General features: G+C 69.2%; 52 protein-coding genes (1 of these 52 cut by a window edge). 36 read left to right on the forward strand and 16 right to left on the reverse strand.

The genetic code is table 11. The annotated features are described in order from the left end of the window. The coding region (locus QZW52_RS00990; protein ID WP_293994143.1) for a molybdopterin-dependent oxidoreductase at positions 1-2799 on the reverse strand (2799 nt) is incomplete at its 3' end. Between the two features lie 19 nt (positions 2800-2818). Then, positions 2819-3037 carry a formate dehydrogenase gene (locus QZW52_RS00995; protein WP_293994145.1) on the reverse strand — a complete coding sequence of 73 codons (219 nt, stop codon included), beginning with the start codon at positions 3035-3037 and terminating at the stop codon, positions 2819-2821. Between the two features lie 203 nt (positions 3038-3240). Between QZW52_RS00995 and QZW52_RS01000 the strand changes: the two genes are divergently transcribed. The 6 genes from QZW52_RS01000 to phnD all read left to right on the forward strand — a co-directional run bounded on the left by QZW52_RS01000 (position 3241) and on the right by phnD (position 8693). Then, entirely contained in the window at positions 3241-3750 is a 510-nt protein-coding gene (locus tag QZW52_RS01000) for a DUF3305 domain-containing protein (RefSeq protein ID WP_293994147.1), read from the forward strand. 2 nt (positions 3751-3752) lie between these two features. Next, on the forward strand, positions 3753-4361 hold the full coding sequence (locus QZW52_RS01005; protein WP_293994150.1) for a DUF3306 domain-containing protein: 609 nt from the start codon (positions 3753-3755) through the stop codon (positions 4359-4361). After that, positions 4261-6459, forward strand: a complete 2199-nt coding sequence (locus QZW52_RS01010; protein WP_293994293.1) for a 4Fe-4S binding protein — start codon at positions 4261-4263, stop codon at positions 6457-6459. The genes QZW52_RS01005 and QZW52_RS01010 overlap by 101 nt, the downstream gene beginning before the upstream one ends. Positions 6460-6525: 66 nt before the next feature. After that, complete coding sequence (locus tag QZW52_RS01015; RefSeq protein ID WP_293994152.1) at positions 6526-7161, forward strand: TorD/DmsD family molecular chaperone; 636 nt, start codon at positions 6526-6528, stop codon at positions 7159-7161. Positions 7162-7163: 2 nt separating this feature from the next. Further along, positions 7164-7772 carry a molybdenum cofactor guanylyltransferase MobA gene (gene mobA / locus QZW52_RS01020; RefSeq protein ID WP_293994154.1) on the forward strand — a complete coding sequence of 203 codons (609 nt, stop codon included), beginning with the start codon at positions 7164-7166 and terminating at the stop codon, positions 7770-7772. A 66-nt stretch (positions 7773-7838) separates the two neighbouring features. Beyond that, on the forward strand, positions 7839-8693 hold the full coding sequence (gene phnD / locus QZW52_RS01025; RefSeq protein WP_293994157.1) for a phosphate/phosphite/phosphonate ABC transporter substrate-binding protein: 855 nt from the start codon (positions 7839-7841) through the stop codon (positions 8691-8693). Here phnD and QZW52_RS01030 read toward each other — a convergent pair. The 3 genes from QZW52_RS01030 to QZW52_RS01040 are packed head-to-tail and all read right to left on the reverse strand — an operon-like array spanning position 8683 to position 12018. Continuing rightward, positions 8683-9807, reverse strand: a complete 1125-nt coding sequence (locus tag QZW52_RS01030; protein WP_293994159.1) for a GNAT family N-acetyltransferase — start codon at positions 9805-9807, stop codon at positions 8683-8685. The genes phnD and QZW52_RS01030 overlap by 11 nt on opposite strands. Before the next feature lie 19 nt (positions 9808-9826). After that, complete coding sequence (locus QZW52_RS01035; RefSeq protein WP_293994162.1) at positions 9827-11368, reverse strand: asparagine synthetase B family protein; 1542 nt, start codon at positions 11366-11368, stop codon at positions 9827-9829. Next, positions 11365-12018 carry a 2'-5' RNA ligase family protein gene (locus QZW52_RS01040; protein ID WP_293994165.1) on the reverse strand — a complete coding sequence of 218 codons (654 nt, stop codon included), beginning with the start codon at positions 12016-12018 and terminating at the stop codon, positions 11365-11367. Before QZW52_RS01040 ends, QZW52_RS01035 begins: the two co-directional genes overlap by 4 nt. 196 nt (positions 12019-12214) lie before the next feature. Between QZW52_RS01040 and QZW52_RS01045 the strand changes: the two genes are divergently transcribed. From QZW52_RS01045 to QZW52_RS01065, 5 genes are all read left to right on the forward strand, one after another. After that, the gene (locus tag QZW52_RS01045; protein WP_293994168.1) at positions 12215-13072 is read left to right on the forward strand and encodes a putative selenate ABC transporter substrate-binding protein; all 858 of its coding nucleotides are present in this window, start codon (positions 12215-12217) and stop codon (positions 13070-13072) included. A 5-nt stretch (positions 13073-13077) separates the two neighbouring features. Further along, positions 13078-13911, forward strand: coding sequence for a phosphonate ABC transporter ATP-binding protein (locus tag QZW52_RS01050; protein ID WP_293994171.1), 834 nt, complete (start codon positions 13078-13080; stop codon positions 13909-13911). Next, positions 13908-15461, forward strand: a complete 1554-nt coding sequence (gene phnE, locus QZW52_RS01055; protein WP_363225921.1) for a phosphonate ABC transporter, permease protein PhnE — start codon at positions 13908-13910, stop codon at positions 15459-15461. The genes QZW52_RS01050 and phnE overlap by 4 nt, the downstream gene beginning before the upstream one ends. An 84-nt stretch (positions 15462-15545) precedes the next feature. Then, positions 15546-16115: a dCTP deaminase gene (dcd, locus tag QZW52_RS01060; RefSeq protein WP_293994175.1), complete on the forward strand. Its 570-nt coding sequence runs from the start codon at positions 15546-15548 to the stop codon at positions 16113-16115. A 21-nt stretch (positions 16116-16136) separates the two neighbouring features. After that, on the forward strand, positions 16137-16514 hold the full coding sequence (locus QZW52_RS01065; protein ID WP_293994179.1) for a DUF1801 domain-containing protein: 378 nt from the start codon (positions 16137-16139) through the stop codon (positions 16512-16514). Here QZW52_RS01065 and QZW52_RS01070 read toward each other — a convergent pair. The 3 genes from QZW52_RS01070 to flgA form a co-directional block, all read right to left on the reverse strand. Continuing rightward, on the reverse strand, positions 16494-16850 hold the full coding sequence (locus QZW52_RS01070; protein WP_293994182.1) for a hypothetical protein: 357 nt from the start codon (positions 16848-16850) through the stop codon (positions 16494-16496). The two genes, QZW52_RS01065 and QZW52_RS01070, sit on opposite strands and share 21 nt — an antisense overlap. Positions 16851-16863: 13 nt before the next feature. Continuing rightward, entirely contained in the window at positions 16864-17181 is a 318-nt protein-coding gene (flgM, locus tag QZW52_RS01075) for a flagellar biosynthesis anti-sigma factor FlgM (protein WP_293994185.1), read from the reverse strand. Positions 17182-17436: 255 nt separating this feature from the next. Continuing rightward, on the reverse strand, positions 17437-18240 hold the full coding sequence (flgA, locus tag QZW52_RS01080; RefSeq protein WP_293994186.1) for a flagellar basal body P-ring formation chaperone FlgA: 804 nt from the start codon (positions 18238-18240) through the stop codon (positions 17437-17439). Positions 18241-18422: 182 nt separating this feature from the next. Between flgA and flgB the strand changes: the two genes are divergently transcribed. From flgB to QZW52_RS01150, 14 genes are all read left to right on the forward strand, one after another. Further along, on the forward strand, positions 18423-18845 hold the full coding sequence (gene flgB, locus QZW52_RS01085; protein WP_293994295.1) for a flagellar basal body rod protein FlgB: 423 nt from the start codon (positions 18423-18425) through the stop codon (positions 18843-18845). Then, positions 18845-19252 carry a flagellar basal body rod protein FlgC gene (gene flgC, locus QZW52_RS01090; protein WP_293994187.1) on the forward strand — a complete coding sequence of 136 codons (408 nt, stop codon included), beginning with the start codon at positions 18845-18847 and terminating at the stop codon, positions 19250-19252. Before flgB ends, flgC begins: the two co-directional genes overlap by 1 nt. Before the next feature lie 29 nt (positions 19253-19281). After that, complete coding sequence (locus QZW52_RS01095) at positions 19282-19959, forward strand: flagellar hook assembly protein FlgD (RefSeq protein WP_293994189.1); 678 nt, start codon at positions 19282-19284, stop codon at positions 19957-19959. Positions 19960-20038: 79 nt separating this feature from the next. Then, complete coding sequence (gene flgE / locus QZW52_RS01100) at positions 20039-21298, forward strand: flagellar hook protein FlgE (protein WP_293994191.1); 1260 nt, start codon at positions 20039-20041, stop codon at positions 21296-21298. A gap of 19 nt (positions 21299-21317) precedes the next feature. Then, positions 21318-22043, forward strand: a complete 726-nt coding sequence (gene flgF / locus QZW52_RS01105) for a flagellar basal-body rod protein FlgF (RefSeq protein ID WP_293994193.1) — start codon at positions 21318-21320, stop codon at positions 22041-22043. 44 nt (positions 22044-22087) lie between these two features. Next, a complete protein-coding gene (flgG, locus tag QZW52_RS01110) occupies positions 22088-22870 on the forward strand; it encodes a flagellar basal-body rod protein FlgG (protein WP_293994196.1) in 783 nt (260 codons plus the stop codon). 20 nt (positions 22871-22890) lie between these two features. Further along, positions 22891-23598 carry a flagellar basal body L-ring protein FlgH gene (locus QZW52_RS01115; protein WP_293994198.1) on the forward strand — a complete coding sequence of 236 codons (708 nt, stop codon included), beginning with the start codon at positions 22891-22893 and terminating at the stop codon, positions 23596-23598. Positions 23599-23607: 9 nt separating this feature from the next. Continuing rightward, positions 23608-24750 carry a flagellar basal body P-ring protein FlgI gene (locus QZW52_RS01120; RefSeq protein WP_293994297.1) on the forward strand — a complete coding sequence of 381 codons (1143 nt, stop codon included), beginning with the start codon at positions 23608-23610 and terminating at the stop codon, positions 24748-24750. A 10-nt stretch (positions 24751-24760) separates the two neighbouring features. After that, entirely contained in the window at positions 24761-25684 is a 924-nt protein-coding gene (gene flgJ / locus QZW52_RS01125; protein WP_293994201.1) for a flagellar assembly peptidoglycan hydrolase FlgJ, read from the forward strand. A 48-nt stretch (positions 25685-25732) separates the two neighbouring features. Next, on the forward strand, positions 25733-27412 hold the full coding sequence (gene flgK, locus QZW52_RS01130) for a flagellar hook-associated protein FlgK (protein ID WP_293994203.1): 1680 nt from the start codon (positions 25733-25735) through the stop codon (positions 27410-27412). Between the two features lie 24 nt (positions 27413-27436). Beyond that, positions 27437-28675 carry a flagellar hook-associated protein FlgL gene (gene flgL, locus QZW52_RS01135; protein WP_293994206.1) on the forward strand — a complete coding sequence of 413 codons (1239 nt, stop codon included), beginning with the start codon at positions 27437-27439 and terminating at the stop codon, positions 28673-28675. Positions 28676-28683: 8 nt separating this feature from the next. Then, positions 28684-29907: an EAL and HDOD domain-containing protein gene (locus QZW52_RS01140; protein WP_293994209.1), complete on the forward strand. Its 1224-nt coding sequence runs from the start codon at positions 28684-28686 to the stop codon at positions 29905-29907. A 41-nt stretch (positions 29908-29948) separates the two neighbouring features. Continuing rightward, a complete protein-coding gene (locus QZW52_RS01145) occupies positions 29949-32882 on the forward strand; it encodes a PAS domain S-box protein (protein ID WP_293994212.1) in 2934 nt (977 codons plus the stop codon). A gap of 130 nt (positions 32883-33012) precedes the next feature. Next, positions 33013-33633, forward strand: coding sequence for a response regulator (locus QZW52_RS01150; RefSeq protein ID WP_293994215.1), 621 nt, complete (start codon positions 33013-33015; stop codon positions 33631-33633). Here the strand turns inward: QZW52_RS01150 and QZW52_RS01155 are convergent. Next, complete coding sequence (locus QZW52_RS01155; RefSeq protein WP_293994218.1) at positions 33625-34902, reverse strand: sensor histidine kinase; 1278 nt, start codon at positions 34900-34902, stop codon at positions 33625-33627. The genes QZW52_RS01150 and QZW52_RS01155 overlap by 9 nt on opposite strands. A gap of 173 nt (positions 34903-35075) precedes the next feature. Here QZW52_RS01155 and QZW52_RS01160 point away from each other — a divergent pair, with 173 nt between their 5' ends. The 3 genes from QZW52_RS01160 (at position 35076) to QZW52_RS01170 (ending at position 42509) form a co-directional block, all read left to right on the forward strand. Further along, positions 35076-38948: a response regulator gene (locus QZW52_RS01160; protein ID WP_293994220.1), complete on the forward strand. Its 3873-nt coding sequence runs from the start codon at positions 35076-35078 to the stop codon at positions 38946-38948. Between the two features lie 35 nt (positions 38949-38983). Beyond that, on the forward strand, positions 38984-41137 hold the full coding sequence (locus tag QZW52_RS01165; protein WP_293994222.1) for a putative bifunctional diguanylate cyclase/phosphodiesterase: 2154 nt from the start codon (positions 38984-38986) through the stop codon (positions 41135-41137). Positions 41138-41294: 157 nt separating this feature from the next. Beyond that, positions 41295-42509 carry a hypothetical protein gene (locus QZW52_RS01170; RefSeq protein ID WP_293994224.1) on the forward strand — a complete coding sequence of 405 codons (1215 nt, stop codon included), beginning with the start codon at positions 41295-41297 and terminating at the stop codon, positions 42507-42509. A 97-nt stretch (positions 42510-42606) separates the two neighbouring features. Here QZW52_RS01170 and QZW52_RS01175 read toward each other — a convergent pair whose 3' ends face one another. After that, positions 42607-43932, reverse strand: a complete 1326-nt coding sequence (locus tag QZW52_RS01175; protein WP_293994226.1) for a UDP-glucose dehydrogenase family protein — start codon at positions 43930-43932, stop codon at positions 42607-42609. 281 nt (positions 43933-44213) lie between these two features. On the opposite strand from QZW52_RS01175, the gene QZW52_RS01180 reads away from it, so the two are divergent. Together QZW52_RS01180 and sbcB are read left to right on the forward strand one after the other, a co-directional pair. After that, complete coding sequence (locus QZW52_RS01180) at positions 44214-45116, forward strand: DNA ligase (RefSeq protein ID WP_293994228.1); 903 nt, start codon at positions 44214-44216, stop codon at positions 45114-45116. 42 nt (positions 45117-45158) lie between these two features. Continuing rightward, positions 45159-46619, forward strand: a complete 1461-nt coding sequence (gene sbcB / locus QZW52_RS01185; RefSeq protein WP_293994230.1) for an exodeoxyribonuclease I — start codon at positions 45159-45161, stop codon at positions 46617-46619. A gap of 24 nt (positions 46620-46643) precedes the next feature. On the opposite strand, the gene QZW52_RS01190 is transcribed toward sbcB, so the two are convergent. Then, a complete protein-coding gene (locus tag QZW52_RS01190; protein ID WP_293994232.1) occupies positions 46644-46868 on the reverse strand; it encodes a hypothetical protein in 225 nt (74 codons plus the stop codon). A 55-nt stretch (positions 46869-46923) separates the two neighbouring features. On the opposite strand from QZW52_RS01190, the gene ylqF reads away from it, so the two are divergent. The 4 genes from ylqF (at position 46924) to QZW52_RS01210 (ending at position 50042) form a co-directional block, all read left to right on the forward strand. Further along, positions 46924-47877 (forward strand): ribosome biogenesis GTPase YlqF, encoded by a 954-nt coding sequence (gene ylqF / locus QZW52_RS01195; RefSeq protein WP_293994234.1) that lies wholly within the window; start codon positions 46924-46926, stop codon positions 47875-47877. Between the two features lie 178 nt (positions 47878-48055). Then, positions 48056-49132, forward strand: coding sequence for an acyltransferase family protein (locus QZW52_RS01200; protein WP_293994236.1), 1077 nt, complete (start codon positions 48056-48058; stop codon positions 49130-49132). Between the two features lie 68 nt (positions 49133-49200). Next, positions 49201-49578 (forward strand): type II RES/Xre toxin-antitoxin system antitoxin, encoded by a 378-nt coding sequence (gene parS / locus QZW52_RS01205; protein ID WP_293994238.1) that lies wholly within the window; start codon positions 49201-49203, stop codon positions 49576-49578. Beyond that, positions 49575-50042, forward strand: coding sequence for an RES family NAD+ phosphorylase (locus tag QZW52_RS01210; RefSeq protein WP_293994240.1), 468 nt, complete (start codon positions 49575-49577; stop codon positions 50040-50042). Before parS ends, QZW52_RS01210 begins: the two co-directional genes overlap by 4 nt. Here QZW52_RS01210 and QZW52_RS01215 read toward each other — a convergent pair. The 4 genes from QZW52_RS01215 to proC form a co-directional block, all read right to left on the reverse strand. Beyond that, entirely contained in the window at positions 50029-50502 is a 474-nt protein-coding gene (locus QZW52_RS01215; protein ID WP_293994241.1) for a hypothetical protein, read from the reverse strand. The two genes, QZW52_RS01210 and QZW52_RS01215, sit on opposite strands and share 14 nt — an antisense overlap. Before the next feature lie 49 nt (positions 50503-50551). Beyond that, a complete protein-coding gene (locus tag QZW52_RS01220) occupies positions 50552-51604 on the reverse strand; it encodes a M35 family metalloendopeptidase (RefSeq protein ID WP_293994243.1) in 1053 nt (350 codons plus the stop codon). 130 nt (positions 51605-51734) lie between these two features. Further along, entirely contained in the window at positions 51735-53009 is a 1275-nt protein-coding gene (locus QZW52_RS01225; RefSeq protein WP_293994245.1) for a Glu/Leu/Phe/Val family dehydrogenase, read from the reverse strand. 102 nt (positions 53010-53111) lie between these two features. Then, the gene (proC, locus tag QZW52_RS01230; RefSeq protein WP_293994247.1) at positions 53112-53945 is read right to left on the reverse strand and encodes a pyrroline-5-carboxylate reductase; all 834 of its coding nucleotides are present in this window, start codon (positions 53943-53945) and stop codon (positions 53112-53114) included. A gap of 136 nt (positions 53946-54081) precedes the next feature. On the opposite strand from proC, the gene QZW52_RS01235 reads away from it, so the two are divergent. Next, on the forward strand, positions 54082-54333 hold the full coding sequence (locus tag QZW52_RS01235; protein ID WP_293994249.1) for an antitoxin: 252 nt from the start codon (positions 54082-54084) through the stop codon (positions 54331-54333). After that, a complete protein-coding gene (locus QZW52_RS01240; RefSeq protein ID WP_293994252.1) occupies positions 54333-54752 on the forward strand; it encodes a type II toxin-antitoxin system VapC family toxin in 420 nt (139 codons plus the stop codon). The genes QZW52_RS01235 and QZW52_RS01240 overlap by 1 nt, the downstream gene beginning before the upstream one ends. On the opposite strand, the gene QZW52_RS01245 is transcribed toward QZW52_RS01240, so the two are convergent. Continuing rightward, positions 54745-56608: the 3' portion of an L-glutamate gamma-semialdehyde dehydrogenase gene (locus tag QZW52_RS01245; protein WP_293994254.1), read on the reverse strand. The gene runs 1208 nt beyond the window's last position; 1864 of the gene's 3072 nt are visible here — the last part of the coding sequence; its start codon lies off the right edge, out of view — the gene reads right to left on this strand; it ends in the stop codon at positions 54745-54747. The genes QZW52_RS01240 and QZW52_RS01245 overlap by 8 nt on opposite strands.

Genomic DNA, 56608 nt, shown 5'->3' on the forward strand with positions numbered 1-56608 from the left:
CGTTTCCACATCGACCCGCTCCGTGACCAGCGCCTTCATCCGCATGCCCTTGAACTCGGGCACGGCGGCCATCGGCGGGGTCTTCACCCACACCCAGTCGCCGTTGCGGATGCCGCGGTCGTTGGCCGCCTTCGGGTTCAGCTCGACGAACATGTCCTGCTGCAGCTCCGCCAGCCAGGGATTCGAGCGCGTCTCCTCGCCGCCGCCCTCGTACTCGACCAGCCGGCCCGAGGTCATGATCAGCGGGAAGGTCTTGCCGATGTCCTTGTTCTTCTCCTGCACCGACTTGTAGAGCGTGGGCAGCCGCCAGAACGATTTCTTGTCATCGTGCGTCGGGTACTTGGCGACCAGATCGGGGCGGGTCGAGTACAGCGGCTCGCGGTGCTGTGGCACAGGGTCGGGGAAGTTCCAGACCACGGCGCGCGCCTTGGCGTTGCCGAAGGGGTGGCAGCCGTGGACCTTCATCGCCACACGGATGATGCCGCCCGACGAGTCTGTCTTCCAGTTCTTGCCTTCGGCGGCGGTCTTCTCGGATTCGGTCAGGTCGTCCCACCAGCCGAGCTTCTTCAGCAGCAGGTGGTCGAACTCCGGGTAGCCGGTGGTCAGGTCCGCGCCCAGCGAGTGCGAGCCGTCGGCGGCCAGCAGCGAGGTGCCATCGCGCTCGACGCCGAAGTTGGCGCGGAAGTTGCCGCCGCCCTCCATGACATGCTTGCTGGTGTCGTAGAGGTTGGGCGAGCCGGGGTGCTTCAACTCCGGGGTGCCCCAGCACGGCCACGGCAGACCGAAGTACTCGCCGTCCAGGCTCATCCCGGTCTGCTTGTCGATGCCGCCCTTGGCCTTGAGTGTCTTCACATCGAAGACATGCATGTTGCGCATGTGCGCCTGCAGCCGCTCCGGGCTTTGGCCCGTGTAGCCGATGGTCCAGACGCTCTTGTTGATCTCGCGCAGGATGGATTCCGGCTCTGGCTCCATCATCCCCGCCTTGCCCGGGACCATCTTGAAGTTCTTGACCAGCTCCGCACCGAAGCCGAGCTTGTCGGCGAGCTGGGCCATGATCATGTGGTCGCTGCGCGATTCCCACAGTGGCTCGATCACCTTCTCGCGCCATTGCAGCGAGCGGTTCGACGCCGTGCAGGAGCCGCTGGTCTCGAACTGGGTGCAGGCTGGCAGCAGGTAGACGGCGCGGTTGGCGTTCAGGTCGTCCTTGTTGCCGGGCATCGCGGCCATCGCGGCGGTGGCACTCGGGAACGGGTCGATGACGACGAGCAGGTCGAGCTTGTCCATCGCCTTCTTCATCTCCAGACCGCGGGTCTGCGAGTTCGGCGCGTGGCCCCAGAAGACGAGTCCGCGCAGGTTCGATTCCTGGTCGATCAGCTCGTTTTTCTCCAGCACGCCGTCGATCCAGCGCGAGACCGTCATGCCGGACTTGGTCATCATGCCGGGCGCGTACTGCTTCTTGATCCACTCGAAGTCCACGCCCCAGGTCTTGGCGAAGTGCTTCCACGCGCCTTCCGCCAGCCCGTAGTAGCCAGGCAGCGAATCGGGGTTCGGGCCGACATCGGTGGCGCCTTGCACGTTGTCGTGGCCGCGGAAGATGTTGGTGCCACCGCCGGACTTGCCGACGTTGCCGAGTGCCAGTTGCAGCAGGCAGGACGCCCGCACGATCGCGTTGCCGATGGTGTGCTGCGTCTGGCCCATGCACCAGACGATGGTGCCGGGGCGGTTGTCGGCCAGCGTCTTGGCCACCTGGAAGCAGGTCGCCTCATCGACACCGCAGGCTTCCTGCACCTTGTCCGGTGTCCACTTGGTCAGGCACTCCTCGCGCACCTTCTCCATGCCCCAGACGCGGTCCTCGATGTACTTCTTGTCTTCCCAGCCGTTCTTGAAGATGTGGTGCATCACGCCGAACAGGAAGGGGATGTCCGAGCCTGAGCGGATGCGCACGTACTGGTCGGCCTTCGCGGCGGTGCGGGTGAAGCGCGGATCGACCACGATCATCTTGCAGCCCGTCTCCTTGGCGTGGAGCATGTGCAGCATCGACACCGGGTGCGCTTCGGCCGCGTTCGATCCGATGTAGATCGCCGACCGCGCGTTCTGCATGTCGTTGTAGGAGTTGGTCATCGCGCCATACCCCCACGTGTTGGCGACACCCGCGACCGTGGTGGAGTGGCAGATGCGCGCCTGGTGGTCGGTGTTGTTGCTGCCCCAGAAACTGATCCACTTGCGCAGCAGATAGGCTTGCTCGTTGTTGTGCTTCGACGAACCGACGACGAACAGCGAATCCGGGCCGCTCTGCTTCTTCAGCTCCAGCATCTTGGCGCTGATTTCGGTCAGCGCCGTGTCCCAGGAAATGCGCTTGTATTTGCCGTCCACCAGCTTCATCGGGTATTTGAGCCGGTATTCGCCGTGGCCGTGCTCGCGCAGCGCCGCGCCCTTGGCGCAGTGCGCGCCCATGTTGATGGGCGAGTCGAACACCGGCTCCTGGCGCGTCCAGACGCCGTTTTCCACCACCGCGTCCACCGCGCAGCCCACCGAGCAATGGCCGCAGACGGTGCGCTTGACCTCGATCTTTTTGCCGCCGCCCGCTGCTGCGGACGCCGCATCGGCCGCCTCGACGCGCTTGACCAGCGTCAGTTGCGATGCGGCCAGCCCGACGCCGACGCCCATGCCCGAGCGGCGCAGGAAGGAGCGGCGGTCGATCGTCGGGATGGTCCGGCCGATGCCGCGGGCCAGACTGGACACGAGGGTGGACGGGGCGTTGCCGGCGGCGGACGGGGCGGAGCGGCGGGTGAGCAGCATGGGGGTGTTCTCCTGGGCCTCAGACCTTGGCGGTCTGGTAGTAGCGCCGGACGTGCTCGGTCAACTGGTAACCACCGGACGGGTCGGCGGCGGGTTTGGGCTGGGCGGCGACTTGCGGCGGGGTGGGCGTGAGGGGCAACGCGGCGGCGACGGCGGCCAGTGCGCCTGCGGTGCCGACGCCTGCGAAGACCCGGCGACGGGTGAGCTTGGACAAAGGGGGCAAGGGGGACTGGCTCATGGAATGCGCTCCGCAGCGTGGACAGCGGCCATTAGGTTGCGGTTATGCACGCCCGGCAATAAGGGCGACTCCCTAGATGGATGCGACAGTTTGTCGCACGGCAAAAGGCAATTTGTCGGCGTGGTGGCGGGGTGCGGGGAAACCGGGTTTTGTCAGGTGTTTCGATATAGGTTTTCACGGTGCGGCGCGTAGACTGCCGCGCAATGAGCGAGATATTCCCGACCCCCGCCGCCGCCGCCCCGCCGCAATGCCGCGTGGCCGTGGTGATCGAGCGCCAGCACCAGCCCAGCCGCTGGGAGGACTGGCGCTTCACCGTGGCGGACGTGGCGCTGGACGACGGCGGTTACGGCGACGCCCCCCGCCTGCTGCGCGACGACGGGCAGACGGCGCAGTTCCTGTTTCCGGGGCTGCCGGTCGAGCTGCGCCGCGACGAGGGCGAGGGCTACTACCTCAACCTGACCTCGGGCGCGCCGGTGTGGTTCGTGATGTGGCGCATCGACGAGGAAGACCCGTCGCGCGCCTGGCCCGAGCGCGTCACGCTGTCGTACAACGAGGCCGGCCGGCTGCTTGACGCGCAGGAGCGGGTGGACAACCGGCCGTTGCCCGCCGAGGTGCGTGCGTGGCTGCAGAGCTACACCGACGACCACTACCAGCCCGAGCCGAAGAAGCGCCGCCGCCCGGTGTCCTTCGTCGCGCCGGACCAGCGGAACTGAGCATGGCGAGCGAACGTGTACCCGAAGGTGGCTTCCTGTCGCGCTGGTCGCGGCGCAAGGAGCAGATGCGCCAGGGCGTTCCCGTGGCCGAGGTGCGGCCGGTTCCGGTGGTCGCGCCCGCGCTGCCCGTGCCGCTTGCGCAGCCGGTGGTGCCCGCTGCGCCGCCGGAACTGGAGCCACCTGCACCGACATTGGCCGACGCCGCCCAGCTCACCCCCACCTCCGACTTCACCCGCTTCGTCGCCCGTGGCGTCGATCCCTCGGTGAAGAACGCGGCGCTGAAGACGCTGTTCACCGACCCGCATTTCAACGTGATGGACGGACTCGATACCTACATCGAGGACTACGGCCTGCCCGACCCGATCCCGCTGGCGATGCTGCGGCGGATGACGCAGTCGAAGGTGCTCGGCCTGTTCGCCGATGACGACCAAGACGACCAAGACGACAACAAAGACAAAGACGAAGAGAAACCCGCTGATGAAAACGCTGCTGTGCGACTGCAACCGAACGATCCCGCTGGACACCAAGGCCATCGCCCGGACCTTGGCGCAGACGCCGGGGGCGAGCGCGGACGGGCTGGAGACGACGCACACCCTGCTGTGTCGGCGTGAGGCCGGCGCTTTCCAGCGAGCCGCCAAGGCCACCGGGCCGGGCGAGGCGCTGCTGGTCGCGTGTACGCAGGAGAGCCGGCTCTTCCTCGACCTGAACGCCGAGACCGTGGGGGCGCCAGCGATCGACGAGCGCCCGATCCACTTCGTCAACCTGCGCGAAACCGGCGGTTGGTCCCGCGACGCCAAGGCCGCCACCCCGAAGCTCGCCGCGCTGATCGCCGCCGCGCAACTGCCCGACGTGCAGCCCGTGACGACGGTGCCGTACCGGTCGGCCGGGCGCTGCCTCGTGATCGGCGGCGCACAGGCAGCGGAGCGGGCGGCGGCGCTGCTGGCCGACCGGCTTGACGTGAGCGTGCTGGTGGACGAGGCGGGAGGCGCGGCTCCGGGTGGCGCGCTGGCGCAGCGGCGCGAGCGGCCGGTGTTTGCGGGACAGGTGACGCGGCTGCGCGGCTGGCTCGGCGCGTTCGAGGTGCAGTGGTCGTCGGCCAACCCGATCGACCTCGACCTCTGCACGCGCTGCAACGCCTGCCTCGACGCCTGCCCGGAAGGGGCGATCGACTTCCGCTACCAGATCGACCTGAGCCGCTGCAAGGGCCACCGCGACTGCGTGCAGGTCTGCGACGCGGCCGGCGCGATCGACTTCAACCGGGCGCCGCTCGTCACTGACGAACGCTTTGATCTCATCCTCGACCTGCGCGAGACGCCCGCGTTTGCGCAGCACCAGCCGCCGCAGGGCTACTTCCACGTTCCGAGCCACGTTCCGAGCCACGGCCCGAGCGCGGCGACCGATGCGCCGCGGCTGTTCGACGCGGTGCTGAAGCTGCGCGACTTGGTGGGCGAGTTCGACAAGCCGAAGTTCTTCCAGTACCAGCACCGCCTGTGCGCCCACAGCCGCAACGAGCAGATCGGCTGCACGGCCTGCATCGACGTGTGTTCGACCAGCGCCATCTCCAGCGACGCCTCCCGCAAGGGCAAGGCGAAGACCGTGCAAGCCGGTGGCATCGTCGTCGAGCCGCACCTGTGCGTGGGCTGCGGCGCCTGCACGACGGTGTGCCCGAGCGGGGCGCTGAGCTTCGCGTATCCGGGGCCGGTGGACCAGGGCCGGCGGCTGCAGCGGCTGGTTTCGACCTACGCCCGCGCAGGCGGCAAGGACGCGGCACTGTTGCTGCACAGCGAGCAGGCGGGCGCCCGGCTGCTCGACGACCTCGGCCGTGCGGCGCGGGTCGATCGGGCGGTCCATGGGGTGCCGGCCCGCGTGCTGCCGGTGGCGGTGTGGCACACGGCGAGTGTGGGCATCGACCTGTGGCTGTCGGCGATCGCGCAAGGGGCGAGCCAAGTCTGGGTGCTGCTGACCGCGGAGGAGGCGCCCGAATACCGCGCCGCGCTGGCCGAACAGATGGCGGTGGCGCAGGCGCTGCTGACCGGGCTGGGCTACGCGGGCACGCATTTCAAGCTGATCGAGGCCCGCGACCTGACCGCGCTCGACGCCGCACTGCGCAGCGCCCCGGCCCAGTGCATCACACAGCCCACGCCCATCGTCGCCCAGGCCGACAAGCGCGCCACGCTCGACCTGATGATCGACCACCTGAGCGCCCACGCCCCCGTGCCGGCCGACGTGGTGGCGCTGCCCAAGGCGGGTGCGCCGTTTGGTGCCGTGCTCGTGGACACCGCGGCCTGCACGCTCTGCCTGAGCTGCGTCGGCGCGTGTCCCGAGAACGCGCTGTCCGACAATCCCGAGCGGCCGCAACTCAAGTTCACCGAGAAGAACTGCGTGCAGTGCGGCCTGTGCGAGACGACGTGTCCGGAAGGGGCGATCACGCTGGTGCCGCGCCTGCTGCTCGCGGACGAAGGCCGGGCGCGTCGGCAGCCGCGGGTGCTGCACGAGGTCGAGCCGTTCCGCTGCATCCGCTGCAGCAAGCCCTTCGGCACGCTCAAGGTCATCGAGAACATGATGGCCAAGCTCGCCGCGCACCCGGCTTTCCAGGGCGCGGCGGCCGAGCGGCTGAAGATGTGCGGCGACTGCCGGGTGATCGACCTGCACAGCAACCCGAACGAGGTGCGGATCACCGATGTGCCGCGGGGCGCACCCCGTTACTGAGCTACTGAGCTGCTGAGCCAAAGCCGAAGCTGAATCCGACCGAGACCGAGACCGCGACCCCGAGCCATGACCGACCACGACCCCCGCCCCTTGCGTTTCACCAGCACTGACCAAGGAGAGGAACTCGCCCGCGCCGAGCTGTACGGCCTGCTCGCCCGGCTGTGGATGGCGCCGCCGGACGCCGCGCTGCTCGCGCAATGCCGCGTCGCCGTCACCGAGGCGCCCGAAGCCGGCGGGCTGCTCGAAGCGCCGTGGCAGGCGCTGGTCGCCGCGCTGCGCCGCACCACGGTGGAGGCCGCGGCCGACGAGTACGACGCGCTCTTCGGCGGTGTCGGCAAGCCGGAGGTGTTCCTCTACGGCTCGTTCTACCTGGCGGGTTTCCTCAACGAGAAGCCGCTGGCCGCGCTGCGCACTGATCTGGCGGCACTCGGCCTGACCCGCGACGACGCCCGCAGCGAGACCGAGGACCACCTCGCCTACGGCTGCGAGGTGATGCGCTACCTGATCGCCGGGGACGACCTGGCCGTGTGCAACCTGGAGCAGCAGCGGCGCTTTTTCCGCGGGCACCTGCAGACCTGGGTGGCCGCGCTGTGCGATGCCGTCGAGGCCCAGCCGCAGGCGCAGGTCTGGCGCCACGCCGCGCAGCTCACGCGGGTGTTCATGGACATCGAGTCGCAGGGTTTCGACCTGCTGGAGGTCTGACCATGGCGATCGATCCGCAGGACATCACCGGTCTGGTCCTGGCTGGCGGACGCGGCAGCCGCATGGGCGGCGTGGACAAGGGGCTGCAGAACTTCCAGGGGATGCCGCTCGCCTTGCACGCCGTGATGCGCCTGGGGCCGCAGGTGGGCGCACTGATGGTCAATGCCAACCGGAATCTGGCGGCCTACGAGTCGATGGGCGCGCCGGTGTGGCCGGACGCGACGACCGATTTTCCGGGTCCGCTGGCGGGGTTCCTGGTCGGGCTGGAACGCTGCGAGACGCCGTACCTCGTCACCGTGCCGTGCGACTCGCCGCAGTTTCCGGCCGATCTGGTGGCGCGGCTGGCGGCAGCCCTGTGCAGCGAGGAGGCGGATCTCGCCGTGGCGGCCACCCGTGAAACCGACGGCAGCGTGCAGTTGCACCCGGTGTTCTGCCTGATGCGGGCCAGCGTGATGGAGAACCTGGTCGCGTTCCTGGCGGGAGGCCAGCGCCGCATCGACCGCTGGACCGGGCAACACCGCTGTGCGCAGGTGCTGTTCGACCGGGAGGGCGACGCGGCTGGTTTTTTCAATGCCAACACCCTGGATGAGTTGCGCAGCCTGTCGCGCTGAGCTGCAAAAGCCGGGAACACGGCACAATCCGGACCTCTGGTACGGGGGTGAACGATGACGGCTTGGATGCAACGGAGCGCGCCGGTGGTGCGTCTCATGGGGGCGGCACTGCTGCTGGCGGGGGCGGCGCAGGCGCAGTCGGTGCTGCGGGTCGCGATGGCGCCGGATGCATCACCCACGGACCAGGCGGCGCGCTTCGAGCCGCTGGGGCAGTTCATCGAACAACGCTTCAAGATGCGCGTGAAGTGGGTGCCGGTGGCGAGCGAGGCGTTTGCGGTGCGGGCGCTGCTCAACCGCGAGGCCGATCTGGTCTGGCTCAATGGGCTGTCGTATGTGCAGGCCCATCGGCGTTCGGGCGACAAGGTGGCCTTGCTGGTGCAGCGCGAAGAAGACCAGAAGGCGCGCTCGGTCTTCATCACCACGGCCAGCACCGGCATCAAGAAGCTCCAGGATCTCAAGGGCCGCACCCTCAGCCTCGGCCCGATCGCCAGCACCTCGGACAGCCTGATGCCGCGCAGCGCGCTGGTGGCCGCCAAGCTGCGCCCGGAGACCGATCTGAAGCCGCTCCCGCCGGCCGCCAACGCCCAGGCGATCGTCGCCGCGGTGGCGTCGGGCAAGGCGGATGCCGGGGCGCTGAGCCAGTCGGTGTGGGAGAAGATGGTCGCCGACAAGCAGGTCGATCCGGCCGCGGTGAAGGTCTTCTTCACCACGCCGGTCTACACCGACCACACCTGGGCCACGCGCACCGACATGGACGAGAACACCCGCAGGACGATCGCGGGTGGTTTTCTGGTGCTGGAAGCGGTGGGTGGCGGGCGCGAGATCCTGAAGCAGCAAGGCGCGCACCGGTTCGTGGAAGCCAGGCCGGCGGGCTATGACATGGTGCGGGCTGCCGCGGTCGAGGCCGGACTCAACCAGTGAGCGCGATGGGGTGGTGCAAATCCACCTGACCGCCCGCACCCAGCGTGAGCGAGGTGAAGTGGTCGAGTCCGGCGACCTGGAACCGCTTGGCCAGCGTGGACTGATCCGACACCGCACCAGCACCCTCCGAGGGGTCGCCGGCCACCCCCGAGAGTCCCTTGCCTTCGCAGACGACGGCCGGGTTGATCTCGAAGAAGCGCACCGTCCGGGCGTCCGGCTCGGGCACGAAATACAGCACGGACTGGCGCGCCTCGTGGTCGGGCATGGCGCGGGCGCCCCAGTCGGCCTTGTGGCAGAACACGCCGTCGTTGAGGAAGGGTGCGCTCTTCATCGTGTCCACCGACTGGTAGCCGCTGTGGACCGCGTGGCGGAGCTGGAAGTAGTAGAGCGCCGTCTGCACGCCGCCCTTGACCAGCGATTCGTCGCCATCGAGCACGCCAGAGCGGCGGAACAGGATCGCGTTGTCCTCGACCAGCGACAGCGCCCCGGCCACCGGCTCGCCGTCCCTCAGCACGAACAGCACGAAGCCCTTGCGGAAGAACCCCCGCATCGCGGCGTGCGAGTCCATCTCGGACAGATCACCATAGCGGCGCCGGATGTGCGGCACATGCATCCGGTGGTAGAAGAAATCGAAGTCCTCCTCCGCGTGCGAGATGCGGTAGGTCAGGCCGTAGCGTTCGCCGAAGTGGTTGGTGAGCTGGCGTTTTTTTCTGGAAAACCGCGCCCGCACGTCCTCCCAGGTACCCGAGGTGTCGATCACCTGGCGCACCTCTTCCTGGCCGCGGTACGCGCACAGTGGGCCGAACATCGGGTCATAGAGCTTCGGCACCACCGCGACGCAGAGATCGAAATGGCCTTGGCGCGCACGGACCACCGTGCCGAGCGTGGCGATGCCGATGCGCTTGCGTGCCAGCACCGTGGGCGGTTGTGCATACATCCGGGCCATCAACGCCGCGTTGAACAGGCAGTTGTGGACGAACAGGGTCCGGAAGGGTTGTTCGGTGCCCTTGAGGTGGCCTTCGACCAGCACCGTGTTGGTGATGAGCTTGGAGGCCAGGGGGTATACCGCGCGTTTGGCCGATCGCAGGGCGGAACGGGTGGCTTCGACGAGCATGGCGGGTCTCCTGTAGGTGTTATGGGCGCAGCCACCGCCGCAGCCGCCGCACCAGGCGGTAGAGCGGCGAGCGACCGAGTGCGCGCAGGACGCGGTGCCGCAGGCTGACCGCCTCCGGCGGATTGATGGGCACGTTCAGCACCTCGGGCCAGAGCTGCTTGATCAGCGTGTGCAGCAGAGGGTAATCGGGGCCCTGGCGTGCGCGTTCCTCGACGGACAGCATCGTCAGCAGCAGGGCGCGGCAGTTCAGCGGCGCAAAGGACTCCTGGGCGATGTCGTATTCGGCGCGGATCTGGGCCTGCCAGCGCCCGGCCATCTGCTCCCAGCAGAACAGGTCGAGCAGCGGGATCGGGCCGCCGGTCGGGGCGCCGGCCAGCCACTGCGCCAGGGCGTCGAGGACAAACGGGTGGGGGGCGAGGTGGCAGACCGCGGCCAGGTGCGTGGGCGTGACCGCGTGGTCCGGCACGCCGGGCAGGCGGTAGTGGCACTTGACGATCTCGGCCACGTCGCCCGTCAAGCAGAGGCGGTCGCCGGGGTATTGCGTGTGCAGGGCCTGGGCGTCGGCGCAGTAGGCGGTGCTGCCCGAAGGGGTGCTTTGCTGGAAGAGGGCCTTGAACGCGAGGTCGATGTCGGACGGCGCCGGGTAGCCGACCAGGTGGTGCGCCAGGCCGAGTTGCCGCAGCAGCCGGGCGGGCACGGCGACATCGCGTGAGGCGTGCGACAGGTGCGGATAGGTCAGCGTGAAGCAGTGGAGCTGGTCGCGCGCTGGCCGGCTGAGCGCGAGCATGAGCCGGCTGTCCCAGCCCGCCGTCATCGAGACCGCCAGCGGGGCACGGTGGCGAGCGGCCTCGAAGAGTCCGCGCAACAGGACCAGACAGCGCCCTGCGGCTTCACCGATTGGCAGTGGTGGCAGGGGCTGCATGTCGGCACCCGGCCAGTGGCGCGTGGCGCGGCCGGTCTGCAGGTCAAGGGTGTGGTTGGGCAGCAGGGCGCGCGCGCCGCGGTAGAGCGTGCGGTCGCCCGGCAGCCAGTAGACCTCGAAATCGCTCTCGCCGCGTGTGCGGAGGTAGTCGAGCGCGGTCGGGTCGGGCGACAGGGACAGCACATGGGCGAGCAGGCCGGGGTGCGAGGCGCACACGGTGCCGTGGTCATCGGTGTGCAGGTAGGTGACTTGCCGCAGCCCGGTGGCGTCGTGGTGCATCCAGGTGTGCGGCCCGTCCTGCAGCACCAAGGCCCAGCGCCCGCCGAGCGCATCCGTCGCGGTGCGCAGGGCCTCGGGCGTGGCGTGCTGGTCGAGCAGGCGGTGGAGGGTGTCGCGGTCGCTGGCCTGTGGCCGTGCCGGGTCGAACCAGAAGCCGATCAGGGTGCCGACACGCGCGCCGCGGCGCACCTGGGTCAGCGCGAGATCGGGGTGGGCGACGAGGCTGCGGTCGGCGTCCAGCCGCTGCCGGGACCAGCCTGCGGGCGCGAACAGGCCGGTCGGCCCGAGGAAGAACTGCCGCCGAAAGCGCAGCCGTTCGGGATCGGTGTCGGGGGCACTGCGGGGGACGGTGGCGTTCATGCGGCGTGGGTGCCCGTGCCGGTGCCGTGGGGCTGGCCCAGGGTGGCGGTCTTGTAGTCGATCCAGTGGTGGTCGCCGCGCACGAGCAGGGCGATCTGCTGCCCGGTGAAGCGGTGTTCGGCGTGTTCACTGGACAGCGCATCGCGTTCGGCGCGGAAGGCGGCCGGCGACAAACCGTGGGCGAGGGTGACGTGCAGGCGGTAGGCACCGTCCCCGTGCTCCAGCGGCCGTGGGGCGATGCCGAACCGGGTTTGCAGGTCGGCCACGGTGCCGCGGCGCAGCCGGTCCAGCGCCGCGTCGGGCACGACATCCCAGAAGGTGATGCCTTCGTCGAAGTGGGCGAAATCCTTCAGCGTGACGGGCAGGGGCGCGGTGCGGGCGGCCAGGGTGTCGAGGTAGTCGGCCAGGGGCTGCGGGTCGCGGCACTTGAAGCCCAGCTTCAGCGTGATGTGCGGCGGCGCCTCCAGACCCGGATTCACCCCGTGCCGGCGCAGCACGGCGAGCTGGCGCTGGCGGGTCTGGTGGTGGCCCTGCGCGTCCAGCAGCAGCACGACCGCGACCTCCAGCGTGCGGTAATTGTGCTGGCGGCCGATGCCGAATCCGGCCCGCACCCCATGCACACCTCGGTAGATCAGACCCTGCAGGTCCATGGCGTCACTTGGCTCACTGGGTTTGGCTCACTGTAGACACTGTAGAAACATGTCGATTTCGTGACATAAGTTTGATCCTGAAATATTGCGCTTTCTTAAGAAACGTCTTCACCGGTGCAGCGCATGAATTGAAGGTGAACCGGGGCGCACGGCACAATCCGCCTTTTGTGTGCGGGATGACCGTGGGTAGCGAGCAATGACGAAGACGACAGTGGCGGTGGCGGTGGTGGCGGTGGTGCTGAGCGGGGTGGCGCTCTCGGTACAGGCCCAGGCGGTGTTGCGCGTGACCGCGATTCCCGATGAATCCCCGACCGAGCTGGCCCGCAAGTTCGAGCCGTTGGGCAAGTACCTCGAAACCAAGCTCGGCATGAAGGTCGAGTGGACGCCGGTGACGGACTACGCCGCCGCGGTCGAGACGCTGGTGAACAAGAAGGTGGACCTGGCCTGGTTCGGTGGTTTCACCTTCGTGCAGGCGAGCGTGCGCTCGGGCGGCCATGTGATTCCGCTGGTGCAGCGCGCCGAGGACGAGAAGTTCCGCTCGGTCTTCATCACCGACGCGGCCTCCGGCATCACGAAGCTCGACGACCTGAAGGGCCACACGCTGAGCTTCGGCTCGGTCTCCAGCACCTCGGGCCACCTCATGCCGCGCAGCGCCTTGCTCGCCGCCAAGGTCAACCCGGACACGGACCTGAAGCGCGTGAGCTACTCCGGCGCGCACGACGCGACCATCGCGGCCGTGGCCAGTGGCAAGGTCGATGCCGGTGCCTTGAACATCTCGGTCTGGGAGAAGTTCGTCGCCGAGAAGAAGGTCGATCCGGCCGTGGTCAAGGTGTTCTACACGACGCCGGGCTACTACGACTACAACTGGAGCGTCCACGCCGACATGCCTGCCGCGCTGCGCGAGAAGATCGCCGCGGCCTTTCTGGCGCTGGAATCGGCACCCGGTGGCAAGGACATCCTGGCGCTGCAGCGGGCCAGCCGCTTCATCCCGACCAAGGCCGAGAACTACAACGGCATCAAGGGCGCCGCCGAGCAGGCCGGGCTGCTGAAGTGAGTTCCATGGCCCCGGCGGCGATCGCACTCGATGGGCTGGAGGTCCGGCCCGCGCCGGGCGCCGCGCCGGTGCTGCGCGGCGTGGATCTGCGGGTGGCGGCGGGCGAGCAGATCGCCGTGATCGGCGCGTCCGGGGCGGGCAAGACGACGCTGCTGCTGGCGCTGGCCGGGATGCTGCGCCCGTCGGCCGGGCGGCTGGCGCTGTTCGGCCAGACCCCGTGGACGCTGGACAGTGCCGCACGGCAGGCGCTGCGGGCGCGCGTGCTCCTGGCGCCGCAGGTGCCGCCGCTGCCACCGCGGCAGCGGGTGGTGACGGCGGTGCTGGCGGCGCGGCTGCCGCGGATGTCGCTGGGGGCCAGTCTGCGCACGCTGTGGAGTCCGCGTCCCGCCGATGCCGAGCGGGTCCAGCAGGCGCTGGCGGCGCTGGACCTGCCCGACAAGCTCTGGCTGCGCGTGGACCGGCTGTCGGGTGGCGAGCGCCAGCGGGTCGGGCTGGCGCGGCTGCTGGTGGCGGAGGCGGATGTGTGGCTGGTCGATGAACCGCTGTCGGCCCTGGACCCGGTGCGGGCCGAGCTGGTGGTGCGTCGGCTGACCGAAGCGGCGCGGGCCGAGGGCCGCACGCTGGTGTGTTCGCTGCACCAGGTGGCGGTGGCGCGGCGCTGTTTCGCGCGCACGGTCGCGCTGCGCGAGGGGCGGGTGGTCTACGACGGGCCCTCGTCGGGACTGGACGATGGACGGCTGCAGGCGCTGTATGGCGGGGTGGTGTTCGCGCCCGCCGAGGGCTTGCGCGCCGATGCTCCGCCGGCTGTGGCGACGCTGCCCCAGGCGATGTGCCGGTGAGCGTGGGTGACGCTGCCGCCGTGCGGGATCCGGCCCGGGCGCGGCGCTGGCTGGGGGTGCTGGCGGCGCTGGTGGTGCTGTGGCCGCTGGTGGTGCTGACCGAGTTCCAGCCGTGGACGCTGTTCGATGCGCGCAGCCTGCGCGTGACCGGGCGCTTCCTGGCGCAGTTCGTGCCGCCGCGGCATGACGCGGAATTCCTCGCGCTGCTGGTCCGCGAGACCTGGCGCACCGTGGCGATCGCGACGGCGGGCATGGCGCTGGCCAGCCTGATCGCGCTGCCGCTGTCGCTGGCGCTGACCGAACGGCTGTCGGTCAGCGCGGTCGGCGGGCGCATGGGGCGCGGGCCGGCGGTGCTGCGGCAGGCGCTGCGCGCGTTCACTGTGGTGCTGCGCTCGGTGCCGGAGCTGGTCTGGGCGCTGGTGTTCGTGCGGGTCGTGGGGCTGGGGCCGACGGCGGGGGTGCTCGCCATCGCCATCGCCTACGGCGGGATGCTGGCCAAGGTCTGGGCCGAGATCCTCGACAGCGCGGACGCCGCCCCGGCACAGGCGCTGCTCGGCCACGGCGCCGGGCGGCTGCAGACCTGGCTCTACGCGGCGCTGCCCGTCTGTGCGCCCGAGCTGGCGAGCTACACCGTGTACCGCTGGGAGTGCGCGATCCGCTCGTCGGTGGTGCTCGGGTTCGTCGGCGCGGGCGGCTTGGGGCAGCAGCTCGACAACGCCGCGAAGATGTTCGCCGGGGGCGAGGTCGGCGCCATCCTGCTGGTCTTCATGGCGCTGGTGGCGCTGTCGGATCGGCTCAGTGTCTGGGTCCGGCGGGGACAGCGGTGGCTGGTCGCGGGGCTGCCATGCCTGGTGGTGGCGAGCTTCGCCGGCCTGGATCTGCACTGGGCCGAGTGGCTGGGTCCGCAGGCGCTTGGGCGCATGGGGGTGTTTCTGGGGAGCTTCTGGCCGCCGGAGGGCGCTGCGCCGTTCCTGTGGAAGACCGCGCAGGCGACGCTGGAGACGCTGGCCATGTCGCTGCTCGGCACGGTACTGGCGGCGCTGGCCGGGCTGCTGCTGGCGGTGCCGGCGAGCCGGTCGGGGGCGGCGCGGCTGGTGTTGAACGCGCTGCGCTCGGTGCCGGAGCTGGTGTGGGCGGCGCTGCTGCTGGTCTCGGCGGGACTCGGGCCGCTGCCGGGCACGCTGGCGCTGGCGCTGCACACGACCGGCGTGCTGGGCCGGTTGCTGGCGCAGGCCCTGGAGAACGCGCCGCCGGGGCCGGCACAGGTGCTGCGCAGCCGCGGGGTCGGGGCGGTGGCGGTGTTCCTGTATGCCACGCTGCCGCAGGTCTCGGCACAGTGGCTGGCCTACACCCTCTACCGCTGGGAGAACAACATCCGGGCTGCGGCGGTGCTTGGGGTGGTCGGCGCCGGGGGGCTGGGGCAGATGCTGTCCTTCCACCTCGGACTCTTCCAGATGCGCCAGGCGTGTACCGTGCTGCTGGCGATGATCGGGCTGGTGGCCCTGGTCGATGCACTGTCGGCGTGGGTGCGACGAAACCACTTTGCTTGAAACTCCAAGTGATCCCCCGCAGGACCGGTGCAGGATGCCCATAAAATCACGCCCCGTCCCGCGTTCCCCGAGATTGACAACGACATGAGCATCAAGAGCGACAAGTGGATCCGCCGCATGGCCGAGCAGCACGGGATGATCGAGCCGTTCGAGCCGACCCAGGTCCGCACCTCCCCCGACGGCCAGAAGATCGTCAGCTACGGCACGTCGAGCTATGGCTACGACATCCGCTGCTCGAACGAGTTCAAGATCTTCACCAACGTGCATTCGACCGTGGTCGATCCCAAGAACTTCGACGAGCGCAGCTTCGTGGACTTCAAGGGCGAGTTCTGCATCATCCCGCCCAACAGCTTCGCGCTGGCGCGCACGGTCGAGTACTTCCGCATCCCGCGCAGCGTGCTGACGGTGTGCCTGGGCAAATCGACCTACGCCCGCTGCGGGATCATCGTCAACGTGACGCCGTTCGAGCCGGAGTGGGAAGGCTACGTGACACTGGAGTTCTCCAACACCACGCCACTGCCCGCCAAGATCTACGCGGGCGAGGGCTGTGCGCAGGTGGTGTTCTTCGAGAGCGACGAGGTCTGCGAGACCAGCTACCGCGACCGCGGTGGCAAGTACCAGGGCCAGACGGGGGTGACCCTGCCCCGGACCTGAGCACGGCAGGTCCATCGCGCCATGCGACACCTCGCCCGGCCCGCCGCCATGGTGGCCAATTTCTTCGACTCCCTGCCATCCGGGCAGGTCGCCACGGCGGTGGCCATCCACGGTGCGGTGATCGCTGCCGCGCCGGGCATTGACCAGGCCGTGCGCTGGGGCAACCTGATGTTCCTGGTGCGCGGCCACCATCTGGCCACCCTCGTGCTGCACAAGGGACAGGCGCATCTGCAGTTCGTTCAGGGCGCAGTGCTTGCCGAGCAGTTCCCGCAGTTGGAAGGGGTCGGCAAGGGGATGCGCATCCTCAAGTTCCGCTACAGCCAACCGGTGGACGCGGACTTCGTCTCGCGCATCACCGCCACCGCGGTGCGGTTGCCGTCAGTGGCTGAACGGCGCTGAGCCTGGGCCGCCGAGCGGGCCGTAGACGATCGGCTTCTCGCGCGGCAGCAGCACCGCCAGGGCGTCGTCCAGCGCCACATGCGCCCGCAACAGGGCTTGGTGCTGCACATCGACCTGGGCACGTGCATGGGTCAGTCGCGCACGCAGCGCGGGTGGCACCTGACCGGCATGGCCTGCGCGCGTGAAGCTGTCCATGGCGAGGGCGAGGGCGGCGCGCAGATCGCGGGCATGGCGCTCGATGCCTGCGCTGTCGTGCAGGCGCAGGGCTTCGCCGAGCGCGGCCAGATCCTGCTCGACAGTGCAGAGCCTGTGTTCCAGGTCAGTGGTGTCCGGCATCACATCTCACGCATCAAGCGTTCGGGCTGTGGCGACCGAGCAGATCCTGTGCGTTGGCCAGCAGCTGGTTGGCGATCGCTTCGGCGTTGACCTTGTAGGTGCCATCGGCGATGGACTGGCGGATGCGTGCGACCTTGTCGGCGTCGAACCCATCGGGTGTCCGCTCCAGCAGGACCGCAGCAGTTCCCGACACCTCCACCTGGGTACTGGCGGTGTCGTCGAGGGCCGATACCTCGTGGAGATCAGGCGGCGTTTCGGCCGCACGGGTCGGGTGGTTGCCGGTGTTGACTGGGGCCGTCACCGGGGTCGGGGCGCAATTGCCGATCTTCATCACGTACTCCTTCGAGCCGTATCAGGCCCGGTTGACGGGTGTCGAGGAAGAAACTCCTCCCCGCAACCTCTTCGTTGAGCCTGATATCGGTGGACGCGCTGACCACTTTAGCGGGACGGGGTGTGCCTTCGGTAAATCCTCCCCTGTGTGAGTGGTTTTCGGGCAGATTTGTGCAGATTGACATCGAATTGGCGCGAATCGGGTCGTCTATTTCGGGTTTGAGCGCGCGGTCGGCGTCGCGGCGGACCTTGCGGCTCATGCGCGCACCTCGACCCGGCTGTCCCCGGTCGGCAGCCCGGTGAGCACCTGCCCTGAGCCGACCCGCACGCGCACCGGCTGCCCTTCCATGCCGGCGTTGAGCGCCTGGCCTTCGGTGGACGCCTCGAAGCCTTCGCCCTTGTAGACCAGCGTCACCTTGTCCCCTGCAGCGAACCACTGGCGCACCCGCAGGTTGTCTGTCCGCAGTGCCACGCCCGCGCCCACCGCGTTGACCAGGCGGCGGCCGACCAGCCGGGTCGCGTCGGTGAAAACGGGGGCGTGGCTGCCAGCCACATCGACCTCGGCTACCTGCACGCTGGAAGCGGACAACTCGGCCCCCGCCGCCAGCGCCACGGTGCTGACGACCGCCCGGCGCCAGACCTTGACCTGGACTGGCAAGTAGACGTTCCAGGCCACCGGGCCGCTCGTGCAGCGCAGCCCGACACGGGTGTGGCCCCAGGGCACGGTGCCCACGGGCAGGTACGGCTCGATTTGCTCGCAGGGGGCCAGACGCAGCCGTCCATCCAGCGCACCGGGCACCACCTCGACCCTCGCATCGCCCGTGTCCGCCATGGCCGCCCGCGTCACTTCGATCACGCGGCGTGACCAGGCTGCTGGCAGTCGTGCGCTCTCGGCGGCGGGTTCTGCCCAAGCCGTGGCACTGAGCAGCGCCAGGCTCACCGTCACGGCCAGCGCCACGACCAGTCGCGGTGGTCGTCGGCGAGGGTCGCCCAGTCTGGGCGCAGTGGCCTGTACCGGGCAGGATGGGGTGGATTGGCGGAGCAGAGGCAAGCTGATCATGGCGCCGACTGTAGGAGCGGGCCACAGCCGATCAGGCGACAAGATGGACCCGGCTGTCTGCCCTATTCGTGGGAGTGAGGGGGCACTGGCGCATCAAGAATCGGTTCCGTGCCCCCGGTGCGGGTCTCTTGCGACACCGGAATCCCGTGGTCGAACCCGCTGCCGCTGCTGCCGATACTGCCATGCTGAACCGCCTCTCCGCTGCGCTCGAATTCCAGACCCAGGCCCTGACCCTGCGCTCCGAGCGCCAGCGCCTGATTGCCAGCAACATCGCCAATGCCGATACACCGGGTTACCAGGCCCGCGAGATCGATTTCGGCAAGACACTGCGTCAACTCACCGGATCGCCGGGTGGTGCGATCGGTGCGCCAACCCTGATGGCGGGTACCGACGGACGCCACCTGGCCACGGGTGGCACCTCGGCCGTGATGCGCGACAGCCAACTCCTTTACGCCGCCCCCAGCCAGACCAACCTGGATGCCAACACGGTGGACATGGACCGCGAGCGGGCCAGCTTCGCCGACAACGCGGTCAAGTACGAGGCCGCGCTGCGGTTCATCAACGGCGACCTGCGCACCATGCTCGAAGCCATCAAGGGGCAATGATGTCGATGTTCAACATCTTCCACGTCGCCGGCAGCGCCATCAGCGCCCAGAGCCAGCGCCTCAACACGGTGGCGACCAACCTCGCCAATGCCGACACGGCGGCCGGCCCGGACGGCAAGAGCTTCAAGGCCCGCCAGGTCGTGTTCCAGACCCTGCCGATGGGCGACAACGGCTCGGCCGGCGTCAAGGTGGTGCAGGTCCGCGAGGACACCGCCGAAGGCCGGCGTGTCCACGACCCCGGCAACCCGAATGCCGACGGCAACGGTTACGTCACCTACAGCAACGTCAACCCGGTCGAGGAGATGGTCAACATGATCTCGGCCTCGCGCTCCTACCAGAACAACATCGAAGTGATGAACACCGCCAAGACCCTGCTGCTCAAGACGCTGCAGATGGGTCAAGGCTGAACGCTGCACTGCGCAAGGACTTCCGCCCCATGGCCACCACCACACCCGCCACCGCCGCCGCCGATGCCTCGGCGATCTTCAACCAGCTCAAGACCGGCGCCAGCACCAGCGCGTCCAAGATGCAGGAGGCCTCGGACCAGTTCCTGAAGCTGCTGGTCACGCAGATGCAGAGCCAGGATCCGCTCAACCCGATGGACAACGCCCAGGTCACGAGCCAGATGGCGCAGATCAACACCGTGTCGGGTCTGGGCACGGTCAACGAGAGCATCAAGACGATGTCCTCCCAGCTCCTGCAGATGCAGGCCATGCAGGGCGCCTCGCTGGTCGGCAACTCGGTCGTGGTGCCGGGCAACACGGTCGATGTGCGCAGCGGCGTCGGCGTCGGGCACTTCGAGCTGGCGGGGGCGGCGGATGCCGTCAAGGTCGAGGTGCTGTCGAGCGCCGGGCGGGTGATCGACACGCTGGACATGGGGGCGGAGACCAGTGGCCGCCACAGCTTCAACTGGAAGCCGGCCGATGGCGCGAGCGATGCGGGCGGTTTCCGCTTCCGCGTGACCGCCACCTCGGGCACGGCCAGTGTCGCGACCACTGCCCTGATGCGCGACCAGGTCAGCGCCGTCAGCGCGACCGCTGGCGGGGGCCTCAACTTGCAGCTCCAGCGCGGTGGCACTGTCGCCTACAGCGACGTGCGCGCCTTCGGCGGCTGACCACGGCACTGCGATCCCGTGACCCCGTGATCCCGCGAACCCGTTCCCCCTTCCTCTCATCCGTTCCAGGAGCCTCCCCATGAATTTCCAGCAAGGACTGTCCGGTCTGAACGCCACCAGCAAGAGTCTGGAGGTGACGGGCAACAACATCGCCAATGCGGGCACCTACGGCGCGAAGGCGGGCCGGGCGGAATTTGCCGACCTCTACGCCAACGCCCTGGGCACCACCTCCAACAACAACGTCGGCATCGGCGTGCAGGTGGCGACGGTCACGCAGCAGTTCTCGCAGGGCACCATCGTCTCCACCAGCAACATGATGGACGTGGCCATCAACGGCAACGGTTTCTTTCAGATCAAGGACGGCAACGGCGAGCTGGCGTACTCCCGCAACGGGCAGTTCCAGGTGGACCGGGACGGTTACATCGTCACTTCCAGCGGCCAGCGACTCCAGGGCTACCAGGCCGACGAGGCGGGCACGGTGGCCACGGGCGTGCGCTCCGACTTGAAGCTGTCGCTGACGGGCGTGAAACCCCAGGTGACGGACAGCATCCACATGGCGCTCAACCTGGATTCGCGCGGCAAGGTGACACGGCCGGCCGCCGGCGGCATCGATTTCAAGGATCCGACCACCTACAACAACGCGACCTCGGTCGAGGTGTTCGATCCGCAGGGCAAGCCGGTCAACGTGTCCTACTACTTCCAGAAGGCCGACCGCGACCAGTGGAACGTGTACGCCGAGGTGGGTGACGCGCCGCTCAATGGCACGGCGGCCAATCCCCAGCCCCTGTTGTCCGGGCTGACCTTCGACGCGGGCGGACTCAACCCCAAGGTGGGCGGTGTGCCGCTGGCCAAAACCACGCTGCCCGATATCCCGGCGTCCGACGCCAACGGACTGATCCACGGCATCGTCGCGGACTTCACCCAGTCCACGCAATTCGGCACCGCCTTCAGCGTGAGTTCGGTGAGCCAGAACGGCTTCGCGCCAGGGCAGTTCACGTCCCTGTCGATCGAAGACAACGGCATCGTCACCGCCCGCTACACCAACGGCCTGACCCAGCCCGCCGGCCAGCTCGAACTGGCGAGTTTCCGCAACCCGCAAGGGCTGAAGTCGCTCGGTGGCAATGCCTGGATGAGCACGGTGCAGGCGGGGGATCCGGTCACGGGCGTGCCGGGATCGGGGACGCTGGGCGCCGTGAAGTCAGGGGCGCTGGAGGAATCCAACGTCGATCTGACAGGCGAGCTGGTCAACCTGATGACCTCCCAGCGCCTCTACCAGGCCAACGCCCAGACCATCAAGACGCAGGATTCGGTCCTGCAAACCCTGGTCAGCATGCGCTGAACCGGACGGAGACCTCTGAATGGACCGCCGCATCTACCTCTCGATGTCGGGCGCCAAGGCGACGATGCAGCGCCAGGATGTCCTGGCCAACAATCTCGCCAACGTGTCCACCAACGGCTTCCGCGAGGAGCTGCAGTCCTTCCGTGCCGTGCCGGTGCGGGGCGACGGGGCCTCGACGCGGGCTTACGCACTGGAAACCTCCACTGGCTACAACCCTGCGTCAGGCCATGTCGTGGCCACGGGCCGCAGCCTCGACGTGGCGGCCAAGGGCAACGCCTGGCTGGCCGTGCAGAGCCCGGACGGCACGGAGGCCTATACCCGCGCCGGTTCGCTCGATGTCAACGCCGAGGGCACGCTCGTCACCCGCACCGGCTTGACGGTGGTCGGTGGCGGTGGCCCGATCAGCGTGCCGCCGAACGCCGAGGTGAGCATCGCCAGCGATGGCACGGTCAGCGCCGGTGTGCCGGGGGGCGCGTCGGCCCCGATCGGCAAGCTCAAGCTGGTCACGCCCGAGGCGCCGCTGCAGCGGGGCGAGGACGGCCTGTTCCGTGCCACCTCCGGTGATCTGGACGCCGATCCCGCTGCGCAGGTGCAGGACAACGCGCTGGAAAACTCCAACGTCTCCGCCGTCAGCACGATGGTGGCCATGATCGCGGCGGCGCGGCAGTTCGAGTCCCAGATGAAGTCGGTGCAGACGGCCGAAAAAGACGAGCAGCAGGCCCAGCAACTGCTCTCCGTGGGCTGAACTGACCGGCCCCCATTGAACTTTCTGAACCAGGACTCCCCACCATGATGCGCTCCCTGTGGACCTCGAAGACCGGGATGGAAGCCCAGCAGACCCAACTGGACGTCATCTCGCACAACCTCGCCAACGTCGCCACCAACGGCTACAAGAAGTCGCATGCGGTGTTCGAGGACTTGATGTACCAGAACCTGCGCCAGACCGGCGCGGCCTCCAGCGAGCAGACGCAACTGCCGACGGGCTTGCAGGTTGGCCTGGGTGTTCGCACCGTCGCCACCTCGCGCCAGTTCAGCCAGGGCGGACTGCAGCAGACGACCAACTCGCTGGACGTGGCGGTCAAGGGCAATGGCTTCTTCCAGATCCAGATGCCCGATGGCACGACCGGCTACACCCGCGACGGTGCGTTCCAGCTCAACGCCACGGGCCAGCTCGTCACCAACAACGGCCAGCTCGTGCAGCCCGGCGTGACCATCCCGCCCAACGCCCAGTCGATCACGATCGCGCAGGACGGCAAGGTGACGGTGGCCATGCCCGGACAGGCGGCACCGCAATCGGTGGGGCAGCTCACGCTCGCCTCCTTCGTCAACCCGGCCGGCCTGGAGCCGCGGGGCCAGAACCTCTTCACGGAGACCGCTGCATCAGGCACCCCCGTGGCCGCCGCGCCCGGCTCGGATGGCATGGGCGCGCTCTCGCAAGGCTTTCTCGAAACCTCCAACGTCAACGTGGTGGAGGAGCTGGTCTCGATGATCCAGACCCAGCGCGCCTACGAAATCAACTCCAAGGCCATCACCACGTCGGACCAGATGCTCCAGCGTCTGACGCAACTGTGACCACGGCCATGACCGCGGCCATGACCCGGCGCGCGCCACACGCCCTGCGCTCCGTGCTGGTCCTGGCGGCGGTGGTGGCCTTGTCTGGCTGCCAGCTCATGCCCACGGTGGCCAAGCTCGATCCGCCGCCCGAGCCGGTGCTGCAGCCGACGCTGACATTTCCTGCCCCACCGCCCCGGACGGTCGCCAGCAACGGCGCCATCTACCAGGCGACGCAGTACCGCCCGCTGTTCGAGGACCACCGTGCCCGGCTCGTGGGCGACACGCTGCTGGTGCAGATCGTCGAGCGCGTCAGTGCCAGCGCGCGCTCGTCGAGCAACATCGAGAAGAAGGGCGCCTTGTCGAGCGGCATCAGCGCGATTCCGCTGCTGCCGGTGGCGCTGCTCAACAAGTTCAGCATCGGCGGGGACAGCTCCAACACCTACAGCGGCAAGGGCGGTACCGAGAACAACAACAACTTCAGCGGCACGATCACTGCCATCGTCACCGACGTGCTGCCCAACGGCCACATGATCATCTCGGGCGAGAAGCAGATCGGCGTCAACGACAACGTCGATGTGCTGCGCTTCTCTGGGCAGGTGGACCCGCGCTCGATCCAGCCGGGCAACACGGTGGCATCGGCCCAGATCGCCAACGTCCGCATCGAGCAGCGCAGCCGGGGCGGTCAGGCCGATGCCCAGCAGATCGGCTGGTTCTCGCGGTACTTCCTCAACCTGATGCCGATCTGAGTCATGGCCATGCACCTTCTGAACCACCCTTGTCTGCGCTGGCTGTGGGTCGGCCTGGGCTGTTGCGCGGGGGTGCTGGTCGGTGCTGCCGCGCCGGTGCCAGCGCAAGCGGCCGTGCGGATCAAGGAAGTCGCCAGCGTGCAGGGCGTGCGGCCCAACCAGCTCGTCGGCTATGGCCTGGTCGTCGGTCTGGACGGCACGGGCGACCAGACCACCCAGACCCCCTTCACCACCCAGAGCCTGAACGCGATGCTCCAGCAGCTCGGCGTCACCATCCCGCAGGGCACCGGGATGCAGCTCAAGAACGTCGCCTCCGTCCTGGTCACGGCCACGCTGCCGGCGTTCGCGCAGCCGGGCCAGCCGCTGGACGTGACGGTGTCCTCGCTCGGCAACGCCAAGAGCCTGCGCGGCGGCACGCTGATCGGCACGCCCCTGCGCGGCGCCGACAACCAGATCTACGCGCTGGCGCAGGGCAACCTGATCGTGGCTGGCGCGGGCGTGTCGGCGGGAGGCTCCAAGGTGCAGGTCAACCACCTGCTGGCCGGCCGCATCCCTGGTGGCGCCACCGTGGAGCGCGCCGTCGGCAATCCGCTGGCCCAGGGCGATTCGCTCCAGCTCGACCTCAACAGCAGCGACTTCAACACCGCCCGCGAGGTGGCCAAGGTCATCAACGCCCGCTTTGGCGCTGGCACGGCTGCGGCGCTGGACGGCCGCGTGATCCGTGTGCGGATGCCGCCGACGCCGGACCAGCGCGTGAGCTTCATGGCCGACATCGAGAACCTCTCGCTGGAGCAGGCCGCACCGGCCGCCAAGGTCATCGTCAACGCCCGCACCGGCTCGGTGGTGATGAACCAGGCGGTGACGCTGGGCGCCTGCGCGGTCGCGCACGGCAACCTGTCGGTGTCCATCACCTCCACGCCCGTGGTCAGCCAGCCCGGCCCGCTGTCCAGCGGCCAGACCACCGTGACCGAACGCACCGACATCCGGATGCAGCAGGACGGGGGGGCGCTGGTGCAACTGGCCGCCGGCACCCGACTGACCGATGTGGTCAAGGCGCTGAACTCGCTGGGCGCGTCGCCCGCCGATCTGCTGGCCATCCTGCAGGCGATCAAGGCCGCGGGTGCCCTGACCGCCGAAATCGAAGTGATCTGAGGACATTCCCATGCAACGCCCGTCGTCCACCCAGCAGCTCGCCGCCGGCGGCGCCTCGCTCGACGCACTGCGCAGCGCGGCGGCCCGCAACCCCGCCGACGCGGTCCAGGAGGTGGCGCGCCAGTTCGAGTCCCTGTTCATGCAGGAGCTGATGAAAAGCATGCGTGCCACCACGATGGACAGCGGCATGCTCTCCAACTCCGCCACGGCGATGGGCAGCGACATGCTCGACCAGCAGTACGCGATGCAGTTGTCGGGCCAGCCCGGCGGGCTGGCGTCGGCGATCGCGCGGCAACTGGAGCGGCAGATGGGCGTGGCCCCGGCGGCCGACGCGGTGCCGGGACAGCCGCGTTTTCTGCCGCTGCCCGGCCTGCGCATTCAGCCGGCTGCGGCCGAATCCGAGGCCACCGTGGCCGCGACGCCCTACGGCAGCAACGCCCAGCAGTTCGTCGCCACCCAGGCGCAGGCAGCGGCCAAGGTGTCCGCCGAAAGCGGCATCCCGGCCGATTTCATGCTCGCCCAGGCCGCGCACGAGACCGGCTGGGGACGGCACGAACTCCGCGGCCGTGACGGCAGCAACGCGCACAACCTGTTCGGCATCAAGGCCGGTGCCGGCTGGAGCGGGGCGACCGTCACCGCCACCACCACCGAGGTGATCGACGGCGAGCCGCGCAAGGTGCAGGCACAGTTCCGTGCCTATGCGTCCTACGAAGACAGCTTCCGCGACTACGCCCGGCTGATCGGCAGCAGCCCCCGCTACGCCGCCGCGCGCCGCGCCACCGACGATCCGAGCGCCTTTGCCCGCGAGCTGCAGCGCGCCGGCTACGCGACCGATCCGGACTACGCCGCCAAGCTGACCCGCGTGATCCAGACCACGCAACGTCTGCAACGCGGCCTTGGGCGTGCGGGGTTGTCTGCCGATATACAGGCGTGATCCTCCTCGACAACCCCCAAGCCTCCCCAGCCCTCCAAGCCGATCGCCATGAGCACTAACTCCTTGCTGAACATGGGCGTGCGGGCCATGTTCGCCGCCCAGACCCAACTGAGCACGACCAGCCACAACATCGCCAACGCCTCCGTGGCGGGCTACTCGCGCCAGTCGGCCAAGCTCGCCACGGTGGTCGGACAGGACCTGGGCGTGGGCTACATCGGCGGCGGTGTGGGGGTGGAGACGGTCGAGCGGGCGGCCAACCGCTTCCTTGCCGCCCAGACCAACCAGAGCCAGGCCCAGTCCTCGGCCGACAGCACCCGGCTCGGGATGCTCCACCAGCTCGAAGCCGGTTATCCCCTGGGCGAGCTGGGGCTGGGGCAGGCGGGATCCAGGCTGTTCGCTTCGTTTGGCGATCTGGCCGCGGCACCGAAGGACGCGGCGGTGCGCGAGGTCGTGCTGTCGGCGGTGGAGACCACGGCGTCGCGCTTTCGCAGCACGGGCGAACACCTCGCCAGCCTGCAGACCGCCACGGCACAGCAGCTCGACGATGAAGTCACCACGGTCAACGGCCTGACCGAGCAGATCGCCGGACTCAACCGCCAGCTCATCGGCAGCGGCAGCGCCCATGACCAGCCCAACGACCTGCTCGACCAGCGCGACGCGCTCATCGCCAAGCTCAGCCAGCACATCGACGTCAGCCGCATCGACAACCGCGACCAGAACGGCCAGCCCGACGGCTCGGTGAGCTTGTTCGTCGGTGGTGGCCAGCCGGTGGTGCTGGGTGCGGACAGCCATGCCCTGAAGTCCGTGCCTCAGCCCGGCGCGCCGGACCAGCGCGGCATCGCCATCACGCTGAACGGCCAGGACCGACCGCTGTCGGCCACGTCGCTGGGCGGCGGGGCGATGGCGGGCTTGCTCCAGTTCCAGAACAGCGATCTGGGCAACGCCCGCGCCGAGCTGGGCCTGATGGCCTCCGCCCTGGCCGACAGCCTCAACACCCAGCACGCCAAGGGCACCGACCTCGACGGCGCCGTCGGCCAGTCCTTGCTGCGTGTCGGCGATCCGGTGGCGGTGGCGGCGGCGTCCAACGCCCGCGACAGCAGCGGCGCCTTCCTGGCCAAGGTCAGCGTCAGCCGGGTGGCCGGGCAGGGCGCCCAGCTCCAGGCCAGCGACTACACCCTCCAGCAAGATCCGGCCAACAGCGCCCGTTTCCAGGTGACACGGCTGTCGGATGGCACGGTCTTCTCCGGCTTGAACAATGGTGCCCAGCTCGACGGTTTCACGTTCGATGTCGGCACCCCGGCCCCGGCCGCGCAGGACCGCTTCCTGCTGCAACCGGTGAGCACCGCAGCCCAGACCGCCACCGCCACGCTGACCGACCCGCGCAAGCTGGCGGCGGCGGGTGCCACGGCCGCCGGTTCCGGCAACACCAACGCGCTGGTGATGCAGAACCTCGCCAAGGCCAATACCGTCAACGGCACGACCTTCAGCAACCAGTACGCCCACACGGTGTCGGCGCTGGGGGTGCGGGTGCAGCGGGCCGATGCCGCGTCGCAAGCGTCGGGCGCTCTGGCGACCAGGAACAAGGAACAGCTTGGCTCGGAGACGGGGGTGAACCTGGAGGAGGAAGCGGCCAATCTGCTGCAGTTCCAGCAAAGCTACCAGGCGGCCGCCAAGGTGCTGGTGACGGCCCAGAAGCTGTTCGACACGATGCTGTCGGTCATGAATTGACGTTGATTTGTACTGGAGATTCCCATGCCCCGCGTAGCTTCCGCCCTCAGCCAGCAGACCGGCCTGGACGCCTTGATGCACCGCCAGCAGGAGCTGACCCGCACCCAGGCACGCCTGGTCAGTGGCAAGCGCATCGACCGCGCCAGCGATGACCCGGCCGGCGCCGCCCGTGCCGAGCGCGCACTGGCCGACCAGACCCGCAGCGAGGGCCTGCTGCGCACGGTCGGCGCCAGCCGCAACGCCATGTCCCTGGCCGAATCGTCGATCGGCAGCGCGGTGGATCTGCTGCAGACCGCCCGTGAAACGGTGGTCGAGGCGGGCAACGGGGCGCGCAATCCGGCCGATCTGGCCCTGCTGGCCGACCGCCTGAAGCAGGTCCGTGGCCAGTTGATGACGGTGGCGAACACCGACAACGGCGCGGGGCATTTTGTCTTCGGCGGGCAGGGCAGCGACCGCCTGCCGTTCGTGGACACCGGCGCTGGCGTCACCTACCAGGGCCACACCGGGACCGCGGACGGTTCGCTGTCCGAGGAGCTGCCGCTGGCGGTCGATGGCGATGCGCTCTGGCTGAAGGCGCGCAGTGGCAACGGCGTGTTCGAGACCAGCCGCCAGGTGGGGGCGACCAGCTCGGCCTGGATCGGCGCCGGTCAGGTCAGCGATCCGGCGGCGCTGACCCTGGCGGACGGGCAGCACTACGCCGTCACCTTCGACACCGCCACGCGCTACAGCGTCCACCTCGTGGCCAGCGATGGCAGCAGCACGCCCATGCCCGATGCCGCCAGCAACACCCACGATTACGTCTCGGGCACGCCCGTCGCTGGCCTGCCGGGCATGTCGGTGAGCGTCTCGGGCCAGGCCGCGGCCGGCGATACCTTCACCATCGCGCCGTCCAGCCCGGACCTGAGCGTCTTCGATGCGCTGGACCGGGTGATCAGCGTGCTGGGGGCCGCGACCACCACCGCGTCCAGCACCGGCAACCAGGCGCAGGCCCTCAACCACGGCCTGCGCGACCTCGACCAGGTGCTCGGCAACCTGCAGAAGGGCCGCTCCCACGCGGGCGAAACCCTGAACCGCATCGATGGCATCGACGAACGCACCCAGGGTCGTGTCCTGAACGACAAGTCCACCCGGTCCGAGGCCGAAGACCTGGACATGGCCCAGGGCATCTCCGAGTTCACGACCCAGCAGACGGCGTACCAGGCCGCGCTCCAGTCGTACTCGATGGTGCGCAAGCTCTCCCTGTTCGACTACATCAGCAACTGACACGGCGCGTGTCCCCCACCATGCAGTCTCCGGATGCTCCTATCCTCGGGCAGGTGGCCCTGAGCTACTGCCCGATCATCGACAGCCAGCGCAACGTGATGGCCACGCGGCTGTCCGTGTTTCCACTGGGACACGCCCGCTGGCTGCCCGTGGGCGAGCTGCTCACCGCCGTCAGCCAGGTCTGGCCGGCCGACGGGCCACAAGTGGTCCTCTCGGTGCGCTGCGAGGGGTTGCTGGCGGACCTGCTGATGGTGCAGCCGACCTCGAACGTGCTGGTCGAGGTGCCGAAATTCATGGCCTGCGATCCCGTCCACCGCGACTCGATCCTCGCGCTGGTGGAGCACGGCACGACGCTGCTGCTGTCCGGGCGGCCGGACCAGCCGCTGCCGCGCGAGCTGCTCGGTGCGTTCAAGTACGCCATCATCGATCTGGCGGACGAGCGGCGCCTCGACGGTGGTCCGGTGCCCGCAGGGGTCAAACGCTCGATCGGCTTCTTCCAGGAAGGCGTGCAGACCATCGAGCAGATGGAGGGGGCGTTCCGGCGTGGTGCGGTGGCGGTGCTGGGCTGGCCGGTGGACGAGAGCGAGGCCGTGCCCGCCGCACGGTCCAGTGCCGCGGCACTGCGGCCGGACTTGAAGGTGACGCTGGAGCTGCTCAACCAGGTCCACCAGGAAGCGCCGCTCAGCCAGATCGAGACCACGCTGAAATTCGACCCGACGCTGGCGTTCCGGCTGATGCGCTACATCAACTCGCCGGTGTTCGGCCTCACGGTGGAGGTCACCTCGTTCTCGCAGGCGGTGATGTTGCTGGGCTACCAGCGGCTCAAGCGGTGGCTGGCCTTGTTGCTGGCCACGGGAGGCAGTGACAAGAACCAGCGGCCGGTGATGTATGCCGCGGTGCGCCGCGGCCTGCTCATGGAGGCGCTGGTGAGCACCCACCCCAGCGGCGAGCACCGCAACGAGATGTTCATCTGCGGCGTGTTCTCTCTGCTCGACCGGATGTTCCAGCGTCCGTTCAGCGAACTGCTGCACACCCTGCCGGTCTCGGACGATGTCTACCAGGCGCTGGTCGAGGAGCGTGGTCCGTACTTCCCGGCGCTCGACCTCGTGCGGACGCTCGAAGGCGGCAGCGGCCACGATGTGCGCGAGAAAGTGGCGCTGCACGGCTTCCAGATGCGCCATGTGAACCGCGCCTTGCTGCACGCGCTGGCCAGCGCCTTCCAGATCGGCTGATTCGGCGGATTCAGGGCGGCCCTGCTGCTTACACTGGCAGCATGAAGCTGCCCCACGCCTTGCTGGACGCGCTGGTCGAGTCGGTGCTGGTCTTCGACGACTCGGCGCGGCTGGTCCATGCCAACCAAGCCGCCTTGCGCCGCCTGCCCTGTGAACCCGGCATGAACCTCGCCGACCTGGGACCGGCACTGGGCCGGCCGCTGCAGGAGCGGCTGCGGGCGGTGCTGGCCGGGGGACGGATCGATGCCCACTTTCCCGCCGGGGCCACGGCCGGGTCTGCGCCGTCGCTGTCGCGGCTGGACAGCGGGCCGTGGGTGCTGTGCCTGCCGCCGGATGGAGGGGGCAGTGCGGCAGCCCCGCGCGTGCCGCTGCCGCTGGTCGAGCGGCCGCTGCGCGAGTGGCGCACGCTGCTGTGGAGTGCGCCGTTTCCGGCCATGCTGCAGGATGCCTCCTTTCGGCTGCTCGATGTCAACGACGCCTTCGTGGCCCTCACCGGGCACCCCCGCGAGGCACTGATCGGCACCGACCCGATCGCCCTGTGCCCCGAGGACGAGCGCCGCATCACCCAGGAAGACCGCGAACGCCTGGGCCGTGAACTGGGTGAAACCACCGGCCCGGCGCTGCGCGAGTCACGCCTCATCGACCGCGACGGGCGCGCGCGCTGGGTGCGCTCGACGCGGTACGCCACCGGTGCAGGGCGCGTGGCCGGGGTCGAGGGTGGCCCGCGGCTGGTGATGACGGTGCTGCAGGAAACCACCTCCGAGCACGCCGCCCGCGAGCAGGCCGAGCGGTTCTCCCGCGAGCTGGACCAGTGGTTCGATCTCAGCCCGATGGGCATGGCGCTGTTCGACGACCGGGGGCTGGTGCTGCGGGCCAACCAGGGCTTCGAGGCACTGGCGGGCGGGCCGCTGGTGGACCTGGGCGAGGCATCGGCGCCACTGCGGGCGCTGCTGCACTGGACACAGGGGGTGATGGCGCAACCGTTGTCGCCCGGTGGCGCCTGGGTCAGCAGCGAAGGCGCGCTGCCGCACGCCGACGGCCGCACGCGCTGGGTGCGGGCGCTGCTGCGCTGCGACGAGGTCCGGGCCGGGCGGCGGCGCTACATGTGCATGCTGGAGGACCGCTCCGCCGAGGACGAGCGCGATCTGGCCCAGGCCCGGGCGGAGCAGTTGCTCGGCGAGCTGTCCACCATCCTCGACAGCTCGCCGGCCGGCATCGCGTCGGTGCGCGGCCACCTCCTGACGCAGTGCAACAGCCGCTTCGAGCGGATGCTGGGACTGGCGCCAGGGGCGGCGGTGGGCCGTGACATCCGCGCCTTGCTGGCCGGCGGTGCGCAGGAGCCGCTCGACCGGCTCGACGCGGTGCTCGACCGGGGCGAGCTGTACGAGACCGAAGTGGTGGTGCAGGACGAGGACGGCGCCTTGCACTGGTACGCCGTCACCATCCGCCGCACCGGCCCGGCCGGCCGCACGCCGCTGGCGATCGTGGTGCTGTCCGAGATCACGCGGCTGAAGACCCAGCAGGCCGAACTGGCCCACCTGGCCCGCGAACACGAGCGCATGGCCGGGGTGCTCGGCCAGCAGGCCGATCGCACGCGGGCGGTGCTGGACTCGGTGCTGGTCGGCATCGTCACGGCCGACGAGCGCGGGCGCATCTCCTGGCTCAACCGCTCGGCCCGCCGCATGTTCAGCGGCGATCTGGGCGACTTCATGGGCCAGCCGCTGCACGCCGTCGCCACTGACGAGGCCGACCACCCGTTTCGCCGGACGGTGCCACTGTTCGGCGAGCTGCGCGACGGCGAGGCGTTGCAGTTCGAGTGCCGGGTCCAGGCGCGCGATGCCCGCACCTTCTGGGTGGTGGGCAACGCGGTGGCGACGCTGGGGCTGCAGGGCGGGCGCGAGATGACCTTCGCGCTGATGGACATCGACCAGCGCCGCCAGGCCGAGGCCCGCATCGCCGAGGCGCAGGCGTCGCTGCAGCGCATCATCGAAGCCGCGCCGATGGCGATCACGGTCTGCGACGCCGCCACCTTGCGCGTGCTGCAGCTCAACCGGGCGGCGGCGGCGCTGTGCGGCGTGTCGGCGGCCGAGGCGGCGGGACGTTCGCTGGTGCAGCTCCACCCGCCGGTGGCGGGGGCGAGCCTGCAGTCGGACATCGACGAGGCGCTGGCGCATCCGCAGGTGGTCACGCCCCGCGAATACCACCTCGAACGCGGCGGTCGCACGGAAGTCTGGGATGCGCGTTTCCTGCTGCTGGCCCGCACCGAGGACCGCTCGGACCAGCACCAGCTCCTGATGGTCTCCACCGACGTGACGACCCAGCGCGCAGCGCAGCGGGCGGAGCTGGAGGCGGCGATCGCGCGGCGCGAGATGCTGGTGCAGGAGGTCCACCACCGCATCAAGAACAACCTGCAGGGCGTGGCCGGGCTGATGCAGCAGGCGGTGGTGCGCTACCCGCAGGTGCAGCCCATCATCGCCGAGGTGGTCGGGCAGGTGCAGGCCATCGCGCAGGTCTACGGGCTGCAGGTGGGCAACACCGGCCTGCTGGCGGTGCGCAACGTCATCGAAGCCATTGCGCAGTCGGTGCAGCGCACCTTCGGTCGGACCATCGAGCTGACCGTCGCGGGCGATCCGGGCTGGCGCTGGCTGCTGCCGGAGGCGGAGTCGATCCCGATCGCGCTGGCGCTGAACGAGCTGTTCACCAACGCGGTCAAGCACAGCCCGGCCGGCGCGGTGGTCGTGTGCCGGCTGTGGCTGGAGCCGGACGGGGTGCGGGTCGAGATCGACAATCCGGGGCGGCTGCCGGCGGATTTCCGGCTCGACCGGCGCCCCGCGACGGTGTCGGGGCTGGGATTGGTGAGTGCCTTGCTGCCCCGGCGCAGCGCCAGCCTCGCCTTCACGCAGCAGGAGGACCGGGTGGTGGCTGCCTTGCGGCTGGCGCCGCCGGTGGTGCGCCGCGCAGACGCAACCCCTTGAGGCGGGGCGGTACCGCGCTGCGCCGACCTGCGAGACAATCGGAGGACGGCCGCTCCCGCATCTTTTCTGCTTCTTTCAACCCCGGCCGCAAGGAAGTACCACGGTGACTGACACGTCCGCAATGTCCGCAATGCCGGCCGCCCCTCGGCGCGGGCGCATCCTGGTGGTGGACGATGACCGCCTGGTGCTGGCCACGGTCGTGCATGGGCTGACCCACGCGGGCTTCGAGATCCTCGACGCCGACAACGGCGACGACGCCATCCTGCTGGCCCGCCAGCACCGGCCGGACCTGGCGCTGCTGGACATCCGCATGGACGGCATGAGCGGCTACGACGTGGCGCACTACCTGCGCGAGGCGCTGCAGATCCCGTTCATGTTCCTGTCGGCCTTCTCGGACGAGGCGACGCTGGTGCGCATCCGGGCGCTGGGGGCGCTGGCGCTGCTGGTCAAGCCGCTGGACATGGCCCAACTGGTGCCGGCGGTGGCAGCGGCGCTTGACTCGGTGGCGGTCTCGCACCACGCCGAGGTGCCCGCACCAGCCCAGGTGCCGGTCCAGGCGCCTGCTGCCGTGGTGCTGGCCATGCCGGTCGCCATGGCCGTGGGCATCGTCATGCACCGCTTCTCGCTGGCCCGCGGGCCGGCGCTGGCGCGGCTGCAGCGGCTGTCGGCGCAGGAGGGGCGTGGCCTGGAGCAGACCTGCACGGCGATGGTCGAGGCGCTGGAACAGCTTGCGCTGCCCGGCTCACTCTGACCAGGCCGAGTCGGTCGCGCTGCCCAGCGTGAAGTAGAAGCGTGCGCCTTCGTTGACTGCCGCCTCGGCGCGGATGTCGCCGCCGTGCCGGCGGACGATGCGGCGCACCGAGGCCAGCCCGATGCCGGTGCCCGGAAACTCGGTGGCGCCGTGCAGCCGCTGGAAGGCACCGAACAGCTTGCCGGCAAAGCGCATGTCGAAGCCGGCGCCGTTGTCGCGGAGACAGAACTCGGTGTGCCCGTCGGCCGTGCGGGTGGCGGTGAAGTCGATGCGCGTCACCTCGCGGCGCGAGGCGTATTTCCAAGCGTTGCCCAGCAGGTTGTCCAGCACCGAGCGCAGCAGGACCGCGTCGCCCTGCGCGCACAGGCCCGGTGCGATGTGGATGTCCGTCTTGCGCTCGGGCGACTGCGCACACAGCTCGGACACCACCTGCGCGGCCAGCGCCGACAGGTCCACCGGCCCCCGCTCGATCGTCTGCGTCGAGAGCCGCGACAAGGCCAGCAGCGAGTCGATCATGCTGTTCATGCGCGTGGCGGCGCCGAGCACGCGCTCCAGGTGGTCGTTGCCGACGCGGTCGAGCAGGTGGCCGTAGTCCTCGCGGACGATGCGGGTGAAGCCTTCGATGACGCGGATGGGCGCGCGCAGGTCGTGCGAGACGGTGTAGACGATGGCTGCGCGGTCGTCATCGGCCTCCGGCTTGGGGGCCGGTAGTGCGGGCGCGTGGGGGCGCGCAGGGTTTGGAACCGGGGCAGGGGTCTGGATCGGGTTCGGGTTCGACGGCGGCATCCACAGCAGGGTGCAGTCGCCCGGCAGCTCCAGGGACTGCACACCGCTGTCCCCGCCACGGCTGCGCTGGAGCAGCTCCTGCACCATGCAGGCCAGGGCGGGCGTGCCGGCGGCGGGCAGCGTGGCCTGTGCCGCGGCGTTGCAGGCCAGCGGCTGCGGCGCGGCGTCGCTGGTGCGGACCAGCAGCGCGGGGCCGGGCAATCCGCGCAGCAGCCGTGTCTGCAGCGCCAGCGACTGTGCCGTGGTGAACCGCAGGCCATCGGGCGTGGCTTCTCGGCGTGGGTGGCCAGGCCGCCACAACCAGCCCACCACCCCGAGGCTGCTCGCCAGCAGCGCGGCCGCCCCGCCCAGGCGGCCCAGGCTGGTGGACGGGCTCACCGACTGCGCCAGCCACTGGCCCGACACCAGCAGCGCCAACGCCGCCAGACACAGCAGGACGGCGCGTACCGCAGGGGGCAGTCCAGACGCAAGGGGTGACAACATGTCAACGATTGTAGGGACAGGTTTCCTGTGGTCCGGTGGCTGTCGCAAGCAGGGGAACACCCTGGGCGAGACTTCGGCGAAATTGCGCGATTGGGTCGTCCGGCGTGTCGGAGGGGGGTCCGGCTGCACCTATGCTTGGGCGCCCGATCTGAACAACCCCGCGCCCGCCTGCCATGCCTCCGACCGACGATGCCCGCACGACTGACCATCCGTGGGCGCTCGACATCTGTGTCGGCACAGGCCCCGGTCGGTTGGCCGAGGAGGACGGCCTGATCACGGTGTCCGGTGGTGGAGCCGATGCGCCGCTGCCGCCGGTCTCGGACGAGCAGGCCCAGACGCAGGCACTGTTGCTGTCGCGCCGGCTGCACCTGGCGGCCACCTTGCAGGAGGGCTTGTGCCTGGTGGCGCCGGTGCTGTCCTTGTGGTTGCGGGCCAGTGGCTCGTGTCTGCTGCGCGTGAGCGACTGGAGCGAGGAGGGGGCGCTGGTGCAGCCCTGGGCCTTGCTCGACAGCCCGACCGAGGAACTGATCGACCTGGGCCAGATGGCCACCACCCATGCCAGCGAGGCGCCGCTGGGCACGGCGCTGGCGGTGCTGCGGCCCGTGCTGGCGGTGCTGTCCCCGGCGGCGGTACCACTGCCGTGGCGGCCCGCGGAGGTGCGTGAAGTGCTGGCGCTGCCGGTCGTCCACCGCCACTGCGCGGTCGCGGCCATCGAGTTCCACAACCCGGCCGACTCCACCCCCACCCTGCGGCAACTGCTGGAGCTGGTGGGCCTGCACCTGGGGCACCTGGCCGCGCGCGACGAGCAACTGCGCGAGTCCGAGCTGGCGGCGCAGCGGCTGGCACGGGTGGCGTTGCTGGCGGCCCGTGTCGGGCGGGGTGCGGTCATCACGGATGCGCAAGGGGTCATCGAGTGGGCGCACCCGGCCTTCGTGCAGGCCACCGGGCATTCGCCCAGCAAGATCTGCGGTCGCACGCTCTGGGATGTGCTGCTGGGGGACGCCGACGACCAGCGGCTGGCGCTGCTGCTGCGCGAATGCCTGACCCGCGGCGACGACTTCGTGCGCGAGTTCGTCGCCCGGCGGGGGCGGGACGACGTGCTGCCGGGCGATCCCTACTGGCTGGAGATCGACGGGCAGGTGGTCGTCGATGAGACCTCCGGCCGGCCGCAGGTGGTGTGCGTGTGCCGCGACATCAGCGACCGCAAGGAGCGCGAGTTCGGCATCGACGAGGGCCGGGCGCTGCTGGCGGTGCTGACCGAGCACATCCCGATCAGCCTCGTGGTGCTGGACGCGCAGAAGTTCCGCGTGGTCTCGCTGAACCGGCATGCGGAGCTGGAGTTCTCGGCCCACAGCGCGCAGGTCGGTGGCTGGGATCTGGATGAGCTGCTCGGGCACGGGGTGCAGCAGCGGGTGCAGACCTGCCTGAACCGTGCCGTGGGCAGCCACGACGCCGTCGAGCACGAGTTCGAGCGACCGACCGCCGACGGCGACCGCGTGATCAGCGCCCGCTATGTCTCGGTGCGCAACCGGCTGGGGCGGCCGACGGTGGTGATCTGCCAGTTGCGCGACGTGACGCAGCAGCGCCGGGACGCCCAGCAGTTGCGCGAGTCCGAGGAACGCTACCGCGAGCTGGTGGAGTCGATCGACGAAGGCGTGTTCGTGACGGACCCGCGCCGCGACAGCTATTTCTACATCGGTGCGCGGGTGTACGACATGCTCGGGCTGGTGGCCTCGCAGGTGCTGCCGCACGCGGAGCTGCTGCCGCTGCGGGTGCTGTCCGAGGACGCGCCCCTGCTGGAGCAGCAGCGCCTGGACGAACCCCACTCGGTCAGCACCGATGTCACCGTCCGCATCCGCCATCCGCAGCGCGGCGTGCGGTGGCTGCGCCAGCGCACCCGCACCCGCGTGCTGCAGGACGGCGAGATCCGCGTCTACGGCCTGATCGACGATGTGTCGGAGGAGCGCGAGCGCGAGCTGCAACTGCAGTCGGCCCGCGACGCCGCCGAAGCCGCCAGCCGTGCCAAGAGCCAGTTCATGGCGACCATGAGCCACGAGATCCGCACCCCCATGAACGGCATCCTCGGCATGACCGAGCTGCTGCTGGGAACCACGCTCAACGACCGCCAGCGCCGCTTCGCCCAGGCCGTCTACCGCTCCGGCGAGAGCCTGCTGGAGATCATCAACGACGTGCTGGACTTCGCCAAGATCGAGGCCGGCAAGCTCGAACTCGCGCTGTCGGAGTTCGCGCTGCGCAGCGTGGTCGAGGACACGCTGGAGCTGCTGGCGCCACGGGCACACGAGAAAGGACTGGAGCTGAGTTTCCGCGAGGCGCCCGGGCTGCCGACGACGGTGGTGGCCGATCCGCTGCGGCTGCGCCAGGTGCTGACCAACCTGGTCTCCAACGCCATCAAGTTCACGGAGCATGGCGAGATCACCGTCGATCTGCACCACGCCCCCACGTCCGAGGCGGGCCAGGTGCTGCTGGTGTTCACGGTGCGCGACACCGGCATCGGCATCGCCAACGACATGCTGCCGCGGCTGTTCAACGCCTTCACGCAGGTCCACGTCGGCCTGTCGCGGCGCTACGGCGGCACGGGGCTGGGGCTGGCCATCTCGCGCCAGTTGGTCGAGCTGATGGGCGGCGCCATCACGGTGCGCAGCCAGCCGGGTGTCGGCTCCGCGTTCAGCTTCACGCTGCCGGTGAGTGCCGGCACGGGCGAGGCGTCGCTGTCCCAGGGGTTCGGGGACGCGACGGCCATGCCCAGCCTCCGCGTGCTGGTGGTGGACGACCACCCCACCAACCGCACGGTGCTGGAGAACATGCTCACCGCCTGGGGTCTGCGCGTGACGCTGGTGGGCGACGGCGAGCAGGCGCTGCAACTGCTGCGCGGCCAGTCGCCGGACGAGCCCGCCTTCGATCTGGCGCTGATCGACTGGCACATGCCGGGCATGGATGGCATCGCGCTGGCCTGTCAGTTGCGCAGCGAGGCGCTGATCGGCCAGACGCAACTGGTGCTGCTGTCGTCCGTGGCCGCGCCCGACGATGTGCGGGTGGCGCAGGAAGCGGGTTTCGTGCGCTTCATCCACAAGCCGGTGCGCAAGGCCGAGCTGCGCCAGGCCATCCTGGGCATCACGGCGGCGCGCCAGGAGGTCGAGGTCCGCGTGCCGCAACTGGGCGCGTCGGTGCTGGTGGTCGAGGACAACCCGGTCAACCAGGAAGTCATGAACCAGATGCTGCAGCGCATGGGCTGCAGCGTGCGCGTGGCGAGTTCGGCGCTGGAGGGCCTGCGCGCGCTGTGCGAAGACCTGTTCGACCTCGTGCTGATGGACATCCAGATGCCGGGCATGGATGGCGTGGAGGCGCTGCAGTGGCTGCGGCGCGGCCCGACCACGCGCTTCACCTTCATCACGCCACCGCAGACACCGGTCGTGGCCGTCACCGCCAATGCGCTGGAGGGCGACGAGGAGCGGTTTCTGGCGCTGGGCTTCGATGCGTACCTGTCCAAGCCCTACCGGCAAGGGCAGTTGCTGGCGATGCTGGGGCGCTACGTCGGGGGGCGGCTGGGTCGGCGCGGGCAGGTGGACATCGAGGCGGCGGCCCGCACCGCCCCCGGCGCGTTCGCGGCACTGGAACCCGAATCCCCGGTCGAGCCGACGCTGTTCCTGGCGCTGGACGACGAGCCGCCCCTGCTGGACCCGACCGCGCTGCAGCGCCTGCACGACCTCGATCCGACCGGGCGCAACCAGTTGGTGCGCCGCGTGATGCAGGCGTTCGACGCGTCGCTCAGCCGCTTGCTGCCGATGCTGGAGCCTGGTCCGCTCGGGCTGGACACGGCCGCGGTGCAGCATGTGGCACACACGCTGCGGTCGTCGTCGAACAGCCTGGGAGCGCTGCGCCTGTCGGCGCTGTGCGCAGACATGGAGCAGTCGCTGCGGCGGGGGATCGGCGCGGCCGAGCTGACGCAGCGGCTCGGGGTGCTGCGCAGCGAGATGCAGCGCGTGCAAGACGGTGTGCAACACAGCCTGTCCCAGTGGACCGGCTGAGCGGGAGGACGCGAGTGAACCCAGAACATCCCGCCATGGCGCCTGGCGCCGCGCGGCAGCCGCGCATCCTGCTCGTCGATGACGACGAGGTGAACCTGCTGCTGACCGGTGCGGCGCTGCGCGAGCGTGGCTTCACGGTGTACGAGGCCACCGGAGGACGGGCGGCGCTGCACCTGTTGGCGGATTGGTCTCCCGATGTCATGGTGCTGGACGCGGTCATGCCCGGCATGGACGGGTTTCGCACCTGCGAGGCGCTGCGCGACCTGCCAGGGTTCGAGCTGATGCCGGTGCTGATGCTGACGGGGCTGGACGACGAGGCGTCGATCGAGCGCGCCTTCGATGCCGGGGCCACCGACTTCTTCGTCAAGTCGCACCACTGGAGCCTGCTGGCCGGGCGGCTGCGCTACCTCCTGCGGACCTCGCACATCCAGATGGAGCTGCTGCGCAGCCGCGCCAAGCTGGCCCGCGCCCAGGATCTGGCGCGCATGGGCAGCTTCGACTGGCGCCTCGGCGGCGGTCTGCATCTGGAACCCGAGGCGCTGCGGGTGATCGGCCACGGGCCGCGGGCGCCGCTGTCGGTGTCGGAGGTGATGCATTTGCTGGTGCCGGGTGCGCGCCGGGTGATGGCCCCGCTGCTGCGCGATGTCGTGCGGCACAGCACGGTGCTCGACAGCGACATGACCCTGCGCCTGCCCGATGGCCGCGAGCGCATCGTCCACGTCGAGGCCGAACCCGAATTCGACGACCAGGGCGACCTGTGCGGCTACACCGGGATCCTCCAGGACGTGACCGAGCGCCGGCTCATCGAGGACAAGATCCGCCACCTGGCCAACTTCGACGCGCTCACCGGGCTGCCCAACCGGCGCCAGCTCATCTGGCGCGCCGAGCGGGCGCTGGAGCAGGCGCGCCGCATGGGCCACGGGCTGGCGCTGCTGCTCATCGACCTGGACCGTTTCAAGAACATCAACGACACGCTGGGCCACGGGCAGGGCGACGAGCTGCTGGTGGAGATCAGCCGCCGCCTGCGCACCTGCGTCCACCACTGCGACCAGATTGCCGACATGAGCCTCGACGCGGCCATGCTGCGCTCGCACCGCTCCCTGGAGGCGGTCGGCCGGCTCGGTGGCGACGAATTCGTGGCGCTGTTGCCCGAGGTGGACGGCGAGGGCAGCGCCGTGCAGGTGGCCCAGCGGGTGCTGGAGGCCATGCGCGAGCCGGTGGTGCTGGGGGGGCGGGAGTATTTCGTCACCGCCAGCGTCGGCGTGGGACTGTTTCCGCGGGACGGGGTGAGCGTGGTCGATCTGCTGCGCAACGCCGACGTGGCCATGTACGCCGCCAAGGCCGCCGGGCGCAACGCGCTGCAGGTCTACCGGCCGCATCTGGCGGGCCAGGGCCGCGAGCGGCTGGAGCTGGAGAGCGCGCTGCACAAGGCCATCGAGCGCAAGGAGCTGGTGCTGCACTACCAGCCCAAGGTGCGTGTCGGCTCGTCCACCGTGGTGGCCGTCGAGGCGCTGATGCGCTGGCGGCGCGATGGCGTGCTGGTGCAGCCGGGCGAGTTCATCCCGCTGGCCGAGGAGACGGGCCTGATCGTGCCGATGAGCGAATGGGCCATCGGCGAGGTGGCGCGCCAGATCGGCGTGTGGCGGGATGTGCATGGCGTGGAGCTGAGCGTGGCCGTGAACCTGCCGAGCCGGGCGTTCGAACGGTCGGATCTGGTCGATCTGGTGCGCAGTGCTGCCGAGCGCCATGGTCTGGCGCCGCGCGCGCTGGAGCTGGAGATCACCGAGACCGGCCTGATGCAGAACCTGGACCGTGTCATCCCCGACCTGCACCGCCTGACCCAGATCGGCGTGGAGATTGCCATCGACGACTTCGGCACCGGCTACTCCTCGCTGGCCTACCTGACCCAGTTGCCCATCAGCGAGCTGAAGATCGACCGGTCCTTCGTGCGCGATCTGGGCGTGACGAACCAGAGCGCGGCGGTGGTCACGGCCGTCATCGCGCTGGCCGGTTCGCTGGGGTTGAAGGTGGTGGCGGAAGGGGTGGAGACGCCGCTGCAGCGCGATGTGCTGCTGCGCCTGGGGTGCGACCAGATGCAGGGCAACCTGTTTGCGCGGGCGATGGCGCCGGAGGAGCTGATCCGCTGGTTGTCCACCTGGGCGCCGCAGCGGGTCTGTCCTGTGGCGTGAAGGCCCGTGCCGGTTGGGTACAAGTCAACGGATGCCGCGGTGAGACTGTGGTGGGAGAGCAGTTGGCCGCACGGGTGGATTAGGATCCGGAGTCTCCGCGCTCCCGCACTTTTTCATCCATCCCGCAGGCAGGACTATGCACAAGACGACACTCCCCTTGATCCGACCCCATGCCCTGCGCCCGCTGGCGCTGACCCTGGTGGGCGCGGCCTGCCTCGCTGCGGGCACTGCCCAGGCTGAAACCAGCCCGTACTACCTCGGTGCGTCGCAGCGTTTCACGCACAGCAGCAACGTGTTCCTGACGGCCGATGCGCAGGCGAAGTCCGACACGGTCTCCTCGACCGGCATCCGGCTCGGCATCGACCAGCCCATCAGCCGCCAGCGCCTGACGGCCAGTTTCAGCGCCAACGCGAACCGCTACAGCAGCCTGACCGCTCTCAACAACACCGACTACGCGCTCGACACCCGGCTCGACTGGGACACCGTTGATCGCCTGTCGGGCAATGTGGGATTTTCCTCGCGCGAGAGCATGCCCAGTGATGCCGCGGCCCTGGCCACCGGGCTGCGCAACCTGTTGAAGGTCAACAGCGCCAACGTGCAGGCCAACCTGGGTCAGGTCACGATGTGGAGCTTCGATGCGGGTGCGGCGGTGTCGCGTGCGAGCTATTCGGAAGCCCTCTATGCGCGCAACAACACCAACCAGATGTCGTTGAATGCGGGTGCCCGTGTGACGCCGGCCAGCGGCCTGACACTGCGCGCCGGTCTGCGTCACGCCAACGTCGGCTACCCGAACGCCAACAACGACGTGCGCCGCAATGACCTCGACTTCTCGGCCATCGTCAGCCCTGGTGGTGCCAGCGTGTTCAATGGCCGTGTCAGCCTGACCCGTGAACACCAGTCCGCCGCCGACCGCAATCTGACCAACTGGACCGGCGCACTGGGCTGGAACTGGAAGCCCGCCGGCAAGCTCTCGACCAGCCTGAACCTGTCGCGCGACACCAGCAACGGCAGCTACGACTTCACGACAGGCGCGCTCAACATCGCCTCGTCCAACAGCACGATCGGCACGACCCTCTCGCTGACGACCCAGTGGGAAGTCACCTCCAAGATCGCCATGAGCGGCAGCCTCTCGCACGCTCGCCGCTCGCTGGACAACGCGCTGACCATCGGTACGGGTGTGCTGCCCGCCTCGGCGAGCGACAGTACCAGCAGCCTGGGGCTGAACGTGCAGTACGCCGTGCTGCGCAATGTCGATGTCGGCTGTGGCGTGACCTGGAGCGAGCGCAGCGTCACCTCGGCGAGTGCCGCCGGACTGACCTCGCCCTACAACGCCACGACGTACAGTTGCTTCGGACAGGCGATGCTGCGCTGAGCTGAATTGAACGTCTGCGGCACCTGCCGCTGCAACGACAACGGGCGCTTCGGCGCCCGTTGTCTTGTCCGGTGTGCTGTCCGGTGGGTGGATCAGATCAAGGGCGACCGATCGAGTGGTAGGTCAGCCCGAAGCTTCGGATCAGCTCCGGCTCGTACAGGTTGCGCCCGTCGAAGACAACCTTGTCGTGGAGGCTGTCGCGGATGCATTCGAAGTCCGGCGTGCGGAACTCCTTCCACTCGGTGACGATCAGCAGCGCGTGCGCGCCGGCCAGTGCCTGCTGCTGGCCCTCGGCGTAGCTCAGACCTTCCCAGCCCGTCATCACGCGCTGGGCTTCCGCGGCGGACACCGGGTCATACGCCTGCACCTTCGCACCACGCCGGAGCAGCTCGGCGATGATCACCCGGCTCGGTGCCTCGCGCATGTCGTCCGTGTTCGGCTTGAACGCCAGGCCCCACACCGCGAAGGTCTTGCCCGTGAGGTCTTCCCCGTACTGCGCGACCACCTTGTGGACGAGGACCAGCTTCTGCTCCTCGTTGACTTCCTCGACCGCCTTGAGCATCTTCGAGGGAATGCCCATCTCGGCCGAGGTCATGGCGAGTGCCTTCACGTCCTTCGGGAAGCAGGAGCCACCGTAGCCCGCGCCCGCATAGAGGAAATGCGTGCCGATGCGCGGATCGCTGCCGATGCCCACGCGCACCAGCTCGATGTCGGCGCCCACCTTCTCGGCCAGGCGCGACAGCTCGTTCATGAAGCTGATCCGCGTGGCCAGCATCGCGTTGGCGGCGTACTTGGTGAACTCCGCGCTCTTCACGTCCATGACCAGCAGCCGATCGCGGTTGCGCACGAACGGCTGGTAGAGCGCCCGCATCAGCAGGATCGCCCGCTCGTCCTCGGCACCCACCACCACGCGGTCCGGGCGCATGAAGTCGGCGACAGCCGCACCTTCCTTCAGGAATTCCGGGTTCGAGCAGACCGCGAATTCCATGCCCGACAGACCACGCTTGCCCAGTTCGTCGGCCACCGCTGCGCGCACCTTGTCGCCCGTGCCCACGGGGACGGTGCTCTTGTCCACGATCACCTTGAAGTCGGTCATCGTGCGGCCGATGTTGCGCGCGGCGGCGGTGACGTACTGCAGGTCGGCCGAGCCGTCCTCGTCCGGGGGCGTGCCGACCGCGATGAACTGGATGGTGCCGTGCGCGACCGAGCGTTCGATGTCGGTGGTGAACTCCAGCCGTCCGGCGGCCACGTTGCGGCGCACGACATCGAGCAGGCCCGGCTCGTGGATCGGGATGCCGCCGTCGTTCAGGATCTTGATCTTGGCCGGATCCACGTCCAGGCACACCACATGGTTGCCCATCTCTGACAGGCATGCGCCTGTCACCAGTCCAACGTAGCCGGTGCCAATGACGGTGACTTTCATCGCTTCTCTTACCTTCGGTTAGGGCTTCGGGGGGCTGGACGTTGGGGGGTGCATTCCAGCATCGCCGCGCAGTGTAGTCGCGCCGTTGAGCGCAAAACGCGGCAAATGCTGAAACCCTGTCACCTCGTGTTTTCCCTCGCGTGTTTTCCCTCTCCCCCATCGCCTCCCTCCCGAGAAACACGCGAACGCCTGGTTTTCATTCGATGATGTGACTCGGTGGGAAAAATGAAAAAAGTGCGAATTTGTTCTTTCTAACGGTGCAGAGAGGCTTGGAAATGTCAGTGATCAGTGAAATCCGTCGCCGCCGGGGCTTGCTTGTGGCGGGGCTTGGGACAGTCGGGGCGTGGTTCGGTGCGGTTTGGCAGGCGGTGGCGCAAACCGAGCCGATCGAGCAGCAACTCCAGGTCGGGCGCCACTCCGGTGTGCTGCTGGCGCGCATTGCCGAGCCGGAGATCGATCCGACCGGGTTTCTGGTCAGCGAGAAATTCGATGGCGTGCGGGCACTGTGGGACGGCCGCACCCTGCGCACGCGCACGGGCCAGACGCTCGATGCGCCCAAGGATTTCACGGCCCGGCTGCCGCCCGAGGCGCTGGACGGCGAGCTGTGGCTGGGGCGCGGGCGGTTCGACGAGGTGTCCGCGCTGGTGCGTCGGCGCCGCCCCGCGCCGGGCGCCTGGCGTGATGTCCAGTTCCTCGTGTTCGAGATGCAGCGGGCGGGCGGGCGCTTCGACGAGCGGGCGGCGCGCATCCAGTCCATCGTCGCGCGCGTGCAGTGGCCGCAACTGCAGGCGGTGGAGCAATCGGTGGTGGCCGACCGTGCCGAGCTGCGGGCGCGGTTGCACGCAGTGCTGGAAGCGGGCGGAGAAGGGCTGATGCTGCACCGCGCCGATGCGCCCAACCTCGGTGGCCGCAGCGCCGTGCTGCTCAAGCTCAAACCCGTCCACGACGACGACGCGCTGGTGATCGGCTACACGCCCGGGCAAGGCCGCTTCGAGGGGCAACTCGGGGCCTTGCAGGTGCGCAACGCGGATGGGGTCGTCTTCCTGGTCGGCTCCGGCTTCACCGACGAGCAGCGCCGCACCCCGCCCCCCATCGGCTCGCTCATCGTCTACCGCTTCCGCGGCCAGACCAGCCACGGCGTGCCGCGTTTCGCGAGTTTCGTGCGCCGCAGCGATGGGCTGTGAGCGGCGGCGTTTTCTGGAACGGTTTCGGGTAAGGTGCCGCACATGGCTGAATTCACCTACTTCTGGCACGACTACGAAACCTTCGGACGCGTGCCGCGCCGGGACCGCCCCGCCCAGTTCGCCGGCATCCGCACCGACGCGCAACTGCAGGAGATCGGCGCGCCGGTCATGTTCCACTGCCAGCCCGCGCCGGACTACCTGCCCGATCCCGAGAGTTGTCTCCTGACGGGCATCCTCCCGCAGCACTGCCTCGCACACGGCCTGCCCGAACACGCCTTCGCCCGCGCCATCGAGGAGCAGCTCGGCCAGCCCGGCACCATCGGCCTGGGCTACAACACCATCCGCTTCGACGACGAAGTCACGCGCCACCTCTTCTGGCGCAACCTGATCGACCCCTACGCGCGCGAGTGGCAGAACGGCTGCGGGCGCTGGGATCTGGTCGATCTCGTGCGCTGCGCCTGGGCCTTGCGACCGGAGGGCATCGTCTGGCCGCGCCACCCCGACGGCCGCCCGTCCTTCAAGCTCGAACACCTCACCGCCGCCAACGGCATCGCCCACGAGGCGGCGCACGACGCGCTGTCCGACGTGCGCGCCACCCTGGCCCTGGCAAGGCTGATCCGCGATCGCCAGCCCCGGCTGTTCGACTTCTGCCTCGCGCTGCGCAAGAAGGACGCTGTGGCCGCCGAGATCGACCGCGCCCAGCGCCAGGGCCAGCCGTTTCTCCACGTCTCCGGCATGTACGCACCCGAGCGCGGCGGTCTGGCGGTGGTCTGGCCGCTGGCCACGCACCCGACCAACAAGAACGAGCTGATCGTCTGGGATCTGGCGCACGATCCCGCCGAGCTGCTGGGCCTGGGCGTGGCGCAGCTCCGCGAGCGGCTGTTCACCCGGTCGGACGCGCTGCCCGAAGGCGTGACCCGGCTGCCGATCAAGACCATCCACCTCAACAAGTCGCCGGTGGTGATCGCCAACCTCAAGACGCTGTCGGCCGAGCGCGCCGCCCACTGGGGCATCGACATGGCCCAATGCCTGCGCCACGCGGAAACCGCCGCGGCGCAGGTGCGCACGCTGGGCGGGATCTGGCAGGAGGTGTATGCGCGTCCGGTGGTCGAGGGTGCGCCTGCCGCCGATGTCGATGAAGACCTCTACGGCGGCTTCCTCGACAACGAGGACCGCCGCCGCCTCGTGCGTCTGCGCGGGTTGAAGCCGGAGCAGTTGCCCGCCGGCCGCGCCCCCGCGTTCGACGATCCGCGGCTGGACGAGCTGTTCTGGCGCTACCGGGCGCGCAACTTCCCCGAGACCCTGACCGACACCGAGCGCGCCCGCTGGCAAGCGCACTGCGCCGACCGGCTGCTGGACGGACAGGGCGGCGCGCAGACGGTGGCGCAGTTCTTCGAGCGCATCGACACCCTCGGTCAGGCACACGAGGAGGACGAGCGCGCCCAGGACATCCTCGGCGCGCTCTACGACTACGCCGAGCAGATCACGCCGACCCGCGACTGACCACGCACCGCGCAGTCGTCTGGCTCAACGCTGGCTGCGCGCCTTGCGTTTGTCCACCTCCAGGAACTGCGCCTTGAGCAGCATCATGAGCGAGCGGGCATCCGCCTCGCTCATGCTCAGGACATGGGCCGGTTCCTGGCCCTCCGGCGTGGCGCGCGGCACCAGCAGGGCGTCGAGCTTGATGTTGACCAGCCCGTGGTGGCTGGCGGCCGCCTTGTAGCGTTGCACTTCGATGGTGTAGGTTTTCATCCCGGTATTCTCCCGTTGTTCTACACCCCGTTTTCGACCCAGAAAGATTTTCCAGATGTCCATCCAGTGGTTTCCCGGTCACATGCACCTGACCAAGAAGGCCATCACCGCGCGTGTCAAGGACGGCATCGACGTGGTGATCGAGCTGCTCGACGCCCGCGCGCCCGGCTCCAGCGCCAACCCGCTGCTGGCGCAACTCACGCAAGGCAAGCCGGCGCTGAAGGTGCTCAACAAGCAGGATCTGGCCGACCCGGCGCGCACCGAGCTGTGGCTGGCGCATTACAACAGCCTGCCCGAGACACAGGCCCTCGGTCTGGACGCCAGCATCACCGCCCCTGCGCAGCGCCTGATCGCCGCCTGCCGCACGCTCGCCCCGCTGCGGGGCGGGATGGCCAAGCCGATGCGCGTGCTGATCTGCGGCATTCCCAACGTCGGCAAGTCCACGCTCATCAACACCCTGGTCGGCAAGCGCGCCGCCAAGACCGGGGACGAGCCGGGCATCACCAAGCTGGAGCAGCGCATCGCCCTGGCGAGCGACTTCTACCTCTACGACACCCCCGGCATGCTCTGGCCGAAGATCACGATCGAGAAGGGCGGCTACAACCTCGCCGCCACCGGCGCGATCGGCCGCAATGCGCTGGACGAGGAGCTGGTCGCCGTCGAGCTGCTGGAAACACTGCGCCGCGACTACGCCGGGCAGGTCGAAGCCCGCTACAAGCTGACCGACACCGAGGCGCTGAACGACGAAGAGCTGCTCGCCGCCATCGGGCGCAAGCGTGGTGCGGTACTGAGCGGCGGCAAGATCAATCTGCAGAAAGCCGCCGAGACCGTCATCCACGACTACCGCAGCGGCATCCTGGGCCGCATCACCCTGGAGACGCCCGCCGAGTTCCTGGTCTGGGCGGCCGAGGCCGAGATTGCCGAGCAGGCCCGACAGGAACGCAAGGCGCGCAAGGGCAAGCGCGGTGTCTCCCAGTCCCTGGAGGATGTGGAGGATGTGGAGGATTGAAGGGTAGATTTTTCATATATGGAGGGCTCCTTCGCGTCCAGGGCGCAAATCACGAAATTTCCGTAAAGATTCGGTTCAGATTCGCATTGAAACCGCCCAAGGCGTGTGCATGGGGGGAAGCCAACCCCCTGAGGGCGCTTCTAGACTGGTGGCCTGCAACACAGACAGGACACACGCCATGCATTCCCCCCGACTCTCCGACGCCCGAAGCCGCTATGCCTGGGTCGATTTCGCCAAGGGTTTCTGCATCGTGGCGGTGGTGGCCATGTGGATTGCCGGCACGATGCAAGGGCATGTGGCGAAGGGGCAGGCCGGCTGGCTGGGCTACTTCGTCGTGTTCGCCAAGCCGTTCCGGATGCCCGACTTCTTCCTGATCTCGGGGCTGTTCCTGTCGCAGGTGATCGACCGGCCGTGGAAGCATTACCTCGACACCAAGGTCGTCCACTACCTGTACTTCTTCGTGCTCTGGACACTGATCGTCGTGCCGGTGACGTGGCTGCTCGGGCTGGAGACGCCCGCCTCGCTGGGCGAGGGGGTCAAGGCGCTGGTCTACCATCTCTACGACCCGTTCGGCATGCTGTGGTTCATCATGATGCTGTCGGTCTACTTCGTGGCGACGCGGCTGCTGCGCGCGGTGCCGGTGTGGATCCTGCTGCCGGCGGCGGTGCTGCTCCACCTGTTCCCGCTGCAGACCGGCATCTACCATGTGGACCGGTTCGGGATGTTCTTCCTGTTCTTCTACGCTGGCCATGTGTTCTCCGGGCGCTTCTTCGCCCTGGCCGACTGGACCCTCGCACACCGCCGCACTGCCAGTGCCGGGCTGCTCGTGTGGGCTGTGCTCAACACCGTGCTGGTCAAGCTGGCGCTGACGGAGCACCTGGCGGTCAACCTGCTGGCGGGCTTCATGGGCATCAGCGCGGTGGTGGTGATTGCTGCGCTCGTGTCGTCGCGCCCATGGGCCGGCTGGCTCAACACGCTGGGCAAGAACTCGATCGCGGTCTACCTGGGCTTCTACCTCCCGATGATCGTCATCGTGCCGGCGCTGCAAGCCTCGCCGATCGGCCGCAGCCCGAGCCTGGTCGCCACCATTTCGATGGTGTCGGTCATCGGCATCGCGGTGGGCACCTTCCATCTGGCGAACCGGATCGGGCTGGGCTTCCTCTACAACCGGCCGGACTGGCTGCGTCTGGTGCAACCGGCGCAGCGGTGGGCTGCGCGGCGCGCAGAAGTCCCGAGCGGCTCGGTGGCCTCCTGAGCACAGGTGGTGGCAATGCCAACGCCAACGCCAATAGCAATGCCGTTTGGCAGTGATACGATCGCCAAATGGCCAACACCCTCCTCGATGCCCGCAACGCCGTGCGCCAGGGGCTGCCGTTCTCGGTCTTCGAGTCGGTCGCCACGCAACTGGACATGGCCCCGCAACAGATGACGCAGGTGCTCGGCATCCCGCTGCGCACGCTGGCCCGCCGCAAGACCGAACACCGCTTCACGCCGCAAGAGTCCGATCGGCTCTACCGCCTGACCCGCGCGGTCGAGCTGGCCACCGAGGTGCTGGGCGATGCGGACAAGGCGCGCCGCTGGCTCAAGGCGCCGAACCGGGCGCTGGGCGGCGAGGTGCCCTTCGACCTGCTCGACACCGACATCGGCGCGCACCAGATCGAGGACGTGCTGGTGCGCCTGAACCACGGCATCTTCAGTTGAAGGTCTGGCGCATCTGCCGCCAGCCGTTTGTCGCCACGGCGCTGGACGGCATCGGCGGGCTCTACGCCGGTGGTCGCTGGCACCGCCGGGGCCGGCCGATCGTCTACGCGGCGAGTTCGGCGGCCCTCGCGGCACTGGAGGTGCTGGTCCATGTCGATCCGCTCGACGCGCCGGGGGATCTGCGGCTGTTGACGCTGGAGCTGCCGGACGATCTGCTGGTCGAGCAGCTCGACGTGGCGGTGCTGCCCGCGCACTGGGCCGCCGTGCCCGCGCCGGACGAGCTGGCCGCACTGGGCAACGACTGGCTCGCCAGCCGGCGCAGCGCGGCACTGAGCGTGCCGTCGGCGGTGATCCAGAGCGAGCGCAACCTGCTGCTGAATCCCTGGCACCCTGCGATCACGCACATGCGTGTCACCGAGGACCGGCCGTTCAGCTTCGACCCGCGCTTGCTCAGGGACGGGTGAACTCCACCGGCGCGCAGTGGGCGTCGGTCGGTGGCAGTGTGGTGGCGGTGCGTGGTCCGGCGCGCACCTGGCCTTGCCACACCCAGTGGGCCGAGATCCGGTAGCGTCCGGGCTGGTCCACCGTCCAGGCGGGCGACAGCGGCAGCGATGCCTGCAGCGACTGGCCCGGCCGGAGTGTCAGGTGGTCGCTCGGCTGTGGGGCGCGGCGCTTGACCATCGGACCCTGGTAGTCGAGCGGCTGGCCATCGCGCTCGATCTGCACCAAGGGCGCCCGCCACGCACCTTCGAACGGCGTGCCCCAGCGCAGCAGCCGCACCGCGTGCGTGCCCGTGTTGTGCAAGGTGGCCTGCAGGTGCGGCGTGCGGTCCCCGGCCATCTCGACCGCCAGCGTGCAGTGCAAGGCAGCGAGCGGATCACCCGATGCGGCCGATGGCGGCGAAGTGAACAAGGTTGCCGCCATCAAGCCGACAGCCAGCCACCGTGCAGGGGCACGGGCGTCACCACGATCGTCATGGCAGGACGGGCGTGTTTTCGGCGAAGTATTCATGGCTGTCGGCATTCTTGATGGCCTTGGCCGGGTTGCTGATCGCCAGGGAGGCGGCAGCGGACTGACCGTAGGCGTAGTCGCTGGTGCCAGCCACCACGGTGAAGTGGCTCATCTCATGGATCAATGTGCCCGCCTTCGAGTCCGTGCCGGTCGCCGGGGCGCTCCAGAACGCACCGCAGAGGTAGACCTTGTAGGGCTGGGACGGGTAGACGTAAGCGTAGACCCCGGCGTCGGTGCAGGAACAGTCCAGCACCAGGGGTTTGGTCTCCAGGGCCGCCTGCAAGGCCGTGTAATTGGCCTTGACGACACCCCAGTTGGCGGCTCCTGGTGTCCCGAACCATTTGACGTAGCGTTTGCGGGCGGTCGATGGGGTGTTGTTGAGGTAGGTGACGGCGTTGGTGGCGTAGGTCTTCGCCGCGGTGACGGAGCTTTGCAGCGTCGTCTTGCGGGTGGCCGAACAGTTCCCGGTGAAGCTGACGCTGCCGGTGGTGACGGCCGCCGCCTGCACCATGGCCATGGCCGATGCCGAGGGTTGTGGCGTGCGGCCCTGGAGCCAGACGTACAGCGTGTCCGACCGCAGGGCCGGCGTGGTGTAGGCCCCGGTCACGCCGCCGCTGCGGTAGGTGATGTCGTACCGCCCGTCCCGCTCCAGCTCGTAGGCGGCGGTCAGCTCGACATCGTAGGTGAGGGTGACGCCGGGATTGAGCCGCAGCGCATCACGTCCGGTCGGCGATGCCCGCTTGACGATCGCCCCGGTGTAGGGCACCGGCACGCCGTCGCGGGTGATCTCGAACAGTGCCCCGTCCTGTCGCGCGCCTGGCAACTGCCAAGGGTGCAGGATGACGGGTCCGGCGTTGGTGTTCGTGATGGTGACGCGCACGACGACATCGGCATCGCCTTGCACCACGGGAGCCGCCGTGGTGAGGCGAACGTCGATGCCATCCACGACTGCGGCGTGGACGGAACTGGCGACGAGCAGGCTGGCGGCAGCGGTGGCGAGGCGATACGTTTGCATGAGCGGGTCTCCCGGGACAAGTCGAGTGCTGAAGGGTCCGGGTGAATTCTCATGTTTTGCCAGATTGTTCAATGGATGCCGTCCAGTAACCGCAGGTATGGAGCGTGACGAAAAAAGCGAGGCCAGCGGCTCAGGGATACAACCCGCGTTCCTGCCGCGCCATCAGGATGCGCTCGCAGGCCACGGCGAAGGTGGCGGTGCGCAGCGTGATGCGGTGCCGGTCGGCCATGTCCCAGATCTTGCGCAGGGCCTCGACCATGATCTTGTCGAGCCGCACGTTGATTTCGTCCTCGGTCCAGAAGAACGACGAGAAGTCCTGCACCCACTCGAAGTAGGACACCGTCACGCCGCCCGCGTTGCAGATCACGTCCGGCACGACCAGGATGCCGCGATCGGTCAGCACGTCGTCGGCATCGAACATCGTCGGGCCGTTGGCGCCTTCGAGCACCAGCTTCGCCTTCAGGCGGTTGGCGCGGGCGACGGTGATCTGGCCTTCAAGTGCCGCGGGGATCAGGATGTCGCAGTCGGTGTCCCAGAAGGCTTCGTCGTCGATCCGCTCGGCGCCGGTGAATGCGCCCACGCCGCCATCGCGCCGCACGACCGCCATCAGATCGGCCATGTCCATGCCGCCCGCGTTGGCGATGGTGCCGGTGTGGTCCTGCACGGCGACGACCTTGGCGCCTGCGCTGGTGAAGAGTTCCGCCGCGGCCGAGCCGACGTTGCCGAAGCCCTGCACCGCGATGCGTGCGCCGTCCAGGTTCAGGCCGATGCGCCGCGCCGCCTCCCGGCCGGTGACGAACACGCCGCGCCCGGTCGCCTTGACCCGCCCCAGCGAGCCGCCGAGGTGGATCGGTTTGCCGGTGACGACACCGCTCGCCGTGGCGCCGATGTTCATCGAGTAGGTATCCATCATCCAGGCCATGATCTGCGGGTTGGTGCCCACGTCGGGGGCCGGGATGTCCTGCTGCGGGCCGATGATGAAGCCGATCTCGCTGGTGTAGCGGCGTGTCAGGCGCTCCAGCTCCTTGGGCGAGAGCTGCCGGGGATCGACGCGGATGCCGCCCTTGGCGCCGCCATACGGCAGGTTGACCGCCGCGTTCTTGACCGTCATCCACGCCGACAGGGCCATCACCTCCTCCAGCGTCACATCCGGGTGGTAGCGCACGCCGCCCTTGCCGGGGCCGCGGCTGAGGTTGTGCTGCACGCGGTAGCCCTCGAAGTGGCGCACCGAGCCATCGTCCATCTCGATCGGCACATCGACGATCAGCGCCCGCTTGGGGTGCTTGAGCGTTTCCGACCAGCGGGCGAGCGGCCCGAGGTAGGGCAGGACGCGGTCAACCTGCAGCAGGTAGGTGCCCCAGGCGCTGTGGGCCGAAGGGGTGATGTAGGACAGCGGTGCATGCATGTCGGGGACTCTGAGGTGGTGGTGGCACCACTGTAGGCAGGCCCGTTCAGGCACGCTCGCCGCATCCATGCAGGATGTGCATGGATGGACAGCCCGGTCGCTTCAGCCGCCGAATTCGTCACCCAGTTCACGCGCCCGCGTCTGGGCGGCCTGCAGCGCGGTGATGAAGCTGTCTTGCATCCCGGCGCTGTTCATCGCGGTCAGCGCGGCGTAGGTCGTGCCGCCTTTCGACGTGACGCGCTCGCGCAGCGTGGCGGGGGAGTCGTCGGAGCGGCGGGCGAGTTCGGTGGCGCCGCTGAAGGTGGCGAGCGCGAGTTGCTTGCCTTGCTCTGCGGTGAGGCCCATGCGCTCGGCGGCGGCCACCATCGCCTCGATGAAATAGAACACGTAGGCCGGGCCGGAGCCGGACAGCGCGGTCACGGCGTCCAGATCGACCTCGCGCTCGACCCACACCACATCGCCCGTCGGGGCCAGCAGCGCCTCGACCTGCGTGCGCTCGGCGGCGGTGACGGCGGGGCGGGCGTAGAGGCCCGAGATGCCCTGGCCGATCAGCGCGGGCGTGTTGGGCATGGAACGGACCACGCGGTCGGAGCCGGTGGCGCGGGCGATGGCGTCGCTGCGGATGCCGGCCATGACCGACAGGTGCAGCGCGCCGCCGACGTGGGCGGAGCAGGGTGCGGCGGCTTCGCTGAAGCTCTGCGGCTTGACGGCCCAGACGACGGCGTCGGCTTCGGCCAGCGTCGCGTCCGCGGCGGCGAGGGTGCGGACGCCGAAGTCGCGCGCCAGACGGGCGCGCTGGTCGGCGTTCGGGTCGAGGACGATGAGGTTGGCGCCGGGGGTGCCGCTGCGGACCAGGCCGCCGATGATGGCGGTGGCCATGTTGCCGCCGCCGATGAAGGCGAGGGTGGGGTGGGTGGGGGGCGTGGGGTGTGTCATCGAACCAGTTTACCGAGCTGCTTCGGCTGAACGCACCTGAACGCACCTGAACGCACCACTTGCATCGCCGATGTCATTGGTATATCTTTTTGCCACCTATTTTTAGTGCTTGCACTCAACATTCCGGAGCCTCCGCATGGACACTGCCAAACTCTTCTGGTCCGGCCGCTCGCAGGCTGTCCGGTTGCCCAAGGATTTCCGCATCGAGGGCACCGAGGTTCGCATCCGCCGTCACGGTGTCGCTTTGATCCTGGAGCCGATGACCACCGACTGGGCTTGGCTGGACGCGCTGGCGCAGGCCGGCCCGCTGGACGCGGATGCTATTCAGGCCATCGATGCCCAGCGGCTGGCGCAGGACCGTCCCGAACTGGATGCACTGTTCGACTGATGCGCTACCTGCTCGACACCAACGCGGTCATCGCCGTGCTCAACACGCCGGGCGGCCCAGTATCACGCCGGCTCCACGCCCAGGCGCCGGCGGACGTGGTGGTGAGCGCCATCGTCCTGCACGAGCTGTACTTCGGCGCCTTCAAGAGCCAGCGGCGCGAGCGCAATCTGGCAGTGGTGGATGCGCTCTGCTTCGAGGTGCTGACCCTGGACACGGAGGATGCGCGCCACGCCGGTGACATCCGCGCGTGGCTGGCAGCACAGGGGACGCCGATCGGCGCCTACGACATCCTCATCGCCGGGCAGGCGCGGGCGCGCGGGCTGACGTTGGTGACGCGCAATCTGCGTGAGTTCGAGCGGGTGCCGGGGTTGCGCACCGAGAACTGGCACCAGGATCAGGACGCCGACGAGGTCAGTTGAGGCCGCCCGCCAGCAACGTCGCGTTTCCCCCCGCCGCCGCCGTGTTGACCGTCACCGTCTGCTCCCCGCAGAACCGATACAGGTAGTGCGGCCCCCCCGCCTTCGGCCCCGTTCCGGACAAACCTTCCCCGCCAAACGGCTGCACGCCCACCACCGCCCCGACCATGTTGCGGTTCACATAGACATTGCCGACCCGCGCCCGCTCGGCGATCCGCATGGCCCGGTCGTCGATGCGCGTGTGGACCCCCAGCGTCAGGCCGTAGCCCAGCGCGTTGACCTCGTCCACCAGCGCATCCACCGCGCCGCGCCAGCGCACGACGTGCAGCACCGGCCCGAACAGCTCTTCGCGCATCTCGCCGATCGACTTCAGCTCGAACGCGACCGGCGCGATGTGCGTGCCGGCCAGCCGCTCGGGCAGTGGCGTGCGGGCGATCAGACGGGCCTCGCGTTCCAGCCGGGCGATGTTCCGGGTGAGACCTGCGTGCGCCTCGGCGTCGATCACCGGGCCGACATCGACCGCCCAGCTCTGCGCCGTGTCCGCTGCATTCGCCGGATCGCCGCAGACCAGCTCGGCCATCGCCCCCGCCACCATCTCCAGCACCTTGTCCGCCACGCTGTCATGCACGCACAGCAGCCGCAGCGCCGAACACCGCTGACCGGCCGACCGAAACGCGCTCTGCACGACAGCGTCCACCACCTGCTCTGGCAGCGCACTGGAGTCCACCAGCATCGCGTTCAGCCCGCCCGTTTCGGCGATCAGCGGCACGATCGGGCCGTCGCTCTGTGCCAGCGTGCGGTTGATTGCCTTGGCCACCTGCGTCGAGCCGGTGAAGCACACGCCCGCACAACGCCGATGCGCCACCAGCGCCGCGCCCACCGTCTCGCCAGGGCCGCAGACCAGCGTCAGCGCCGTGCGTGGCAAACCAGCGTCGTGCAGCAACTCGACAAACCGCCGGGCAACCCGTGGCGTCTGCTCGGCGGGTTTGGCGGCCACCGTGTTGCCGGCGACCAGCGCGGCGACCACCTGCCCCGCGAAGATCGCCAGCGGGAAGTTCCACGGGCTGATGCAGACGAAGACGCCGCGGCCGTGCAGCCGCAGCTCGTTGCGCTCGCCGGTCGGGCCGGGCAGCGTCTGCGGCGCGAGCCGGGCGGCGGCCTGCTCCGCGTAGTAGCGGCAGAAATCCACTGCCTCGCGGACCTCGGCCACGGCGTCGCCCAGCGTCTTGCCGCCTTCCTGGGCGAGCAGGCCGGCGAATTCGCTCGTCCGCCGCTCCAGCGCATCCCCAGCGCGTAGCAGGACGGCGCAGCGTTCGGCCAGCGGCGTCGCGTTCCAGCCGCGTTGGGCGGCGTGCAGCGCGTTCATCGCGGCAGCGGCGCCTTCAACGCTCGTGTCGTTCGGCGCTGCGGGCATCGGCACGGCCAGCGCCGCCAGCAGCGGCAGCCGCTCCCGCTCGGCCGCCAGATCGACGCCTTTCGAATTCGCCCGCGCCGCGCCGAACAGTTGCAGCGGCATCGGCAGCACCGAGCGCGACGGCGCCCGCAGCGGCGAGGCCAGCAGCATCTGCGGCGTCACGGCCTCGTCGGCAAGCTGATGCACGAACGACGAATTCGCCCCGTTCTCCAGCAGCCGCCGCACGAGGTAGGCCAGCAGGTCGCGGTGTTCACCCACCGGTGCATAGATGCGCAGCGGCGGCGCGTCCGGGCGCCGCATCACCTCGCGGTAGATGCCTTCGCCCATGCCGTGCAGGCGCTGCAGCTCGAACGGCGTGCCGTGCGGATGAGCAGCCTTGGCCATTTCCAGGATCGCGGCGATGGTGCTGGCGTTGTGGGTGGCGAACTGCGGGTAGACCTCGGGC

It is taken from the genome of Sphaerotilus sp. (assembly GCF_013299175.1).
Lineage (GTDB): Bacteria > Pseudomonadota > Gammaproteobacteria > Burkholderiales > Burkholderiaceae_C > Sphaerotilus.

Bases quoted from the DNA above. Each gene is read 5' to 3' on its own strand.
- QZW52_RS01225 (WP_293994245.1), bottom strand. From the start codon at position 53,009: ATGCATGCACCGCTGTCCTACATCACCCCTTCGGCCCACAGCGCCTGG.
- flgM (WP_293994185.1), bottom strand. From the start codon at position 17,181: ATGAAGATCGGCAATTGCGCCCCGACCCCGGTGACGGCCCCAGTCAAC.
- QZW52_RS01190 (WP_293994232.1), bottom strand. From the start codon at position 46,868: ATGAAAACCTACACCATCGAAGTGCAACGCTACAAGGCGGCCGCCAGC.
- flgG (WP_293994196.1), top strand. From the start codon at position 22,088: ATGATGCGCTCCCTGTGGACCTCGAAGACCGGGATGGAAGCCCAGCAG.
- QZW52_RS01175 (WP_293994226.1), bottom strand. From the start codon at position 43,932: ATGAAAGTCACCGTCATTGGCACCGGCTACGTTGGACTGGTGACAGGC.
- flgB (WP_293994295.1), top strand. From the start codon at position 18,423: ATGCTGAACCGCCTCTCCGCTGCGCTCGAATTCCAGACCCAGGCCCTG.
- QZW52_RS01165 (WP_293994222.1), top strand. From the start codon at position 38,984: ATGGCGCCTGGCGCCGCGCGGCAGCCGCGCATCCTGCTCGTCGATGAC.
- QZW52_RS01005 (WP_293994150.1), top strand. From the start codon at position 3,753: ATGGCGAGCGAACGTGTACCCGAAGGTGGCTTCCTGTCGCGCTGGTCG.
- QZW52_RS01200 (WP_293994236.1), top strand. From the start codon at position 48,056: ATGCATTCCCCCCGACTCTCCGACGCCCGAAGCCGCTATGCCTGGGTC.
- QZW52_RS01000 (WP_293994147.1), top strand. From the start codon at position 3,241: ATGAGCGAGATATTCCCGACCCCCGCCGCCGCCGCCCCGCCGCAATGC.
- QZW52_RS01215 (WP_293994241.1), bottom strand. From the start codon at position 50,502: ATGGCGGCAACCTTGTTCACTTCGCCGCCATCGGCCGCATCGGGTGAT.
- parS (WP_293994238.1), top strand. From the start codon at position 49,201: ATGGCCAACACCCTCCTCGATGCCCGCAACGCCGTGCGCCAGGGGCTG.
- QZW52_RS01050 (WP_293994171.1), top strand. From the start codon at position 13,078: ATGGCCCCGGCGGCGATCGCACTCGATGGGCTGGAGGTCCGGCCCGCG.
- QZW52_RS01120 (WP_293994297.1), top strand. From the start codon at position 23,608: ATGCACCTTCTGAACCACCCTTGTCTGCGCTGGCTGTGGGTCGGCCTG.
- flgJ (WP_293994201.1), top strand. From the start codon at position 24,761: ATGCAACGCCCGTCGTCCACCCAGCAGCTCGCCGCCGGCGGCGCCTCG.
- flgC (WP_293994187.1), top strand. From the start codon at position 18,845: ATGTCGATGTTCAACATCTTCCACGTCGCCGGCAGCGCCATCAGCGCC.
- QZW52_RS01240 (WP_293994252.1), top strand. From the start codon at position 54,333: ATGCGCTACCTGCTCGACACCAACGCGGTCATCGCCGTGCTCAACACG.
- phnD (WP_293994157.1), top strand. From the start codon at position 7,839: ATGCAACGGAGCGCGCCGGTGGTGCGTCTCATGGGGGCGGCACTGCTG.
- QZW52_RS01235 (WP_293994249.1), top strand. From the start codon at position 54,082: ATGGACACTGCCAAACTCTTCTGGTCCGGCCGCTCGCAGGCTGTCCGG.
- QZW52_RS00995 (WP_293994145.1), bottom strand. From the start codon at position 3,037: ATGAGCCAGTCCCCCTTGCCCCCTTTGTCCAAGCTCACCCGTCGCCGG.
- QZW52_RS01070 (WP_293994182.1), bottom strand. From the start codon at position 16,850: ATGCCGGACACCACTGACCTGGAACACAGGCTCTGCACTGTCGAGCAG.
- QZW52_RS01030 (WP_293994159.1), bottom strand. From the start codon at position 9,807: ATGCTCGTCGAAGCCACCCGTTCCGCCCTGCGATCGGCCAAACGCGCG.
- QZW52_RS01160 (WP_293994220.1), top strand. From the start codon at position 35,076: ATGCCTCCGACCGACGATGCCCGCACGACTGACCATCCGTGGGCGCTC.
- sbcB (WP_293994230.1), top strand. From the start codon at position 45,159: ATGGCTGAATTCACCTACTTCTGGCACGACTACGAAACCTTCGGACGC.
- QZW52_RS01155 (WP_293994218.1), bottom strand. From the start codon at position 34,902: ATGTTGTCACCCCTTGCGTCTGGACTGCCCCCTGCGGTACGCGCCGTC.
- flgK (WP_293994203.1), top strand. From the start codon at position 25,733: ATGAGCACTAACTCCTTGCTGAACATGGGCGTGCGGGCCATGTTCGCC.
- QZW52_RS01015 (WP_293994152.1), top strand. From the start codon at position 6,526: ATGACCGACCACGACCCCCGCCCCTTGCGTTTCACCAGCACTGACCAA.
- flgL (WP_293994206.1), top strand. From the start codon at position 27,437: ATGCCCCGCGTAGCTTCCGCCCTCAGCCAGCAGACCGGCCTGGACGCC.
- QZW52_RS01150 (WP_293994215.1), top strand. From the start codon at position 33,013: ATGCCGGCCGCCCCTCGGCGCGGGCGCATCCTGGTGGTGGACGATGAC.
- flgE (WP_293994191.1), top strand. From the start codon at position 20,039: ATGAATTTCCAGCAAGGACTGTCCGGTCTGAACGCCACCAGCAAGAGT.
- dcd (WP_293994175.1), top strand. From the start codon at position 15,546: ATGAGCATCAAGAGCGACAAGTGGATCCGCCGCATGGCCGAGCAGCAC.
- flgA (WP_293994186.1), bottom strand. From the start codon at position 18,240: ATGATCAGCTTGCCTCTGCTCCGCCAATCCACCCCATCCTGCCCGGTA.
- QZW52_RS01095 (WP_293994189.1), top strand. From the start codon at position 19,282: ATGGCCACCACCACACCCGCCACCGCCGCCGCCGATGCCTCGGCGATC.
- proC (WP_293994247.1), bottom strand. From the start codon at position 53,945: ATGACACACCCCACGCCCCCCACCCACCCCACCCTCGCCTTCATCGGC.
- QZW52_RS01220 (WP_293994243.1), bottom strand. From the start codon at position 51,604: ATGCAAACGTATCGCCTCGCCACCGCTGCCGCCAGCCTGCTCGTCGCC.
- QZW52_RS01145 (WP_293994212.1), top strand. From the start codon at position 29,949: ATGAAGCTGCCCCACGCCTTGCTGGACGCGCTGGTCGAGTCGGTGCTG.
- flgF (WP_293994193.1), top strand. From the start codon at position 21,318: ATGGACCGCCGCATCTACCTCTCGATGTCGGGCGCCAAGGCGACGATG.
- QZW52_RS01035 (WP_293994162.1), bottom strand. From the start codon at position 11,368: ATGAACGCCACCGTCCCCCGCAGTGCCCCCGACACCGATCCCGAACGG.
- QZW52_RS01040 (WP_293994165.1), bottom strand. From the start codon at position 12,018: ATGGACCTGCAGGGTCTGATCTACCGAGGTGTGCATGGGGTGCGGGCC.
- mobA (WP_293994154.1), top strand. From the start codon at position 7,164: ATGGCGATCGATCCGCAGGACATCACCGGTCTGGTCCTGGCTGGCGGA.
- ylqF (WP_293994234.1), top strand. From the start codon at position 46,924: ATGTCCATCCAGTGGTTTCCCGGTCACATGCACCTGACCAAGAAGGCC.
- QZW52_RS01115 (WP_293994198.1), top strand. From the start codon at position 22,891: ATGACCCGGCGCGCGCCACACGCCCTGCGCTCCGTGCTGGTCCTGGCG.
- QZW52_RS01045 (WP_293994168.1), top strand. From the start codon at position 12,215: ATGACGAAGACGACAGTGGCGGTGGCGGTGGTGGCGGTGGTGCTGAGC.
- QZW52_RS01065 (WP_293994179.1), top strand. From the start codon at position 16,137: ATGCGACACCTCGCCCGGCCCGCCGCCATGGTGGCCAATTTCTTCGAC.